The following is a 53,344-nucleotide window of genomic DNA, read 5'->3' as shown; positions in this document are numbered from 1 at the left end:
GGAGACTTTAGCTTCGCCCGTGTTTGCTTTTTAAACTCAAAGATTAGGGGGCTTTAATTATTCCACCCTTTTCCTGCAATCCGAAATCGAAAATCCGAATTCCGAAATTCTTCAATTACCATCCCCCTTTAAATCCTTCAGTAAGCGCAGCCTTATAATTTTCAAGATCGAAGGAGTAAAGGTACGGGGCTTTATGCGCACCACCCTTACGTGGTTTCTCCAATCGGTTTAAAATCCCAAAACCAAGCATCCGCCGTTGAAAGTTTCGCCTGTCCAGCTTTTTATCCAGTATGGTTTCATAAAGTTTTTGCAGCTCAGGCATGGTAAATTCCCTCGGCATCAGGTTATAACCTATCGGCTGGTAGTTTAATTGAAGGCGTAACGTATCCAAAGCTGTTTTAAGTATCAGCGCGTGATCAAGCTTTAATTCAGGCAGATCATTCAGATCGCACCAGTTACATGCAGCCGAAAATTGGTCTGGAGCCGGGTTTACATCGCAAAAATCAACTAGCGCATAATAGCCAATGGTCAAAAAACGGTTGGTAAACCAGTTTTCTTTTGCCGGCAGCATATCTTTATACATCTCAAAATGCTCTTTTGACCTTTCGGGATCGCCAAAAACATGAAACTGCTGCAAAAATATTTCATCAAGGCCGGTTCGTTCTTTTAGTATCCGGTTAGCGGCCATTTCAATAGGTTCAGGTTTTAGCAAAAAACCGCCCGGTAAGTACCATCCGCCTTCATTTTTAATTTTCAGGAGCAAAACTTTCATCAATCCTTCATGAAACCCAAACACCACGCAATCAATAGAAATATGGGGCAGATAGTTCTCCCGTGCGTTTTCGCAATACTCCTTAAGTTCTTTTTTGGTTAACATTTTTGCTATTCTACAAAAATACTTTGATTATTTAAATTATAATATTACTCTTGTGTCAATAATACACTATCATTTTTTAGTGTTAAACCGATTATTACTGATACAAAAAATTAAGGTAACACAAACTATGCTAATGTAATATATTAGCCTACGTTTTAGCCATCCAATAATAACCTAATAATTCATAATGATGAATAAATATTCCCCGGTAAGATCTGCTTTTGCAGCAGTGATGCTTTTTGCTTCAATACTGCCTGCTTATAAAGCATCGGCACAAACAAAAAACGATGATGCCAAAATGAATGCCTTTGTTGCAAACCTGATGGGTAAAATGACGCTTGATGAAAAGATAGGTCAGCTTAACCTGGTTGTAATGGGCAACGCAATAACAGGCACGGTAATTAGTAAGGGAGTTGAGGATAAAATGAAACGGGGCGAAATAGGCGGCATATTTGGCTTATACGGCACCGCAAATGTTTCAAAAATGCAGGATCTTGCAGTTAAGGAATCGCGCCTGCACATCCCTTTAATATTCGGGCTTGATGTTATCCACGGGCACCGCACCATATTCCCTATCCCTTTAGGCGTTTCGGCAACCTGGGATATGGAGCTGATTGAACAATCAGCCAGGATAGCAGCTAAAGAAGCAACTGCAGAAGGCTTGAACTGGGTGTTTTCGCCAATGGTGGATATAGCGCGCGATGCCCGGTGGGGAAGGATCTCGGAAGGATCAGGCGAAGATCCATGGTATGGCTCGCAGGTTGCCAAAGCGATGGTTAAGGGTTACCAGGGCAAAAGCATGACGGATGCCGACGCTGTTATGGCCTGCGTTAAACACTTTGCTTTATATGGCGGCGCTGAGGCCGGCAGGGAATACAATACGGTTGATATGAGCCTGATAAAAATGTATCAGGATTACCTGCCGCCTTATAGGGCGGCGGTTGATGCGGGTGCAGGCAGTTTCATGAGCTCGTTCAATACCATTAACGGTATGCCGGCAACAGTTAATAAATGGCTGCTTACTGATCTGTTGCGTAAGCAATGGGGTTTTAAAGGCTTTGTAGTGTCTGATTATACCTCGTTAAATGAAGTAACAAACCACGGCCTTGGCGATCTGCAAACGGTATCGGCATTAGCATTAAAAGCAGGCCTTGATATGGATATGGTAGGCGAAGGCTTTTTAACCACGTTAAAAAAATCATTAAAAGAAGGAAAGGTTACCCAGTCTGAAATTGATTTGGCTTGCCGCCGTGTGCTTGAAGCAAAATATAAATTGGGTTTATTTACAAATCCGGGGAAATCAATAAATGCCGAAAGAGAAAAGCAGGACGTATTTACTGATGATAACCGCAAATTTGCAAGGCAGATAGCCGAACATTCATTTGTATTGTTAAAAAACCAGGCGCAAACACTGCCGCTTAAAAAATCAGGCACCATTGCATTGGTTGGCCCGCTTGCTGCTAACCATTCAGAAATGCTGGGTACCTGGGTAATAGCCGGAGACCCTGATAAATCTGTAAGTGTGGCCGAGGGGATAAAAAATATTGCCGGGGATAATGTAAAAGTATTATATGCAAAAGGATCGAACATTACTGATGATTCGCTTTTAAGTATCCGCGCTTTCGCTTTAACAGGTCCTGAAAAAAAAGACAAACGCTCGCCCCAGGAAATGATTGACGAAGCTGTTGAAACTGCTAAAAAAGCCGATGTAGTTGTTGCTGTGGTAGGTGAGTCGGCAAACATGTCGGGCGAATCATCAAGCAGGGCTGATATTGATATCCCTGAAAACCAGAAAGATTTATTGAAAGCGCTTGCTAAAACCGGTAAACCGTTGGTTATTGTATTATTTAACGGCCGCCCGTTAACTTTAACCTGGGAAGATAAGCATGCCAGCGCCATATTAGATGCATGGGCGCCGGGTACCGAGGCCGGTAATGCTATTGCCGATGTGCTTTTTGGCAATTATAACCCGGCCGGAAAAATTACGGCAACCTTCCCGCGCAGCGTAGGGCAGATACCTATATATTATAACCACAAAAATACCGGAAGGCCTTTTGATGGTAATGGCGGGGCTAAATTCAAATCAGATTATCTTGATATTTCAAATGATCCGCTTTACCCGTTTGGCTATGGTTTAAGTTATACCACGTTTAGTTATGGCAGCGTTCAACTTGATAAAACTAATCTCATAGGCAATACAGCGCTTAAGGCTACCGTAACGGTAACCAATACCGGTAAATATGCCGGCGAAGAGGTTGTGCAATTGTATATAAGCGATCCGGTAGCCAGCATCAGCCGCTCGGTAAAAGAATTGAAGGGCTTTCAGAAAGTAAATTTGCAGCCTGGCGAAAGCAAAGTGGTATCATTTAATATAACCACTGCCGATCTTAAGTTTTACAATGATAAACTTGTTTATGATTGGGAGCCAGGTCAGTTTATTGTGCAAATTGGCACCAATTCAGGCAACACGCAATCGGCATCAGTTCAATGGCTTAAGTAATGGAATAAATTATCCGCGATTTGGTATATTAAGGATAATCAAGGTTAAAATTTACCAATAATAAAAAAGCGTTCCATAACAAAAATGGAGCGCTTTTTTTTGTTACTAACCTGGTATTATTTTAATGAAAAAATAAGTTTCAAAATTTAAAAAACCCTCAAAATAAGTGTTATAGTGACATTTTTAACAAAAGGTGATGAAATTTTAACATCATAAATATGGTTGTATTGGGCATATTATTGGTGTATTTTATCATTAAAAACATAAGCTAAATGATGATTTAAGCATTCGCGGAAGCTTAAAGTGGTTTATAATTAAATAATTAGCTTGTATAACGGAGTTGTTACATTTCTGATTTAGTAATATAATAGTCATTTTATTAATAATTTGTTAACATAAATATTCTATAAGTATTAGTATTGTTTTAAACACGCCTGTAAAAATAATTAATTTGTAATTCTTATTAAGTCACTTGTGTAAACAGTACACTCTGTTTACATTAGTATCAATGCCAATGTAATTTTTTGTATTACCGAACAATTACACAAAACCTGATATTAATATAACATTTATTAAACCTGATGCACATGCTTTTTATTAGGCATCGGGAATTTGAGTAGCAATAAGTTTTTATATTTATTAAGTACTTTACATGATAAAACTTTTACATTTTATCCTTTTTTGTAATCACACCAACGCGGCCTTATCTCACCAGGGCCATAGGCAAATCGTTTTTGCCCCAGCTAATGCCCGGGCGCCGTCTTAAAACCATAATCGAACAAAAATCTTAAATCAAATAAATTAATCAACTAAATCTCAATCTCATGTTTAAAAGTTTACTCCTAAAAGGAAGAGCACTATGCCTGCTGTTATGCTGCATAGTTTCTTCATTGGTAGTTACAGCCCAAACAAAACACTCGGGTAAAGTTATCGGCGGCGATGACAAACAACCTGTAGTAGGTGCATCCTTACGGATAAAAGGCACCAACCTGGGCGCTGTAACAGATGTTAATGGCGAGTTCAGTCTCTCATTAAGTCCAGGTAATGTGCTTGTCGTAAGTTATCTTACTTACCAAACAAGAGAGGTAACCGTTCAAGGTGACCAGTATCTCACTATTGTTCTTACGCCTGTTACCAACTCGCTCAACGAGGTGGTTGTTACAGGTTACCAAACCCAGGTTAAAAAGGATATCACCGGTGCTGTAGCAACGGTGGCTATCAATGATGCCAGAAAGATCCCTGTTACCACCTCAGAGCAATTGCTGCAAGGGCAGGCTTCGGGTGTTACGGTAATTAACCAGGGTGCACCAGGCGCTTCAAGCACAGTATTTATTAGAGGTATCACCAACTTTGGTAATAGTACACCTCTGTTTGTTGTTGATGGTGTACAAACCAGCAATATGTCACAGGTAAATCCGAGCGATATAGAAAGTATCAGTGTATTGAAGGATGCAGGTTCGGCAGCCATTTATGGTGTATCAGGCGGTAACGGGGTAATTGTGGTTACTACCAAAAAAGGTAAGGCGGGCAAAACCTCACTTAGCTATGATGCTTATTATGGTGATCAGGTGCCTCCCGGGGGAAACGTCTGGCATTTGATGAACCCGTCACAACAATCACAATTGGCTTTTGATGCCAATGACGGATCGTCAGAAAAACTTTATCCCGGTGGTGCAGGAACACTTCCTGTTTACGGTTATCATGGCGGGGCGAATTATTCAACCTTTGGTACAGCTGGTGTTACCAATGATCCTGCAATTGAAAAAGGTTATTTTTTCGATGCTTTAAATCCCGCTAATGATTACCTGGTACAAAAATTTAACCAGGCAGGTACCGATTGGTTCCATCAAATTTTCAAACATGCGCCTGAGCAAAGCCATACTATTACCGCAAGCGGCGGCAATGATAAAAATACCTTCTTGTATTCATTGCAGTACCTCAACCAACAAGGTACTTTAATAGAAACTTTTGAAAAACGTTACCAGGCACGTGTTAATAACACTTATAGCTTGCTGAATAATCATCTTCGTTTTGGTGAAAATGGCTATGTATTTTACCGCGAGAACAATGGCGGCAGCTCCTTCAATCAACAGCAGGAAGGAGGTAGTATTTCAAACACATATCGCGAAATGCCGCTTATCCCTGCTCATGATATAAAAGGTAATTATGGTGGTGGTTATGATGGCCCTGCCGGCGAACCCCTGGGTAACGGAGCCAATCCTCTTGCACAGCAGGAAAGAACCAAAAATGACAGGGCTAAAACCTGGAACATGCAGGGAACTCTTTTTGCAGAAGCTGACTTTTTGAAATACTTTACTGCCCGTACTGCTTTTGGTGGAAATGCAGGTAATACTTTTTATTATTTCACAGGCTACAACCCATATGAAAATTATGAGCCGCACGCCAATGATAATACCTATGCAGAAGTTGCTCAATATTATTATAATTTCAACTATACTAATAGTTTGAGTTATAAACAGACATTCGGAAAACATAATATCAGCGCTTTTGCTGGCTATGAAATTAAAAAAAGCGGTGGACAGCAGTTGGGGGTGGCAGCATCAAACTTTGTTACACTTGATCCTAATTTCCTAACGGTTGCAGCTACAACTAAGCCTACATCAATAGCTTTAAACGGCGGCGGTAATGGTACATTCCTTTACCAGCCTACAGGTACCCAGTCAATATTTGCCCGTGTAGATTATAGCTACAATGATAGATATCTGTTTGGTGCAACTGTACGCCGCGATGGATTTTCATCCTTTTATCCTGGTCGCCAATATGGTACTTTCCCTTCTGTGTCTTTAGGATGGCGGATCTCTCAGGAAGACTTCCTGAAAGGTGTTAGCTGGATCAATGAACTTAAACTGCGCGGCAGTTATGGCTCTACCGGTAGCAATGCAAATATCCGCGGTACAAATTCTGTAGATACGTATAACTATGGCTTTGGCAGCACTGCATACGGTATTAATGGTGGTTTAAATACAACTACCACAGGTTACGCACAAACCAGTATCGGTAACCCTAAAACTACCTGGGAGACTGATAAGATACTTAACATTGGTATTGACGCCTCCTTGTTTAATCACCTGGATCTGAATCTTGAATATTATAAAAAATCTATCAGCGGTTTATTGTTCCCGCTATCGCTGCCTGCAACTGCTGGCGCTGCAAGCCCCCCAACAGTAAATGTGGGTGACGTGCAGAATACTGGTATCGATTTTTCGGCAACGTTCCATACTGCCATTAGCCAGGATTTCAAGTTTAGCATTGGGGCAAACGTTACTGCGTACAAAAACAAAATTACTAAGCTGGTTGCACCAAATTACTTTGATGTATCAAACGGTACACGTATAGGTAGCTTTGTAAGAGAGAAGGTAGGGATGCCTATAGGCTCATTCTACGGTTACCAGATACAGGGTATTTATCAAAACGCTTCACAAGTTGGTACTTATGACAGTAATGGGAAACTGGTTTCTGGTGTTCCAAGTTATTCGGGTGCTGCTCCAGGCGCATACATTTACAAGGATCTAAGTGGTGATGGAAAGATCACAGCTGATGACCGCACCTTTATTGGTAACCCAAATCCTGATTTTACTTACGGTGTTAACCTGAATGCCAGTTATAAAGGCTTCGACTTTTCTATGGTGTTATATGGTTCATACGGTAATAAGGATTTTAACTACGTAAAATACTGGACAGATACTTATGGCGCTTTCCCTGGCGGCAAGGATCTTGACCTGTTGACCAAATCGGCAACTGTTGTAAATGGTGTAGTTACCAACCCTGGTGCAACGCAGTCAGCTTTAACTGTTAGCCAATCATTAGGTACAACAATTCCAAGTACTTTTTATATTGAAAGCGGCTCATTTTTGAAATGCCGCGTTGCACAGCTTGGTTACAATTTTGATCCGGGCCTGTTAAAATCGGTTGGAGTAAGTAAACTGCATGTGTATGTTCAGGCTACCAACCTGTTTACCATCACCAAGTATAGCGGCTTAGATCCTGAGTTAGTTCCATCGGTTAGTAACCTTAACCAGAGTGGTAGCGCCACTCCTCAGCAAAGCGCATCTTTTGGGGTTGACTATGGCGCGTATCCTAACAACCAAAGAACGTATTTAGTAGGTGTTAATATGACATTTTAATATTAAAAATATATTGTTATGAAAAAATTTAGTTTTAAATTAATTGCCTTAGGTGCAATAATCTTTCTTACAACGATAAATTCGTGTAAGAAGATATTGAATCAGACTCCCGCTGGGGTCCTCGCAGGTCCTACGCTTGCCAATAAGGCCGGTGTAGATGGTTTATTGATAGGGGCTTATTCATTATTAGATGGGTATTATCAAGGCCAGCCTGGTTCAGCTTTTGCCTCTGGCATCAGCAATTGGAGCTGGGGTGGGGTTGGTTCAGATGATTCCTATAAAGGTTCAAGCACCGGTGACCAGAGAGATGAAGGGTTAACAGCTATAGAACAGCATGTTAGTATTAATCCAACGGATGGATACCTTGGCTCTAAGTGGCAGGTATGCTACGCGGGTATTGTGCGGGCCAATAATGTGATCCAGGAAGTGCCATTAGTTAAAGATGGTTCTTTGACGGATGCTGCTGGTCAGGCTGCTATTGCTGAAGCACGCTTTTTACGCGGCGTTTATCATTTTGAGCTTGCTAAAGTATGGCAGAATGTACCCTATGTGGACGAAACAGTTACCTATGCAGCAGGTAATCTCAGCGTAGGTAACGGTGCACCCATATGGGATAAAATTGAGGCTGACTTTGCCGCTGCGATGACCAAATTGCCGAAAACCCAGCCACAGGCAGGTCGTGCCAATTATTATGCTGCCGAAGCATTTTTGGCAAAAGCATATATATTTGATCATCAATATGACAAAGCTTTACCTTTACTGACTGACTGTATTAATAACGGTACAACAGCAAGCGGCGCCCACTATGCTTTAGAGCCTTACGCTAATAACTTTAACGCTTTAACCAAAAATGGTCCCGAATCAGTATTTGCTGCACAAATGACTGTAGCTGACGGCTCAAACGGCCAAAATGACGATGCAGGCGATGTGTTGAATTTTCCTGGAGGCGGTACCTATTCAGGATGCTGCGGGTTTTATACACCTTCATACCACTTAGCCAACGCGTTTAAAGTTGATGCCAATGGTTTACCTATGTTCCAGATTGATGGCGCTACAGGATTTCCTAAGTATGATGACGTGAATCTTGGTAATGATCATGGGGTTGGCGCTGGTACTGCTTATACACCTACTGCAGAAGCTGTAGATTCACGCCTTGACTGGACAGTGGGCCGCAGGGGTATCCCGTACCTTGACTGGGGTTTAGGTGGTGGTGAACCATGGACACGCGGTGACCTGGTTCCGTATGTGCCGATAAAAAATGTATTTTATCATTCGGCTCAAGCTTCAACCACCGATACTCAGGCTGGTTGGGCTGGCAGCCAGGGCGTTGCCAATAATTATAATATCATCAGGTTTGCCGACATATATTTATGGCGTGCTGAATGCTATATACTTGGAACTGCTCCAAATTTGGCACTGGCAGAAGCTGATGTGAATGCGGTAAGGTCAAGAGCTGCTCTTCCATCCAACTGGGTACATACTTTTGTGGACAATTCAGATCCATCAAAAGGGTTTACTAACACCCCTGCCGCTAATTATAAAGTAGGTTTGTATACAGGGCAGTTTGCTGCCAATGGCCAGGCTTATGCGCTTGGGGCCTTAATGATAGAAAGGCAATTAGAGTTTGGTATGGAAGGCCAACGTTTCTTTGATTTGCAACGCATGGACGGAAGGTTTGGCGGTAAACAAGGTACGGGGTATATGGCCGGTGTAATGAATGCTTATTATAAGGCCGATAATCGTATTGCAAATCCGACCCTTGGCGCTGCAAAATTCACTGCAGGCAGGGACGAGGTTTATCCTTTACCACAAAGCCAGGTAGACATTGAAGGCGGGAAATTAAAACAGAACCCAAATTATTAATTGTTAATTTAGCTTAAAAAAGAGGGGGAGATATTTATCTTCACCTCTTTTTTATTTTATACATTAGCGTAAATTTAAAAATGAGACTTCTTCGTTGCTTTTTTTTCTGCTGCTTACCTGTGTTGTTATTTTCATGTAAACAACACACTTTATTTGAAAAGATCTCCTCTTCGCATTCAGGTGTACATTTCAGTAATACAATTATTGAATCAGATACCATAAACCCTCTAGATAAATTAAATATTTATAACGGAGGCGGGGTTGGCATTGGCGATTTTAATAATGACGGGCTACAGGATATTTACCTGGTAGGAAATGCTGTTTCAAACAAGTTGTACCTTAATAAGGGCGACATGAAGTTTGATGATGTTACCAAAGAAGCCGGTGTAGCCGGCTCTGGCGGATGGGGCAGGGGAGTGGCTGTTGTTGATATTAACAATGATGGCTTAATGGATATTTACGTTTGCTATACCCTGCTAAACGATTCGGTTAAACGGCGCAACCTGTTATATGTAAACCAGGGGATTGATAAAAATGGTGTGCCTCATTTTAAAGAAATGGCAAAAGAATACGGCCTTGATATAAACGTACACTCAACAATGGCCTCATTTTTTGATTATGATAATGATGGCGACCTTGATATGTACTTAACAGTAAACGAGGCACAATCAAACGAAAATACAAGCAGTTTCAGGCCTATTGTTAAGGATGGATCAAAAAGAAGTACAGGCAGGCTATACCGTAATGACTGGGACCCTGTTTTGAAGCATGGCGTTTATCACAATGTTTCAAAACAAGCCGGGATTTTAATTGAAGGATATGGCCATGCAGCAAGTATTGTTGATATTAACCGTGATGGCTGGAAGGATATTTATGTTACAAATGATTTTTTAGGCAGTAATATACTATACATTAATAACCACGACGGAACATTTACTGACAAAACACGCGAATATTTTAAACATACTGCCACCAGTGCCATGGGCCAGGATATTGAAGATATTAATAATGATGGCCTTGCAGATGTTTTTGAGCTGGATATGAGCCCTGAGGATAATTACAGGCGTAAAATGTTTATGAGCTCAAATGCTTACCAGGTTTATCAAAACTTTGATTATTATGGCTATCAGTATCAATATAACCGTAATAATTTACAAATTAACCAGGGCCCGAGAGTAGGTCAGAATGATTCGATTGGTGCGCCGGCTTTTAGTGAAACTTCCTTTTTAAGTGGCACGGCACAAACAGATTGGAGCTGGTGCCCCCTGATTACCGATTTTGATAATGACGGCTATCGTGATATTGTGATAACCAATGGCTATCCGCGCGATGTAACCGATCATGATTTTACCACATTCAGGGCCGAGGCCTATTTAATTGCAAGCAAAAAACAAATACTTGATCAGATCCCGACGGTTAAGATCCCTAACTATGCTTTTAAAAACGGCGGTAATCTTGAATTTGCAGATGTAACCAAAAGCTGGGGATTAGGCGAGCCTTCATTTTCAAACGGTGCAGCATATGCTGATCTGGATAATGACGGCGATATGGATATGGTGATCAACAATATTGACGATGAGGTATTTATATATAAAAATACTTCGCGCGAAACTGATAAAAAAAACAGTAATTATTTGCAGGTACAATTTCAGGGCGGCTCACAAAATAAAAATGGAATTGGCGCCTGGGCCGATATTTATTATGATCATGGTAAGCACCAGGTATATGAAAACACCCCTTTCAGAGGGTACCTGTCAACAATACAAAATATAGCTCACTTTGGATTAGGCCCTAATTCATTGCTCGATTCGGTTGTTATAAGATGGCAAAATGGTGAAAAACAAACAATTAAAAGTGTTAAAGCCAACCAGTTACTTAAGGTTAACATTGCAAATGCGCATGAAAACTATACGTTTAACCTGCCTGTAATAAATAACAAATCGTTATTTCGCGAGGTAACCAAAGCTGTAGGGGTCACCTATAAACATATTGAGGATGACCTGGCCGATTTTAACATACAAAAGCTATTACCTCACAAACTATCGCAATATACACCGGCTGTGGCGGTAGGTGATATTGATGGTAACGGTTATGATGATATGGTGGTTGGCGGCACATCAAATTATCCGGCTCAATTGCTGTTACAGCAGGCTAACGGTAAGTTTATTCAGCGTGATCTGGCACCCGCTGTGCGAAAAAATATTACTGAAAATTTTAAAGATGAGGGCTTATTGCTATTTGATGCAGATGGTGATGGCGACCTTGATCTTTATGTAGCCAGCGGAGGGTATGAAAAGCAATCCGGATCACCTTTTTACCAGGATAGAATTTATATAAATGATGGTAAAGGCAATTTTAAATTGCAGGAAGATGCATTGCCTAAAAACTTTACAAGCAAGTTATGCGTAAAGGCAATTGATTATAACAAGGATGGGAAACTTGACCTGTTTGTATCAGGCAGGGTTGAACCGTGGAGGTATCCAAAACCTGTTTCGAGCATGATATTGCGTAATGACAGTAAAGATGGGCATATTAAGTTTACTGATGTTACTGCTACAGTAGCTAAAGATTTAAAAAATATAGGCTTGGTTTGCGATGCCATTTTTACGGATTTTGATAATGATGGTTGGCCTGACCTGGTACTTACCGGAGAATGGATGCCTGTAACATTTTTAAAAAACGACCATGGCGTATTTAAAAATGTAACTGCTAACACAGGGATCGGCAATAAATTAGGGTGGTGGAATACGATAGTGGCCGGCGATTTTAATCACGATGGTAAAATTGATTATATAGTTGGCAACACAGGTTTAAATACCTTTTATAAGGCAACTGATAAATATCCGGTTTATATTACAGCTAAAGATTTTGATAATAACGGCAGCTATGATGCATTCCCGTCTGTTTTTCTGAAAGATCAGGATGGAGAACTGAAAGAATTCCCTGCTCAAACCCGTGATGACATTGTGAAGCAAATGATTGGTATGCGGGTTAAATTTCAGAATTATAAATCATTTGCTGTTGCAACAATGGATTCTGTAATTACACCCGAAATGCGTAAAGGCGCAGTAAGGTTAAAAGCTAATATACTGCAGTCATGCTATTTGCAAAATAATGGTAATGGTAAATTTACCATGATCCCTTTACCTATTGAGGCGCAAGTGTCGCAGCTTAACGGTATGGTAGTGGATGATTTTGATGGCGATGGAAACCTTGATGTGGCAATTAGCGGAAATGATTATGGTACCGAAGTTTCAACAGGGAGATATGACGCTTTTAATGGCTTAATTTTAAAAGGCGATGGGAAAGGGAACTTTAAACCATTATCAATCCTGCAAAGCGGGTTGTACATTCCAGGGGATGGAAAAGCATTGGTGAAGCTAAGGAGCGCAAAAGGGGGATATTTGATTGCCGCTTCCCAAAACAAGGATGTAATGAAAGTATTTGAATTGAAAAGGGGCGTTCACACAATTGCACTAAAGCCTCTGGATATGTTTGCCACAATAAAATATAAAAATGGCAAAACCGGGAAAGAAGAGTTTTATAATGGAACCTCATTTTTGTCACAATCCGGGCGGTTCTTTAATACTGATCAAACAATGCAGTCGGTTACAATAACTGATAGCTATGGACACGTAAGAAATATTTTACTAAATTAATACTGTTTTTATATGAGATATTTTAAAATATTAGCCGCTTTAACAGGGTTGCTATTGGTTGCAAGTTGTACCCGGAAACCAAAAATTACATTGGTAAATGATGCGGATGTACTTCATAATAATATGGATCAGCTTACGCAGGTAATTATTTATGACGTATTTACGCCACCTGTTGCAAGCCGGATTTATGGTTATACCTCCCTGGCTTCGTACGAGGCTATGCGCTATGCCGATCCGAAATACAGCTCTATTATAACGCAGTTAAAGGGCTTTGGGAAACCTCCTGAACCACAAAAAGGGAAACAATATAATTTTACCCTGGCTGCTACAAAAGCTTTTTTCACAGTTGCCCACAAGATCACCTTTTCTATCGATACCCTTAAAAAGTACGAAGACAAGGTTTACGCAATGTATAAAGATAACCTGGATGATTCAACCTATGCACGTTCGGTTGAGTTTGGTGAAAAAATAGGCAAACTGGTATTAAAAAGAGCAATGGTTGATAATTACCCCCAAACAAGGGGTAAACCTAAATATTTGGGCGAAAATAGCCCGGCTAAATGGCATCCTACTCCTCCTGATTATATGGATGGGGTTGAATTTTGCTGGGGTACTATTAAAGCATTTGCCATTGATACTTCTGCCCAGTTTTCGCCGCCACCACCGCCACCTTACAGCGAAGATAAAAACAGCGCATTTGTTAAGCAGTATACGGATGTTTATAATACCAATAAGAACTTAACCAAAGAACAAATTGAAATAGCCAAATTTTGGGATGATAACCCTTTTGTTATACAGCATAACGGACATTTAATGTTTGCTGACAAAAAAATAACTCCTGGTGGTCACTGGATTGGCATTACCGCAATTGCCTGTAAAAAAACACATGCAAATGGCGTTAAAACTGCACAAGCTTATGCACTTACCTCAATTGCACTGTATGACGCATTTATTTGTTGCTGGGAAGTAAAATACAAATACAGCTATGCACGGCCGGTTACTAATATAAATGAAAAACTTGATCATAACTGGCTGCCTTTGCTGCAAACGCCTCCTTTCCCTGAATATACTGCAGGGCATTCAACAATAAGCGCGGCAGCCGCGGTAACGCTTACCCATCTGTTTGGTGATAACTTTGAGTTTCAGGATACAAGCGACCTGCATTATATTGGGATGCAGCGTCATTTTAAGTCATTTTCATTAGCGGCCGAAGAAACTGCCATAAGCCGCTATTATGGAGGGATCCATTACCTGAACAGCTCTTTGATGGGTGCAAACCAGGGAAAACAAATGGCGGAATTTATTTGGAATAAATTAAAATTAACCAATTAAAACTGAATGTATAAATCAATATGAACCGTAATAGAACATACTTATTTACTTCATTTTTATTTTTAGTAGTTGTAGTAATATCAGGCAGTATTTTACTTAACGGATGTAGTGAAAAAGGAAATACACGCTATGTATTAACAGGCGACGTGATTGCCGATGGTAAAAACCTGGTTCAAATAAATTGTACCAAATGCCATTCCCTTGTACTCCCCAATATGCTTCCTAAAGATGTGTGGAAGTACCATACTTTACCCTCAATGGGGCCTTATTTGGGGATGACTCCATACCTCGATGGCTATTATAAAAAAGACACATCCGGGTTAACCTTGCCTGAGTGGCAAAGTGTCGTTTCCTATTATAATAAGATGGCTCCAGACTCACTGCCTGTTGCCAAAACTTCTGTTAATGCTGTTAATGATTGGGCAGGTTTTAGCCTTAAAACACCTGCCGCTCAGAAAGAGGTATCATTTACTACCATGGTTGCTTTAAACCCTTTCAACCATAAAATATATACCGCAGACGGTGTTTCGAGGGTGTTGCAGGAGTGGGGTAGTAATTTGAAGCTGGAAGGATCCGTAAGGTTACCTTCTCCTGCTGTAAGCGCCACTTTTGTTAAAGGGGAAAATGGTGCGGTTAGCGGCATGATTTCATGTATAGGACGGATTGACCCGATTGACTTTCTGAATGGAAAGGTAATGAATATTAATTTTGGCGCTGAAAATTCAACGCCAACCGTTTTTGCTTCTGAACTTCCCCGCCCGGTTCAAACCATTTCGGGCGATTTTAATAAAGATGGACTAACTGATTGGGTAGTTTGCGGCCAGGGTAAGTTAAAAGGTGGTGTGTATTTGTTCAAACAAAAGCCTGATCACACTTTTGACCAGGTAAATATTACCGAAAAGCCAGGTGTGGTGAAAGCTATTGCCGGCGATTTTAATAAAGATGGCTGGCCGGATCTGATGGTCTTATTCGGGCGCGGCGACGAGGGGTTAATTTTATTTTTGAATGATCAGCATGGCGGCTTTACACAAAAAAGCCTGCTGCGTTTTCCGCCGGTATATGGCTCAACAGACTTTGAGCTTACCGATATAGATCATGACGGAAACCTTGATCTTATTTATACCTGCGGATATAATTTTAATGATTCGCGTATCTTAAAACCGTATCATGGGTTATACGTTTTTAAAAACACAGGCAACTGGAATTTTAAACAACAATGGTTTTATCCGATTAATGGCTGTACAAAATTTGTAACTGCTGATTTTGATGGCGATGGAGACCTTGATATTGCAACCACCGCTTTTTTTGCCGATTTAAAAAATAACCCGGCCGAAGGCTGTATTTATTTTGAGCAGGATAAACCTTTCAGCTTTAAGCCGCATACCATACCGGTTAGTAAATATGGCCGCTGGATGAGCATGGCAGTTGCAGATTATAACAATGATGGAAAGCCTGATATTATTTTGGGCAACTATTCAACCGGCTTTAGTTTTCTGCCCGGATTAAAACCATTTTGGGCGAAAGATTTACCATTTATAGTATTGGAAAATACTTTCAGGAAATAAATTTTGTTGGCTGCAAAACAACTTTTAAAGCTTGGTGAGTATAGATTAAACAAACAATCAAAAAACGGAAAATATTCCTGATGCGTAAAACTCGTACCCCCTTTGTAAAATATTTACTTTTTATTATAATCCCTTTTTTTGCTGTTATAGCCATTGTGTTAAGATGCTGTAGCGGTAATATTTTCATGAGTGCCGAAGAAAAGCAAATAGCCGATGGAAATGTACTGGCTCATACCTATTGTATAAGTTGTCACCAATTTCCGGATCCATCTTTAATTGATAAAGATACCTGGATTCGCGGCGTATTGCCTGCTATGGCGCAGCAACTTAAACTGGAAGATTTTCATGGCAAATATGGGCTTACCACACAGTCGGCCATTTCCATTCAGGATTTTGAAGCAATAACTGCATATTATAAAAGCACTGCGCCTAAATCGCTTAAAATCCCTAAAGACAATGCTGTTTCTGACTGGGCTATATTTAGCCTGGTAAAACCTCAAAATACAAGCTATGCGAAAGGTAACGAGGCTAATACGCTTATGCTTGCTTATAATCCTGCAGATAAAAAGCTATACAGCAGCGATATGCGGAACAATCTTTATAGCTGGAATAGCTTACTTGAACCCCAGTTAATTACCAAAATGCCTTCGCCTGTTGTTGGTGCAAATTTTTATTCAACGGGCAGCAATAATAACCTGTGCATATTTACCTGTATTGGGATCCTTAACCCCAATGATTTATTAAAAGGTTCAATAGTAGAGCTAAATCTCAGTGCAAATAAGAATACAAAACCGGTTATTATAGCCGATAGTTTACCCCGGCCTGTACAAACGGTATCGGCTGATTTTAACAAGGATGGCCTGCTTGATTATGTTACTTGTGGCTTTGGGCGAAATAACGGGGGATTATACCTGCTTACCCAGCAAAAGGATCATCACTTTAAAAAAGAGGTTATCAGGGGAGTAGCGGGAGGCGAGCAATTGGTAACAGGCGACTTTAATAACGATGGCTATCCGGATGTAATGTGTTTGTTTGCCCAGGGTGACGAAGGGATTTGGATGTTTTTGAATGATAAAAAAGGAGGGTTCGTTACAAGAAACATTTTGCGTTTTCCGCCGATATATGGATCAAGCAGTTTTCAGCTGATTGATTTTAATCACGATGGCAAACCTGATATTTTGTATACCTGCGGCGATAACAGCGATTACTCACCCGTACTAAAACCCTATCATGGGGTATATATATTCACTAACCAGGGCAACTGGACATTTAAGCAAACGTGGTTTCATCACATAGATGGATCGATGAAAGCAGTTGCTGCTGATTTTGACCATGATGGTGATTTTGACATTGCAACCATTTCTTATTTTCCTGACTTTAAAGATCACCCTAAACAGGGCTTTACCTACCTGGAACAAACCAAGCCCAATGAATTTATAGCCCACGAGATCCCCGTTAATGATTATGGAAGATGGCTGACAATGGAAGTTGCCGACATAGATAATGACGGCTATCCTGATGTTGTATTAGGAAATTTTTCAATTACAGGGCATGCGCTCATCAATCAAAAGGGCATAAAGCAAAGCTGGGACAAGTTTATGCCTTTTATAGTATTAAAAAACAATTCGGGCAGGTTGAAAGAATAAAATACCTGCCAATTCAAAATAGTATAATAAAAGGGTAAATTAGTACAGTTTACCCTTAGCTTTAGTTAGTTAGATTTACCGCCATGAATTTTACCGGCGGAAACACCATTATCCCCGGCTTAAATTAATTATACTGATGAAAAAAATAATCTCACTGGCTGCTCTCGGCCTTATCTCACACTTAATTATTCCGGCATCTTTATTTGCTCAAAATGTAAAACAGGTTAAGCTAACTAACTTTGATCTTCAGTCGTCAGCGCTCATAAGTGCCGATGGTGCGCAGCTCTCAAGCGTTCAATATCACTCGCCGGTATACTGGTTTCCGGTTAAGGTACCGTCAACTGTGCTTACCGGGCTGGTTGCAAATCATATTTACCCCGATCCGTACCAGGGTTTAAATAATATGCTGATTCCCGATGCCTCAGATCAGTTTAATAAGGAGTATAATCTTGAACAATACAGCCATTTACCAAACGATCCAAATCCCTGGAAAAAGCCTTATTGGTACCGCACTACATTTAAAGTAGCTGCCGGCGACAAAGGCCGCCATTTCCAGCTGATATTTAAAGGAATAAATTACCGCGCAGCAGTTTGGGTTAATGGTAAGCAAATAGCCGACAGCACCCAAATGGCGGGCATGTTTGCAGATTACAACCTTGATATAACCAATGCGATTAATACAGGCGGCGAAAACGCGCTGGCCGTAAAGATCTATCCCTTGGATTACCCCGGCTATCCTGCAAAGGAACAACTAAAGGCTTTAGGGCCATTTTATGAAAATGGAGGGCCAACAGGCGACATAGGTAAAAATGTAACCATGCTTTGCTCTGTTGGCTGGGACTGGATCCCGCCCGTGCGTGATCGGAATATGGGGATCTGGCAACCGGTTTACCTGCATACTACAGGTGCTGTTACCATTGGTCATCCAAAGCTTGTTACTAACCTGCCAAATTTGCCTGATACCAGTGTAGCCAAACTATCATTAAACTTAACCCTGTCAAACCATAGCGAAACAGCCAATAGTGGTAAGCTTACTGTAAGTATAAAGCCGGAAAATTTTACGGGCCTGCCTGTTCAGTTTTCGCAAAGCGTAAGTGTTGCAGCAAGTGGTGCAACTGTTGTTGACCTGGATGCTGCCAAAGTGGGTCAGCTGATTATCAAGCAACCTCATTTATGGTGGCCAAATGGTTATGGCAGGGCAAACCTGTACCGCATCCGCCTGCAATATGCCGATGCTAATGGTATTGCTGATGATACCTCTTTTGTTTTTGGCATCCGCACGGTAAGCTCAAAAGCTACCATGGTAAATAAATTTGCCCGCCGCGAATTTTATGTAAATGGCAAGCGGGTACACCTTAACGGCGGTGCCTGGGTACCTGATATGATGGTGAACCGCGATTCGGCCCGTTATGATTATGAAATGCACCTTTGCCGCAATGCCAATGTGAATTTGGTGCGCATTTGGGGTGGGGGAGTTACGCCGCCGGATGCTTTCTGGAACGCAGCTGATAAATACGGCGAAATGGTATGGTCAGACTTTTGGGTTACCGGTGATACGCAGGGCGAATTCAAAGGTTCGCCAGACTGGCCGCTGGAAGGGAATATATTTATTAAAAACGTAGCAAGCACCATATACCGCATCCGTAACCATCCAAGCTTGTTGGTTTGGACAGGCGGTAACGAAGGCCACGCCCGTAAAGAGTTGTACGATGCCATGCGCGATGATATTATCAACCTTGACGGCACAAGGCCATATATCCCAAGCTCATCAGGCTTTGCAAAGCTGCCTGCAGGATGGAAAGGCTCGTGGCCTGATGACCAGCCATCGGGCGTTTACAGCGGTGGTCCATACCAATGGGAAGACCCCAAAGTATATTACAAAAAAGCAGATGCCGGCGGCGACTGGGTGTTTAAGGATGAAACAGGGATCCCTTCTCAACCGCCATATACTACGCTTGCTAAAACTATCCCCAACCTGGTTTGGGATACAAAATTACCTTTTCCGCTTAATGATAGCTGGGGATATCATGATGCTGCAACAGGAGCAGCCCGCTATGATCTGTATATCAGCGAAATGGTGAAAAGATACGGGCAACCAGCAACTATGGAAAATTTCTCCGACAAAATGCAGCTGATGAATGCTGTTGGTTACCAGGGGATTTTTGAAGCCGCCGGCCATAAGCTTACCGAAACAGGCGGCGTAATGTTGTGGAAACTTAATGCTGCATTGCCAAGTGTGGTATGGCAGATCTACGACTGGTACCTGGAACCAAATGCGGGCTACTATGCTATGCAGAATTCAGTTGAGCCCTTACATATCCAGTTTAATCAAAACGACTCCACAGCGGCGGTAATAAACCGGATACACCATGCAACAGGCATGTTAACTGCCAAGGCTGAGATTTACGATGCTGACAGCAAAAGGTTAAACGCATTTTCAATTAACCATATTGGTTTAGCAGACGAGGGTACGCAGGAAGTGATCAAATTAAAAAATGCTTTGACTGACGCAAAAGGGGTAAGCTTTGTTGTGTTGAATTTGATAAATGCCGCTGGCAAAACAGTTTCGCACAATGTGTACTGGATGGCCCCGGGGAACAACTTAACCGCTTTAAATAATATGCCGGGCACTAAGGTTGATGTAAAAGTATTAAAGGCGGAAAAAGGCAGCTCAGAAAATAAATGGACAATGGAGTTTACAAACAACACCAATAAGCTTGCTTTTTTTGTGCGCCCGCAATTGATGAAAAATAGCGAGGAAGTAATGCCAAGCTACTGGACAGCCAATTACTTTACCCTAGCCCCGCACGAAAGTATAACAGTATCGGTAAGTGCACCCATAGCCAAATTAGGTGGTGTGCAGCCCACTGTTTTGGTTGAGGGATGGAATTTGGAGAAACAGGTGGTGGGATTGGGCGTTAAGTAAAATCTATATTTAAACTTACGAAGTAACTATGTAAGAAAAGCATAGCGCAGTGTATGCGGTCATCCTCTTAGAGAGAGGGCCGAAATTTAATTTAAAAGCGATAACTTAAAGTTTCGCAATGATTAACAATTAAATAACTGCGCTATGCTACGTACAAATTTGCAAAAACAAAATGATTTTACGGGCCAGGACTTTTATATAGGCCTGGATGTTCACAAGCAATCATGGTATGTAACCATCAGAAGTCTTGGAATAGAGGTAGGGCACTTCAGCCAAGTGCCGGATGCGGCGGCGCTGCATCAGTATTTACAAAGGAATTTTCCAGGGGGAGATTATCATTCGGCTTATGAAGCGGGCTTTTGTGGAACAGGAGCCCACGAACAGCTTTGTAAGGCAGGATTAGATAATATTATTGTGCATGCAGCCGATGTCCCGTCTACGGATAAGCAAAAAAAGAATAAAACGGACTTGCGTGACAGTCGGGCGATCGCGGACCACTTGGAGCGCGGCAATCTGCATGGCATATATGTATTAAGCCAGGAGCAACAAGAGTTGCGGAGTTTGTTTCGTTTACGGGAATGTAAGGTAAAGGATACTACGCGGGCGAATAACCGACTGAAAAGCTTTTTAATGTATTATAGCATACTAATCCCGGAGAGCGTGTCAAAACGCGGTGATCTGACGGGCAGAGCATTGACATGGCTGGATATGGAACTGCGGAGTGCGGCCGGTACCATTGCCCTGCAACAGTATGTAGGAGAGTTAAAGTACCAGCGTAAGCAATTGTTTGAGCTAACTAAAACCCTCAGAGAGCAGGTGATGGCTTATGATATGCAAACTTACATCAATCTGATTACCGTACCCGGTATGGGCAGTATTACAGCCATGGGGTTAATAGCAGAGATAGGAGATTTCAGGCGTTTTGAAGACCCGGACGATTACGCCAGCCTTTTGGGACTGTGTCCATGGGAAGACAGTTCCGGCGACTGTATCAAAACAAAAGGTATGCAGCCGCGTTGCAACAGCCATCTTCGGCCTCTACTGATAGAAGCCTCGTGGCATTCGATAAGAAAATCCCGTAACCTGTTTGCTTATTACAGCAAACATTCAGGTGGCAAGAATGGCAAAAAGGCAATTGTGAAGGTAGCCCGTAAACTGGCCATGATTGCCCGGGGAGTGGCAATGTCAGGTCAGCCTTATCAGGAGGATTACCAAAAGAACAAGGACAATCAGCAACCAGTGAAAAAAGTGAAAGCGGAAAGGTTTTCTTCAGGCATTACGAAACAGCATATAAACAAACAGTCAAGCTATGGGCTATTGCCTATGCCTGGCTGATATGCTTTATCCGGCTGTAATATCCCTGGCGGTTGCTCCTCAGCAGAGCCGCTTCCGTTTCTTACAGCATAGTAAATTTATTAAATATGTTCAGTTAAAAAAAATGTATCTCATCAACATCAAAGAGGAAAACGCACCAACGAAAACTGTATTTAAGTTACATTGCGAAGTATTCGTACCTCTTTTAATTACACACAATTACTGGCGGCTTTTGATCGCATATAGCAGTTTGAGCACTTTTTTGATACTGAAATAAATTGTACCTTTATGTGATTAAAGAAATCTCATACCTGTTCGCTATGCTTTTCTACATAGCAGTTTTCAAAACTTCGTAAGTTTTACAACATTGAAGGCCTTATCAAGACGACTTAATAAACGGACTGCCTTTAATTTCTTATCAGCCGTGTAATCCAGACGAGTAAAATTGCGCCTAAGAAAGCAGTAATAAAATAACCAAAAGAAGGTATATGCAGAATGCCGCCAATCCAACCTCCAACCCAGCCACCTGCAAGACCAAGTAAAATATCTATAAGAATCCCGTAGCCTTCACCACGCATTACTTTGCCCGCCAGGAATCCTGCAAAGCCACCTAAAATTAAATGCCAGATCATAATTTTGTTATTTTAATGGTTAGATTTTTTAATTGATTTTAAAAATAGGGATAAAGAACTGAATAGGTAAATAATTAATTAAATATCCATATCCCAAAGCGTTTCTAAGCAGCCATGCTTAATTGACTCTCGCTGTTGTGAGCATAGAGCGATAATTTTCGAAACTTCGTGAATTTTATGCGTTTGAACGGCTGGTAAACTATTTCAGCCTTTTAGCTTTTACCTTTCAGCTTTCGCCTTACCTCACCTCCCAATAATTCCCCGATACAATTATCAAATCCATCATCTTTATGCTGTTATCGTAATAATCATAGTCCTTCAGCTTAAAAGCAACCAGGTAATCCCAAACCTTGTTTAACCACGTTTGATTTTTTCTATCAACCATGGCTGATACTGCAAAAGGTGCAACAAAGCTTAGCGCTTCAAAATAGCGGTGTTTAATATCGTTCCCGGCTAATGTGTAGCCTGCAGACAGGTTGTAAGTATCGTTATTGGTAGTACTCCTGATCCAGCGGTTTATTTTAGCTACTATTTGTTTTGAACGTTTATCACCGGTTAATAAATAATCGGTGGCTAAACGCCAGGGATCGCGGCAGGCGTTGTAGTTGTAATAGCCGTCGTATGGCGATTCCAGAAAATTTGCCGGGGCAGGCTTGGGTTTTTTGTTGAGATTAACTATAAAATCAGGGATAAGGCCTGCTTCCGGGCTATACCTAGCCTGTATCTCAGCAAAAAGCTTATATCCCGCATCAACAACCTTGTCCCACTTGTTATCATGCGTTGCCAGCTCAAAAGCTTTAAAATGCGAAGGCATAAAATCGGATGAGCGGGTGTCAAAATAATCTTTACTCTCTGATTCCACGCCATCACTCAATAAAACGGTCCATGTTTTATGATTGATCTCATATTGCATAATAGCATTGATCCTGGCTTTGGCTTCTGCAAGGTAATTGATCTCACCCTTACTGCCCCATTGTTTATCTGCCAGTAATAATGAATAGGCAATATCCATATCGCCATCAGTTGCCGCTGTATTATCGGTGCTTTTACCATTGCTGTATTGGGCCCATGCCATTAAGTTTTTGCTTTTACCGGTTGGGTGGGCTTTTACATACCTGTAAAGCTTATCATAAATATCTTTGGCAGAAGCATCATAACCGGCCATCAGCGCAACTATGATCATCCCATATCCCTGTCCTTCAGATACGCATTGTTTTTTATCCTTGTTCTCAAACCAAACAAAATCTTCGTCCTTACCCGGTGAGTGCTTTATAAACCGCTTTTTCCATTGGGTATAAAAGGTTTTTACGGTATTATCAAGTTGGGTTTGAGTTAAATGATTTGGCTTGATGGAGCCGGGAAAGTAGTTAACGTGTTGGGGAAAGGGCTTTAAAGTTTGCCGGGCAAATAGCGGGATACTACAGCTGAGAAAGAGCGTAATTAATTTAAGTTGCCTAAGTTTCATTTAACTTGTTTATAAATATAGTTGTTCCTAATAGTATAATGCTGAAAAAATTCAGCTTAGTATGTGAAACTTTCAACCATTGGTTTAAAAACTTCATAAACCTGTTATTTATTATAATTAAGTATGTTTTTTAAATGCAGTGCTTTCAGGTCTTTTTTAAATGGCTTGCAATAGTGGGCTATTAGCTTGCTTGTTGTTTGTAATTAACTGATTTTCAGTATTTATTATGCGTATAACTACCCTGAAATAATGCGTAAAAACACCCTAAAAAATGGGTGATTACACTGCCGTTTTACCCAAACCTTTGATTTACATTTGGTTTATAAGATTAACACTAAATAAAAAGATAGCCAAATAGATAATCAAGGTAATAGATCTTTTGAAACCTGTCAACCTAAATCATATTATCCATTCACACCGTCCATCCCTCACTTGTATTGAAAATTAGTAATAGCTAAATAATTATTCGCAAAACGAAATGGGAATAATATAGCTCAGAAATTATATAAAAAACTTTAAATCATGCCTGCAAAAGGTAATGATTGACTTTATCATTAATGCCTAAAAAAAAATCAATTATGGGAAGAGAATTAGATGTTCGTAATTTCAAAAAGAGCCGGATTACGACTAAAAGATCAGCCACGCTGGTATCAGCGGCTCAAAAAGTATCTGACGCTCTTCCCGGGGAGCATCGTGTTGAAATTAAAAACTTCGATGCAGCAACGGGTAATGCTTCGCATATTGTTTCTACGCAAGCTCCAAAAGAAAAAGGGAATTTTATACAGCGTGCATTAACGCATGTACAAAGTATTGCCCCCGCCATGGGATTGGTAGAGCAAGCCCAGGCCGCAGAATATGTTGCTGATCCGTCTACCCAAAAAACATCAAGTGGTGCTGTGTCAGTTAATTTACAGCAAAGGTATAAGGGGATCCCTGTTTTCCAGGCGGCAAGTATGGTGCGGTTTGCACCCGATGAAAGCCTTATTGATACGGTAGGAAATACGGTGTCTGTAGCTGCCGACACACTGCTGTTGCCTAACGTTTCGCTTAAAGATGCTGTTATTACTGCTGCAAAGTATGTTTCAAGCCCGGATGATGAAGATAAAAACCAAAAGGATCAGTTTGGTCAGCCCCTGATCCCACCGCATGTCGACTTGTCAAATTTTGAACCGAAGGTACGCGCCGCCTTTACCAATACTCCCGAGCAATCGGCAGTGCTTGATCCGGGGCCATTTGGCGATGTGATTAAGGCAAGCCTGGTTTGGTTCCCTGAAGACGATAAAGTTACACTTGGCTGGAATGTTTTCCTGACCATGCCTGAATCCCAGGGACAATACAATACCATAGTAGATGCTGAAAAAGGCAAAATGCTTTATTGCCACCAGGTAATGAGCTTTGTTGCCGCAGTTGGTAATGTTTTCCAGGTAAATGGTACAACCGGCAGCAGGATCATGACTCCTTTCCCGCGCCCAATTAATGATTACGGTTTGCAGATCCCTTCTGTAGCACAAAACAACTGGAGCTGGTGCCATAAATGTCAGAGTCTTTATTTTTCTGGCGGCAGTACGCAGGGCGTGTGTGCTGCAGGGGGAAGTCATAGTCATACAGGCAGCGGCAATTACTCGTTGGTACATGATTCTGCACATCATCCGGGTCAAAGTAACTGGCGCTGGTGCAATAAATGCCAGGCACTTCATTTTGGCGGATCAGCAGGAGTGTGCCCTGCAGGCGGAACCCACAGTATTACAGGGAGCGGAAACTATACTATTCAAAACCAGGCCCCGCTTTCGCCAGGGCAGCACATGTGGCGCTGGTGTCATAAGTGCCAGAACCTTTACTTTGCGGGCAGTGCAACGCAGGGCGTTTGTGCCGCCGGAGGTGCGCATGATCAAACAGGAAGCGGTGATTATAGTTTAATTAATAACCCGCCAAGTATCCCTGCTGTATTTCCGGATACCTGGGTAGCAACAAATCAAACCACAGGTAATGCAACAAAAGCTCATTTAAGCACCAACGCTGTTCTTACCGGAACAACAGTAGGCGGAACACTTACCTTTAATCCGGCTTCGGAAACCGGGGATGATCAGAAAATTCTGAATATATTTTACTATTGCAGCTATATGCACGATTTTTCGTACCTGCTTGGTTTCAGGGAGGCCGACGGAAACTTCCAGCTAAGTGATTTTGGGCGCGGTGGCGTTCAAAATGATCCTGTGAATGCAATATCATGGCCGGGTGCTGTTAACGGTACAGCTAATATGAGCTCTCCGCCCGATGGATCAAGCCCTACCATGAATATGGGCTTGTTTACACCAACCAACAGGCATACAGCTTTTGACTCAACGGTTGTTTTTCACGAATTTACACATGGTATAAGCGGTCGGTTAATTGGTGGCCCGCTTGATTCAAATTCACTTGGTGCGCCGCAAAGCAACGGTATGAATGAAGGTTGGAGCGATTATATGGCATGTACCATTAATAATGTGGTAGTATTGGGCGATTGGCTACTTAATAATACCGCAGGGATCCGTCATCATAAATATGATTCGAGTTTCCCGGATAATTTTGGCAGCCTTGGCACCGGCTTGTATGCAGCCGGCGCAAGCGGGCAACCGGTTGATGAGCATAACGTAGGTGAGATCTGGTGCGCTGTACTAATGGAGGTGAACCGAAAAACAGACAGGAACCTTGCTGTGCAACTGGTAATAGATGCGCAGAAACTTACGGCAGCAAATCCAAGTTTCCTTAGCGCCCGTGATGCAATTCTTTTGGCGCTTGAGCATATGGTTGCCGCAGGCAGGCTCAACACCAACCAGCATGACGGCGCCTGGCAAGGTATGTGGATGGCCTTTTGCAAATTTGGCATGGGCCCTGCCGCTACGTCAAACGGAACACAATTAACCGGCAATGTTGCTAAATTTACTATTGGCCAAAACAACTGGCGCTGGTGTCACAAATGCCAGGGCATGTATTTTGGAGGCAGCGCTACCCAGGGTGTATGCCCTGCCGGCGGCCAGCATGACCATACCGGAAGCGGTAATTACGACCTGGTTCATGATTGGGCAGCAGCCCCCGGACAGAACAATTGGAAATGGTGTAACAAATGCCAGGGACTTCATTTTGCCGGGTCGGCGGGTGTATGCCCTGCCGGTGGAGCACATAATGTGGCTGGCAGCGGTGATTACAAACTTATTTTCAACGCCTGGGGATCGCCGGCACAAACTAACTGGAAATGGTGCAACAAATGCCAGGGGCTTCATTTTGGAGCATCACCGGGAGTTTGCCCTGCCGGAGGTACGCACAATACTGTAAACAGCGGCGATTATAGTATTGCTTTTACCTGAAATTAGTTAAATAACGTGAGTTCGATATAAGGTTGATATTATAGTATCTGATTATCAGTCATTTATAACTATTTATTCACTGATAAAAAGTGAAGTTTCTGATAATCAGCATGTTTCACAGCGTTCCGGCTGTTCCACGTGCAAAAGTGGAACGCTTTGCCGGCGTGGATACACAAATTTGTGCTTCGCCTCAACACGGTTGGAGAAGGGTTGAGGTGCGGTGACCGTTTGCTTATGTCGAACTTACGTTAAATAAAGAATGGAACTAAATACATCTTCTTTGGTAATAGATGTAACCAGACTTACGAAGTTTTGGAAACTTCGTAAGTCTTTTCCTCTAATTGATATTGTTAATATTGATAATTCCTTATATCCTGCACCGCATTAATGGCCACAGCTTCCTGGCCAAATCTTGCAACCGGTGGTACTATTGCCTGCTTTTGAATTACGTGCTCCTTTATTATCTGTTTCTTTTCAACTTCCTCAACATTCATATCAGCACCCGAGAAATACATCTTTAAACACTCCAAAAAGTTTTGAATAGCCGGGGTTTGTTTACAGGTGGCGGCAAACCAGGCCCGTTTTGCAACGCTATGGTGCAGTGGTTTTGTAACAATATTGCGACCAGCAAGGTAAGGTTCAACAATCCAGTCGGCCATAACGGTGATGCCAAGGCCTGCGTTCACCATTTCGAGCGTAGCATCGGTATAATGAATGCGATGCAAAGTTTTTGGCTTTACATGCTGCGATTGGATTAGTGATTCTATGATCGGCGTATCTTGGTATGATGGGTCGTATAGGGGTAATATCAACTCTTCCCCCTGGAAGTCTGCAATCTCGATAATGGCCTTTTTCGCAAGCGGATGATCCTTACAGATAACCGCTACCAGCCTGTCTTCAAAGATAGGTTCATAACGGATCCTGGTGTTCACCATCTGGGTACGAATGATACCGATATCGAGGTCGCCGTTCATCAAAAATTCCAGCGGCCTGCGGGTTGCATCGCTCATTATCTGGATGTTAATGTCAGGCCATTGCTTTTTGTAATACTTAATAATGCCGGGTAACCAGTGGTACGCAGTATAGCATTGCATGCTGATGCTCAGGTTCCCGGTTCTGCCGTTTTTGTAATTATTGATGTCTTCTTCCAGCGATTTTATTTCGGCTAAGATCTTCTCCGAGCTCCGCAAAAAGCGATAGCCTTGTTCAGTTAAATGTAATCTTTTTCCCTGTCGGCTAAATATTTCAACGTCCAGCTCGCGCTCCAGCTCCTTTAATTGATGGCTTAAAGCAGACTGTGTTAAACGCAAAGTACCGGCTGCTTTAGTTAAAGTACCGTCCTTTGAGATGGTATCGATAAGGCGGAAATGATGCAGTGCTATATTCATTATTACTTTTACTAATGATTCTCACAAAATTAATTCATTTTTTTCATATAGAACCGAATTATATTTTTGCAGTGTTAAAATTACACATATGTTAAACACCTCTTCAAAACATATCATCTTCGGTTTTTTGAGTGTTTTAATTGTTTCAAAGGCGCAAGGCCAAAAACTACTTACCATTAAGGATGCCGAACAACTTGCACTGGCAAACTATGGTACCATTAAAGCAAAAGCAAATCAACTTAATGCTTCAAAAGCATTCTTAACAGAAACCAAAACAGAGCAGCTGCCTGATGTAAATCTTTCAGCCCAGCAGGATTATGGTACTACTAACGGGCAAAATGGCCCGCTATATGGTTACCGTGGTTTTAGCGTGGCGTCATCAGGCCCGGCATTAGCAAAACAAAACTGGAATTCAGCCTTTGGCTCGTTGTACTTAGCCAACGTAAGCTGGGATTTCTTCTCGTTCGGCAAGGCAAGGGAGAAAGTAAAGGTACAGCGATCATCTGTATCGCGCGATGAAACCGACCTGGTACAGGAGCAGTTTCAGCACGAGATCAGGGTGGCAAGCACCTATTTAAATTTACTGGCAGCACAACAGCTCAGCAAAGCATCAGAAGATAACCTCCAACGGGCTATCGAGCTGCAAAAAGTGGTTGTTGCCCGGGTAAAGAACGGCCTGAATGCCGGCGTTGACTCATCACAGGCAAATGCCGAAGTATCAAATGCAAGGATTGCACTTACCAACAGCAGGCAAACGGTGCAGGATCAAAGCAACCAACTGGCTGTATACCTTGGTATTCCGCACCAGGATTTTTTGCTTGATAGTGCCTTTATAACCAAACCGCCTGCAAATGCCAATCCTCAGTCAGCAATTACTACTGAAAATCACCCCTTACTGCAGTTTTACCAGAACCGTATAAACGTAAGTAATGAGCTGGCTAAATATTACAGCACTTTCAGCTACCCCACTTTTAGCTTTTTTGGTACGTACCAGGGCAGGGGATCGGGCTTTAAAGCTGATTATGGCTCAAATTTAAATGATTACAACAGCAGCTACGGCGCAGGAGCCGATCCAACCCGTTACAATTACCTGGTTGGCATAGGGATGATCTGGAACATTACCAATCCGTTAAGGGTGCATTACCAGGTGAAATCGCAAAAATATACATCAGCACAATTTAAGGATGAGTATGATTTGGTTAGTCAGCAGCTTATTGCGCAGCAGGCGCTTGCCGAAACCCGCATCAGCAACGCACTCAAAAATTATAACGAAGTGCCCGAGGAAGTGAAAGCGGCATCAGATGCTTATCATCAAAAATACGCGCTTTACAAAAACGGATTATCAAACATAGTTGATTTTACACAAGCGCTGTATGTGCTTAACCGTGCCGAGGTTGACAGGGATATAGCCCAGAATAATGTTTGGCAGGCCATATTGTTTAAAGCTGCAGCAGCCGGCGACTTTGGGATTTTTATAAATAACTTTTAATACAACTAACAAATAATGGGAATGATCAAAGGTGCGCTGCAAAAACCAATTACCATACTGGTTATAGTGGCAGGATTGCTTTTCTTTGGTATAAATGCAGTAAAAAGTATTAAGATAGATATTTTTCCGGACCTTAATTTACCGGTTATCTATGTATCACACCCTTATGGTGGTTTTACTCCAAACCAAATGGAGGCTTATTTTGGCAAGCAATACGTTAACTTGCTGTTATTCGTATCGGGTGTTAAAAGTATCGAAACTAAAAACATCCAGGGTTTAACATTAATAAAAGTAACGTTTTACGAAGGTACTAACATGGCCCAGGCCGCGGCGGAGGTGACGAGTTATACCAACAGGGCGCAATCCGCATTCCCTCAAGGATCTCAGCCGCCATTTATTTTAAGGTTTGACGCCTCTACCTTACCGGTAGGGCAGCTGGTGCTGAGCAGTCCCACGCGGTCAAACAACGAACTGCTCGATTTTGCATTGGTATATGTGCGTTCGTCATTTACCTCGGTACCTGGCCTTGTTGCGCCGGCACCGTTTGGTGGTAACCAGCGTACAGTAGTTATTAAGGTTGATCCGGAGCTGCTTCGTTCACATAACCTAACGCCCGATCAGATTGTACAGGCACTGCGTGATAATAACCAAAACACGCCGGCCGGTAACGTAAGGATTGGCGACCTGAATTATCTGACACCTTCAAATACAACCATCAAGAAAATTCCTGATTTTGGCAATATCCCTTTATTTAAAAATGGGATTCAAACCGTGTTTCTGCATGACGTTGCCACGGTTGAAGATGGAGCAGATATTACTAACGGCTACGCTTTAATAAACGGCAAACGATCAGTTTACCTGCCTATTACCAAGGCAGCGTCGGCATCAACCTGGGATGTGGTTCAGAACCTTAAAAAGGCATTGCCAAAGTTCCAGGCCCTATTGCCGCCGGATGTTAAGCTGTCGTTTGTTTTTGATCAATCGGTATATGTAATAAACGCCGTAAAAAGTTTAGCGGAAGAAGGCGCTATTGGAGCCGTACTTACCGGGTTAATGGTGTTGCTGTTTTTGGGTGATAGAAGAGGAGCGCTGATAGTTATATTAACTATCCCAACCTGCGTTATTTCGGCAGTTGGCTTCCTGTATCTTTTCCATCAAACTATTAATATCATGACGCTGAGCGGGCTTTCGTTGGCTATCGGAATCCTGGTTGATGAATCCACGGTAACTATTGAGAATATTCACCAGCACTTTGATATGGGCAAACCCAAGGCACTTGCTATATGGGATGCCTGTAAGGAAATCGCTTTTCCTAAGCTGCTGATCCTGTTCTGTATCCTGGCGGTGTTTGCTCCTGCGTTTACCATGACGGGGATTCCCGGAGCATTGTTCCTGCCATTATCACTGGCTATTGGTTTCTCAATGATTATTTCTTATTTGCTGGCCCAAACCTTTGTGCCGATTATGGCTAACTGGGTAATGATAAACACCCACGAAGATAAAAGCCATGCCGATGGGTTTGCATTAGAGGATGAAGGTGAGCCATGGCAGCAAAAAGAACTGGCTATTAAAAATGCCACTAAGCAAAATGGCCACAAACTTACCGGGTTTGATAAGTTCAGGATACGTTACCTGGCTTTAATGGACAGGATGTTCCCTAAAAGTAAGCTAATAGTTAGCGCCTATGTGATTGTAGCCTTCGGACTTGCATTTTTACTATTTAGCGTTATTGGGCACGATGTTTTGCCAAAAGTTAATTCGGGTACGTTCCAAGTACGTTTACGCGGGGCCGACGGCACAAGGCTTGAGCGTACAGAGGCAAGCACCATTAAAGCATTAAAAGTGCTGCAAAACCTGGTTGGCAAACAAAATATAGAAATCACATCAACCATGGTGGGTTCGCATCCTTCATCATTTTCAACAAACCCTATCTACCTGTTTATGGCCGGCCCTCAGGAGGCCGTTATACAGGCAAGTTTGGTTGAAGGCTATAAAGAAAACCTTGATGATTTGAAGGAACGTTTCAGGGCGGCTATGAAAAAGGAGCTGCCGGATATCAAGGTCTCGTTTGAGCCGATAGAGCTTACCGATAAAATTTTAAGCCAGGGATCGCCAACGCCTATTGAAGTGGCGCTGACCGGCAAAAATAAACTGCAAAATGTGGAGTATGCCAACAAAGTTGTAAAAAAGCTAAATGAGGTAAACTATTTACGCGATGTACAAATTGCACAATCATACAAATATCCAACAATTGATATTAACATAAACCGGGTTCGTGCAGCAGAGTTGGGCGTAAGCATTAATGACATATCGCGTACGTTAACCGCGTCAACATCTTCTTCACGGTTTACCGAGAAAAATAACTGGATTGATGAAAAGCCTAACTTAAGCTACCTTGTACAGGTACAGGTACCGGAGTATAAAATGGCAAGCATTGATGATATTCGCCAGATCCCGGTTTTGAGTAACCAGCCGCGCCCTGTTTTAGGTGACGTTGCCGATATTAAAAAAGGGTTTACCTACGGCGAAAATGATAACATCGGCGCTGTGCCAACATTATCAGTAACTGCCAACATCAATAAAAAAGATTTAGGTACCGCAACAGATGCTGTGAATAAAGCAATCAAATCATTAGGTAAATTGCCACGGGGTTTAACTGTTGAGCTGCGCGGGATGAGCCAGACATTAACTGAGACTCTGGACAGCTTACAAACAGGCTTGCTGGTAGCTATTTTAGTTATCTTTTTAATGCTGGCAGCCAACTTCCAGTCGTTTAAAGTATCGTTAGTTGTATTATCAACGGTGCCGGCAGTTCTGTTTGGCTCCTTGCTGCTGGTGAAAATAACCGGCGCAACGCTTAACCTGCAATCGTATATGGGGATGATCATGTCAGTAGGTGTATCTATTTCAAATGCAGTACTATTGGTTACTAATGCCGAGGAGCTGAGAAAGCACAATGGCAATGCACTACAATCTGCCCGCGAAGCTGTTGCATTGCGTGTGCGCCCCATATTAATGACCAGTTTGGCCATGATAGTAGGTATGATCCCAATGGCATCAGGCCTGGGTGAGGGTGGTGATCAAACGTCGCCGCTTGGCCGTGCGGTTATTGGTGGCTTGTTTGCATCAACCTTTGCAGCCCTGTTAATATTACCGCTTGTATTTGCCTGGGTACAAGGCAATACCACAACTGATTCTGTTTCGTTAGACCCTGAAGATAAAGAAAGTAAATTTTATGTCCCTTTGCATCACCATGAACACTAAAAAAAATAGATCCCTAATTGCCATAATGGCGTTATTTATATCCGCAGGCTTACTAAGCTCATGCGGCCCCGATAAAAAACAGCAGGAGGAACAGGCGCAAACTGTAGCGCAAACCGATGCTGTTGAAACGCCAACTGTTACTTTGGTCCCGGTGGAAAAGGGTAAGCTAAGCTCATCCATTGCGGTTCCCGGCGAGCTATTGCCTTACCAGCAGGTTGACCTTTATGCAAAGGTGAACAGTTATGTGAAAAAACTATTGGTTGATATTGGATCAGAAGTTCACCAGGGCCAGTTATTGGCAACTTTGGAAGCTCCTGAGATCAACTCGCAGTTGGCAGGTGCACAATCACGCATCCAGCAGCAGCAGGCCATTTATTTTGCCAGCAAAGCAACTTACGACAGGTTGTTAAGCACCAGCAAAACTCCCGGTACTGTTTCGCAAAACGATCTGGAACAAGCCGAGGCCAAAAAGAACTCCGATCTGGCAAATGTTGAGGCTGCAAAATCAGCCTATAAGGAAGTAGGGGCAAGTGTTGCTTATTTAGAGATCCGAGCGCCGTTTGATGGTGTAATAACCGCCCGTAATGTTAATTTGGGTGCTTATGTTGGTCCGGGTGGCAAGGGAACTGATCCATTGTTTGTTTTGCAGGATCAGAAAAGGCTGCGCCTGGTAGTTTCCGTGCCAGAAAACTCTACAGGTGGTTTAACCAATAAAAACGAAGTGACCTTTACGGTTCAGGCATTGGGGAGTCAGAAATTTACGGCAAAGATCCAGCGTCTTGCTGGTGCCCTTGATGAAAAATTACGTTCAGAACGCTTGGAAATGGACGTTTACAACAAAGATAAAAAGTTGTTGCCGCACATGTATGCCGACGTAAATGTTCCCCTGCCAACACGCGACAGCACGATTATATTACCAAAAACAGCAGTGGCAACATCAACAGAAAAAGTTTTTGTAATAAAGGTGGTTAACCATAAAGCCGTATGGGTAAGTGTTAAAAAAGGCATTGAAACCGCAGATAAAGTTGAAGTTTACGGTGATATTAAACCCGGTGACCAAGTAGTTAAACAAGCATCAGACGAGATAAGGGATGGCTCGACGGTGAAGTATTAAACATTCCTTTTGTCATTGCGAGGTACGAAGCAATCGCATGCTATACAGGGCGAACAGGAAGGTATAGAACTTGCACTGCGGTTGTGTATAGCGTGCGATTGCCACGCTGCGCTCGCAATGACAAACCCCAGTACCTCCTCCGGTAACTCGTGGTTGGCGTTTCATTTTTGCACACGGAACGGGTGGAACGCTGTGAAACACCCTCATTATCAGTTGATTTACTTTTAGTGAATCTGCAAATAGCTGATAATCAAACTATTTGAAATTATCTCTTTTGTCTCGTCCTGGAAAAAAACGTAACTGCCTTCCGTTTTCGCACAGGGCGGTGCCCTGTGCTGATGGATTAAAGCCTTTCAGGCTTATAAATTCACTTGAAAAATATTTGTCCTGACCCTGAAAGGGGCTAACCCATTAGCGATGGGCAACGCCCATCGTGATAATTGAGGATTCAAACTGTGCTGATGGATTAAAGCCTTTCAGGTTTATAAATTCACTTAAAAAATATTTGTCCTGACCCTGAAAGGGTCTAACCCGTTAGCGATGGGCAACGCCCATCGCGATAATTGAGGATTCAAACCCATCGAAATGAAAAAAACCGCGTTTAATTTAGCCGGTTTATAAATTCACCCTACTGACAAAACACTGTCAGCACATTAACGGCTGCAATCAATTAAATTTGATGTAAACGTTATTCCCATGCCAAGCAACCCACTTTCCGAACGCCCGCCCATCATCGAACAACTGCGCGCTGAAAGCCGCGGACTGCCGCTCCGCCCTGCCAAAAGAAGCCGCCAGGAACCCTCACGACCCAGTCCTGAAGACTGTCGCCGCATGTTTACCATTGAAAATGGCAACCGCTGGCTGGAGCTGGCCCGGCGCGAACCCGAAGCCAAAATGCTGTTTGGCGAGCTTTGGCACCAGGGCGAACTGTGCATGCTGTTCGCGGATACTAACATCGGCAAATCGGTGCTGGCCGTGCAGCTAGGCGAAAGCATTGCACGCGGACAAAGCATTGCGCCTTTTACCTGCCAGGCCCCGCCTGCCCGGGTGCTCTACATCGATTTCGAACTGAGCCAGTCGCAGTTTGGGCTGCGGTACACCAAAGACAAAGAGGATCACCAGTTTTCGGATAATTTTTTCCGTGCACAATATAATTTCATCCCCGACCCGCCGCCTAATGTCAACGAAAACGAGCTGCTCATTGCCGCCATAGAATATAAAGTAAAACAGGCTAAAGCCACCGTACTCATTATCGATAACATTACCTGCCTGCGCGGCGGCACCGAAAATTCGGCAGTGGCGCTTGCACTCATGAAAAGCCTTAAAGCGCTAAAAAACGACCACAACCTATCGATCCTGGTACTGGCGCATACCCCAAAACGGCGCAACGCCACACAACCCATCAGCGCCGACGACCTGCACGGCAGCAAACTGCTCATCAACTTTGCCGACAGCGCCTTCGCCATCGGCAAAAGCACCCTCGACAATGATCTTTGCTACCTCAAACAAATCAAGCAGCGCAACACCCGCCAGCGCTACGGCCACGATAATGTATGCCTGTGCCGGATCCAAAAACCCGGCGCGTTTTTGTACTTCAAGTTCGAAGACTACAGCGCAGAACGCCATCACCTGCTTAGCCGCAGCACCGCAGATCGCCGGCAATTGGCAGATAAAATAGCCACCCTATCCGCTGCCGACCTCAGCCAGCGCAACATCGCCAGACAGTTGGGTATCAGCCCGGCTACAGTTAACCGACTTATCAGATGTGCGGATGTGCAGATGCGTGAATGTGCGGATGAGGAAGGATGTGCGGATATGCAGATGCATGGATGTGCGGATGGAGAAGAATGTGCAAATAACCTAATGACCAATGACGTAATGCCCAATGATCAAAATGCAGATGCACTAATGACCAATAACCAAAATGGATCTGCACCAATGACTAATGACATAATGACCAATGACCAACATGCAGATTCACCAATGACCAATGACGTAATGACCAATGACCAAAAAGCATCGCAGCATGTAAAGTTCAACCCCGAATACGACCGCAAAACATCAACAATTGATAAGCTACTCACGCCGGAACTGCTGGATCAAATATTACAGACGACGACGCACGAAAAAGCATCTGCACAAATCCCCCCCCTCCCCCCAGGCTACCATGATCCCACATCTGCAAAACAACCATGACGACGATCTGCCCGCTAGCCAGCGGGCTACCGCTTTGTAGAAAAATAAACGCATGATATTGTGCCTCATCGAGCAATGTCATTAAGTTAAGGGATAACACAAACGTGACTCTCCCCAAAAGCCTGGTAGCCCCCTCTAAATCTCCTCCGCTGGTTAGCGGAGAGACTTAGCTTCGCCCGCGTTTGTTTTTTTCAAGTCCTCCCTACCGGGGAGGATTTAGGTGGGGCTACTGGACATTGCTATGTGGTTTGTTATCACCAGCGTTCTCTTAACTTAATGACATTGCTCATAGAGCTTACCCTTCTACATCAATGCATGTTTATCTTGCTATCTGAGGGCAGCACCTAACAGAGCTGTTAGCTGCTTATTTGATATTTCTACAAAGCGGTAGCGCCTAAGGCGCATAAAAACTTGTGGGTAACCTTAAACCCCTGGAAGGGCAGCGAGCCGTTTAACCCCCACGCACCCGGCTATTGCTCACCCAGCAACCATGCCGCAAAAAGATTTTTCATACCCAATTAAACACTAAAACCATGACCGATGAATTTACCGCCTGGTGCAACCAATACTACCAACTCACAAAACTGTTTTCAGAGCGCTGTGAACGCTTCAAAAACCTGTTAGACAATGCGCCGCCTTATAGCAGGCAAAACAGTTTAAACGATATAGACGACATGATCAGCTATGACCGCAAGGTACAAGCTGCTAAAGCGAAAGGGGACAAAACTTTTAAGGAGCTGACAGAGACCAGGCGCACTATCCTGAAGATTATGCGACACTTTGAGATCCCACCCCGAACCATACTCATCGGCCAAATACCCGGCGAACTGGAGTATGAGATCTGGGCCAACGAAAAGGATGACCTTTTTATTGGCAAAATCAGGGACCTGCCACAAGAGCCGGAAAACCCCAATATTATATATATTAAATGTTGGAAGGATGATAAGGGTGAGGAGGATGATTGATAACCCGGTACAGGAAATCACGAATCGCATTTGCACTTTTGGTAGCTGTTCAGTCTGGCCCCAGAGGTGAAATAACCCGTGAAATCCCCCCGCGCGTCATTGCGAGGAACAGCCTGTCCCGAACTTGTTTCGGGAAAGCGATCTATGCAAAGGACAATCAAGGAACCTCAATGTTTTGGAAAGGATACAGCCGGATGCATGGTGGCAATTTAGCAGGCGGAGCACGATAGCCCACTTCTATGACTCGCGTTGCATTCCCGCGTCAGAAGAGCGATTAAATTCCCCCCCCCCCCGCCGGTTCAAGCGTCCCGCTTGAATCCAAACAAATGTAAGCGTCCCGCTTACATTAACCCCTTTGCAATATCAGAAAATATTCCACATATTTATTACCATGCAACGCAACGCCTCAACCGACGAACTTTACTTCGTGACCTTAACGGTAGTAGACTGGATAGACGTATTTACCCGTCGTTATTACAGTGATTTTATTATTGAAAACCTTGCCTGGTGTCAGCAAAACGCAAACCTAAATATTTATGCCTATGTCATCATGACTAACCCCCGCCGGTTCAAGCGTCCCGCTTGAACCCAAACCAATGTAAGCGTCTCGCTTACATTAACCCCTTTGCAATATCACAAAATATTCCGCACATTTATTACCATGCAACGCAACGCCTCAACCGACGAGCTTTACTTCGTTACTTTAACCGTAGTAGACTGGATAGACCTATTTACCCGCCGCTATTACAGTGATTTTATTATTGAAAACCTTGCATGGTGCCAACAAAACGCAAACCTGAATATTTATGCCTATGTCATCATGACTAATCACATCCACATGGTAGCCAATGTTACGGATGGATCATTAGGCGATGTATTGGGGCGCTTTAAAAGCTACACATCAAAAGAACTTTATAAGATGATAGCCGGCAACACACAGGAAAGCCGGCGTGACTGGATGCTGAAAGCTTTTGACAGGGCAGGTAAGCACAACCCTTTAAATGAAAAACATCAGCTTTGGCAAAACGGCAATTACCCGGTTGTTCTTTACACCCCGGCGGTTATCGAACAAAAAATCGATTATACTCACGAAAACCCGGTACGGGCGGGGTTTGTTGGTTCGGCACACGAATACTGGTATAGCAGTGCGAATCCTGAAAGCCCGCTGAAGGTGATTTGGTAACGTCAGCGGGACGCTGACCGGCATTTGGGTTCAAGCGGGACGCTTGAACCGGCGGGAGGGATCTAAATAAAAAAAGCCGGATCTCACCGGCTTTGTATAATGTTTGGTTGATTTACTTTTTCAGATAGCGCTCAGGTATAGGATGTTGGCGTAAAAATTCTTTTGCTTTTTCTGCCTTTTTAACAAAGTAAGGCTCGTTAGCGTAATCTCTCACCTTATCGCTAATCACATCTTGTTGCAAAGTGTCTTGAACTGCTTTCTTAACTGTAGACATATCAATCCCTCCAGTTGTTCGTGGCCTGTGCCTCCGGTTCGCTATTTACTCTTATTCCCCGGTAAAGTTATTTTACTTAACGCCTTTTTTGCGTCTTCCACTTTTTTTACAAAAAATGGGTCATTAGCGTGACTTTTAACATTGTCTATCACAATAACATCGCCGTAACCTTTTTCAATTACTGCTTTCTTAACTACAGCCATAACAACTATTTATTTATTCTGTCTATCAAATTTACTGCTTTATTTCCTCTTTACCAAGAATCCCTCATAGTTGACATTTTTTTGAAACTCATAGGAAATATTATCTATAACACCATGCACCTCAAAATCTATGCTAAGTTCTTCCCATAACCGGGTAATACTCATTTGGTATAATCTTGTTCTTGCTGGGGTGCTGCCTCTCGCATATATATAATGGTTGCCATAATGATTACAAAAAGCATGGATAGTGTTGGCTACTGTGGCTAATACCTTGTCCCTATCCTTGTTATCGGTAATTACAATATCACTCACTATGCCAGTGTGCGGGTCTACATCACCAAACGCCAAATTGTAAATAGGTGGATCGTCCTGGGCTTTTGTGAACATTACTGTTTTTTTAACCCGGCCTTTGGGCCCATCGCTATAAAACTCATAATCCTGATAATCGGTTGTAAAAGACGCGTAACGATCTAAGTGCATAGATTAATTATCTGTGGTTAAAATGTAAACTTAATTAAATGAATTTGAAACCCCCGCCGGTTCAAGCGGGTTTGAACCGACGGGATAAATCTTCTCACCCCAGCACCTCCTCCAAAACCTCATGCGACTTAATATTCCCAAACCCCTCAATATGCAGGGTATAATATTCCAACAGCTTACTAATCAGATACCGGCGCTCGTCATTGCTTAGTTTTACTACAGCAATGGTTTCAAACGTGCATTGCAGTAACACAGTAAAGTTTTGCGTATGCGGTGGCGAAAGGTATAAAACAGTATCGGGCTTATACTTACTGAAAACCCCGTTCTTCAAATCAAAATAATCAGCTTCGCCGGCAAGGTAACGGTCAGGGTAAAAGCCCAGGTAACGGGTAAGCCTTATTAAAAAAAGCAAATGAAAATTAGCAAGCCCTTCGGTTTGGTTATCCAGCCATTCAATAGCGCTAAATGCAAAATCAAATAACTGCTCATCTGCCGATTGCTGCTTGATAGCTTTGTACAGCACCTCGTTTAAAAACATGGCTACGCTGCTTTTAATAACATCATAGGGTATGGTTAGCAAAGGAGGGGAGTTTTTAAGCTCTTTTATCCGTTGCACATTGCCTGTTTCCTTATGATAAACTATCATATCAAGCAGGTGCAGCGGCTGCAGCATGTTGCGGCTTATTTTTGCTTTTGGCTTTTTTGCCCCGTTAACCATGTACGATTGCAGTCCGAACTTTTCTGTAAACACCTGCACAATTACACTGCTTTCACCGTAATCAGTAGTTTTAAATACTATGCCGCGGGTTTTATGCAGCATGGCTTATCAGCAATAATAGCTTTGGTAAAAAAATAATGATCCCGGTAATAAGGGCAAATGCTGCGGAAATAACAACAGCGCCGGCCGCCATATCCTTTATCCGGCCCGCTTTTTCATTGTAACCGGGGGATACAAGGTCTACCAGTGTCTCAATCATGGTATTAAAGATCTCGGTAACCAGCACTATGGTAATGCAAAGCATCAGCCATTGCCATTCGCTTGTTGCTATATGTAAAAAATAGCCCAGCAGCAAGGCAATTGCAGTTGCAAACAAATGAATCCTGAAATTTAGCTGACTTGTGGTAGCATAAGCCACCCCTTTAAATGCATAACCAAAGCTGCGGATAAGTTTTTTCATTTATACAAATCTGCACATTTCAAAACATTGTCACAATCTCATTTAATCAAATCACTTGATTGATCTATTTTCGTAGTTTAGCCCCCCTGATACTCTATTGTAAATGATCTGGAAAAAGCTTGCTGATCTTATTTTAAAAAACCGGCTCCTGATATTAGGCCTCATTGTTTTGTCGAGCCTTTTTATGGGCTACCAGGCAAGTAAGGTGCGCATAACTTTTAACGGCGGGAAGGTGCTGCCTGTAACTGATTCTGCCTACATCAGGTACACGCAGTTTAAAAAAATGTTCGGGCAGGATGCAAATACCATGGTGATTGGCTTTAAATCACCAAAGATCTTTGATAAGGATGTTTATAACGATTGGTATACTATAGCCAATAACGTTAAAAAAATAAAAGGCATTAATGGTGTTATATCGGTAGCCAACGTATATGATATTACAAAGGATACGCTGCAGCATAAGTATGTATTAAAACCTTTAACTCCCGGTTTACTTGCAAGTGATAAAACTGCCGACAGTGTAAAACAGAAATTTCTTTCCCTGCCATTTTATAAAGGCCTTGTTTTGAGCGATGACGGGCAATCAACCTTAATGGCTATTAGCTTTGATGGCAAAATTATAAACACACCCAAGCGCGTCCCTATTTTAAATACAATATTAAAGTACGGTAAGCAATTTGAACAGAAACACCAGATCCAAATGCATTATTCTGGTTTACCATTGATCCGCACAGTAGCCGGCGACCTGATAAAGAACGAGTTTGTGCTGTTTCTGGGCTTATCGTTGTTAATTACCGTTAGCATCCTTATCTTAATATTCCGCTCGTTTTATGCCGTATTTTTTCCGGTTGTGGTGGTATTGCTTGGTGTAACATCTAGCCTGGGGATCTTGGTGCTTATGCATTACGAAATTACCATACTTACAGGCATAATGCCGTCGCTTGTGGTAATAATCGGGATCCCAAACAGCCTGTTTATTTTAAATAATTACTATTACGAGTACGCCCTTACCGGTAATAAAATGCAAGCGCTGCATTCCACAATTGCAAAGGCGGGCATTACCACTTTTGTTGCCAATGTTACTACCGCCATTGGGTTTGCTGTGCTATGCCTTACCAACAGCGAACTGCTAATCCAGTTTGGTATGGTGGCGTCAACCAGCATTATGGTAACATTTGCCTTAAGTATTATCCTGGTGCCCATTATTTTTAGTTATTTACCAAAACCTAAAGACAGGCAAAGCAAAATAAAAGACCGTAAGCTTACACAGGGAATTTTAAAACAGCTTGACTACGTTGTACATAATCATCGCAGAACAATTTACACTATAACCATAGTTCTTGTAATTGTATGCATCTATGGTGTAAGCAGGATAAACGTGAACAGTTACGTTGTTGACGATCTGCCCAAATCAAATAATACTTTGGCAGATCTTAGGTTTTTTGAAACCAACTTTAAAGGCGTTTTACCACTGGAAGTAAGCATTGATACTAAACACAAAAACGGGGTGATGAATAATGCGGTTATCCGTAAGGTTGAAAAACTGGAGAAGCTGATTTCATCTAAACCTGAATTTAGCCGCTCATTATCATTAACCCAGGGACTGAAATTTTTAACACAGTCGTTTTATGGGGGTAACCCGGCCTATTATCGTTTACCCAGTGGAATGGAACAGGGCTTTATCTTAAGCTATGCAGGTAACTCGGGCAAGAGCAGTGATATGCTTAAAAGTTACCTTGATAGTACCCGCCGGTTTACAAGGGTTACTTTCGAGATGATTGACATAGGATCAAGCAAGATGAATACAGTGCTGGCCGATCTGCAGCCGGGTATTGATTCTATATTCAATCCTAAAAAATATCATGTAGAATTAACCGGGTCGAGCATTATATTTATAAAGGGTGCTAATTACATGGTTAAAAACCTGTACGAAAGCCTTGCATGGGCCATATTTTTAATAGCCGGTGTAATGTGGGTGCTGTTTAGAGGGATAAAGATGATAGCCATATCCCTGCTGCCAAATTTGATCCCGCTGGTTATTACAGCAGGAATTATGGGTTTTTTCGGCATTCCGCTAAAGCCATCAAGCATACTTATTTTTAGTATAGCCATGGGCATCTCGTCCGATCAAACCATTTACTTTATAACCCGGTACAGGCAGGAGCTAAAGAGTACTAAAAAAAGCATCTCCACCATAGTTTCAGATACCATCCGCGAAACTGGTATCAGCATGATCTATATTGCCACCATACTATTTTTCGGCTTTGGTATCTTTGCCGCATCTACGTTTGGCGGTACACAAGCATTGGGGATCCTGCTTTCAGTAACGCTTTTGGTTTCGATGATCAGTAATTTGACTTTGCTGCCGGCGTTTTTATTGAGTGTAGAGAAGAGGGAGAAGAAGAAAGAAGTTGATTGAGTTGATTAGGAGAGTGGTTGATTAAGTTGAATAAAACTAAAACCTAATCCAACTTGTTCAATTATAAATGAAATAACCTAATCAACTTAATCTAACACAATCAACCTAATCAACTAAATGAATTTACATCTCACCAACAAAGTAGCAATAGTATTGGCAGCAAGCAAGGGCCTTGGCAAAGCCATAGCCACATCCTTATCTGCCGAAGGTGCTAAGGTTATTATTGGCTCGCGCGATGGGGAAGAACTGGCTAAAACTGCTGCTGAGATCCAGAAGCTTACAGGTAATGAAGTTGTTGCTATCCCGGTTGATGTATCCAGCGGCTATGAGATTAAAAACTTTATTGAACAGGCTGCTGCCAAATTTGGACGGATAGATATTTTGCTGAACAATGCCGGAGGCCCGCCATTTAATAAATTCGAAAATTTTGATGACGATGCCTGGCAAAAGGCTTTTGAGCTTAACCTGCTCAGCGTTGCGCGCACCAGCAGGCTTGTATTGCCACATATGCAAAAAACAGGGAGCGGTCGTATCATCAATATCATCAGCGGATCGGTAAAAGCGGTGCTGGCAAGTTCGGTACTTTCAACCAGCATGCGGATGGGCGTTGTAGGCATGGCTAAATTAATGGCCGATGAGTTTGGTCCTTACAACATCACTGTAAACAATGTTGCACCCGGCATGATCCTTACTGACAGGTTGAAACATACCATTCCGCAGGGTATTGACCTTGAACAAGCCCTTGCGGAAAAAGCGAAGAATATTCCCCTCGGCCGCATAGGTAAACCCGAAGAATTGGCGGCCCTTGTTGCCTTTTTAGCATCTGAGCAGGCCGCTTATATAAGTGGTACAACCATACAGGTTGATGGCGGGGCAAACCGAAGCATTTTTTAATAATTTAAATTTTCAATTACATTTAATCTGTAAAATTTATAGCAGAGCTAAGAATAAGCCCGTTCTTTTTATCTCCGATAGAAATTATTGAATTTCAATATGTTAATGATTTGTTAACATATGAAACACTTTAGCATAATAAAGGTTGTGCCTGTAAGCATCAACGCTACCTATTATGCAAAAACTCTACATTTTACCTGTTAGGAAAATTAAACCTGGCATAATTAAAAACCTAAGAAACATAAAAACTTTATGTGTTCTTCTCCTGATCTCAACAAGTGTTTTAGCCCAAAAAGTTACCCCCATTGATACCATAAAGCCAGGTAAGGGCACTACCCAGGAACAACTGAAAAACATAAAAGCAGTTAAGGTAAAACTCCTGTCTGATTCAACTGGCGGTCAACCCAAAAAAAATCCTGGCATTGATACCACCTTCCGCAATAAATACGGTGATCTTTTAAATGATGATATAAAGTTTAACCCCAGGTATCCAATGTGGAAACCTACCGTTGAAGTTTTAGGGATAAACGTATTCACCAATGCATTAGACAGGGCCCTTGGCGAAGATTTTTCGCATGTAGGCCCTGCTTCATGGAAGTTCAATATTCAAAAAGGCTGGGAGTGGGATTCAGACAGGTTTGGGATAAACTTCATTGGTCACCCTTACACCGGCTCTATGTACTTTAATGCGGCGCGTTCCCAGGGCTACAGTTACCTGCAATCAATTCCTTTTGCAATTGGTGGCAGTTTAATGTGGGAATATTTTGGCGAAACTACCCGCCCATCATACAATGATGTAATTAATACGCCGGTAAACGGGGCATTTTTGGGTGAAATATTTTATCGGCTTAGCTCAAACATCCTTGATGACCGCACAAGGGGAGCAAACAGGGTTTTTCGTGAAATTACCGCCGGACTTATTGACCCGGTACGTGGACTTAACCGCTTATTGCAGGGCAAATCTTTCAGACATACTACAACCGAAGTTTACCAGAAGGAACCCCTTAATGTTACCTTATTTGCAGGGGTACACAAAATAAATGATGCTAATAGTACAGTTTTTGGCACCGGGCCAACTGAAATATTATTAAATGTTCAACTTGATTATGGTAACCCCTTTGAAGATATTTACCGCAAACCATTTGATTTTTTCAGGCTCCGCACTGAGTTTAGTTTCGGATCCGGAAGGAAGCTGCTTGATAATTTAACAGGCTATGGAATTTTATTTGGAAATAACACCAATATAGGTAAGCTATCGGTAATGTACGGCGCATTTCAGTATGATGATTATTGGGATAATAAAACTTTTGAGTTAGGCGCAATAGGTTTAGGCGGCGGAGTGTTCACTAAATACCCAATAAGTAAAGATGTATCGCTTTATACCAATGCGCATTTTGCACTGGTGCCTTTAGCGGGTAATAGTACCCGATTCGGCCCGGATACATCACAGGTTCGGGATTATACTTATAATGACGGTATTGAGGCCAAATTTGAAAGTACTATTAACTTTGGCAAGTATGCTAGTGCATCATTTGTATATTACTATTTCTTAATGCATACTTACGTTGGCCAGGCCGGCAATAATAATATTAGTATATTAAAGCCACGTGTTACTTTCAGGCTGTTTGAGAATGTAAGCCTGGGTTTTGAGCATTTTATATATTACGATGACCGGTATTTAAAAGCATTACCGGCCGGCATTCACTCGGTTAGGACGGAGCAAAAGATCTTCCTGTTGTGGTTTCTTGAAGATCCGCAACGTAAGGGGCGATATAATTGAACACAGAATCAAGAAGCTAGGAATCAGGAATCAAGAAAGCAAGGTTCAGAATCTATTTCCTGATTCTTATCCTCTTGATTCTTGACTCTTTCTTTCCTGACTCTCTTTTTATAAAAGCGTCGGGTTCAGTTCTGAATTGATCTCCTCACCAATCGGCACACCCATCAACCATTTTTCATGATCGTTTTTTTGCCGGAATAAGGTGGCTCCGATGGAGCCTGGGTATTCGTAGAATTTTTCTACAAACAGGTTGCTCCTCCGGAGCTTATTTGTTAACATGGTTCTTTATTAATCAACCTGAGCTCCATAGGAGCTACGTGTTTATAGAAAAATAACCAACCAATTTGGCTCTGTAGGAGCCTCCTTAAACTATTTTTGTTATTCGATAAAATCAAACAAAAATCTTTCTTCAAATGGAACTTCGAACCTATCTAATAGTGTTAAATATTCCTGTTTAAATGTTTTTCTTTGATGGTGAGCTTCCTGGTTCATTACATATTTAATTACTGCATCAATATGCGAATGAGAATAAGAGAATACCCCATATCCTTCTTGCCAGTTAAATTTTCCTCTTATCCAATTTTTACTATTTATGAACTCATTGCTTTCAACTTTAACTTCTTTTACAAAATCTGAGATTAAAATTGTTGGTTTAAAGCCTACAAATAAATGAATATGGTCAGGCATGCAATTTACAGCAAGCATTTTAGCCTTCCTGTTTTGCACAAGTGAGGTAGTATATTTATGTACTTCTTCTTTGTATTCTTTTGCTATCAAATTTTGCCTGCCTTTTACTGCAAAAACAAATTGAAGGTAGATTTGTGAAAATGTATTGGCCATCTTTTTAAATCTAAATTAACAAAAAAGATGATCCTTTTCTAAAGCAACTTCGGGTTCAGCTTTGAATTGATCTCCTCACCAATCGGCACACCCATCAGCCATTTTTCGTGATCGTTTTTTTGCCAGCTGTTTTTATAAGGTGTTACACGGGCGCCATCGGCAACATAAATAACAGTCATAACCTCGCGCATTTTATCAGAGTTATTGCCGTTGGCATGGTGCATTGTAAATCCCCTGTGCCAGGTAGCATCGCCGGCCTTCATAGTTTTTGCGCGGCTTATCTGAAATTCATTTTCATTAACATAATCGGCATAAGCACTCTCCGATTCGTCCGAGATCTCAAAATTAAATATAGAGCCTTTTGTATATGAACAGGATGCAAAGGTAAGCATGCCCATATCTACATCAATATCAACCAGTGGCATCCACATGGTTATGGTGTTAAAGGTATCAATAGGCCAGTAATACTGGTCCTGGTGCCAGGGGGTAGGGCCGCCCCCGGGTTCTTTAAACAAGGCCTGGTCATGGTACAGTCGTACATTTCTAACCCCCATCAGGTCGGCGGCTATTTTTGCCATGCGTTTTCCCAATACAAACCTCCTGGCGTCTTCATCACTTTGCCACAGGTTCATTATTTGTAAAAAAGCTTTGCCATAAGTATCACGGTCTTCCAGTTTGCGTTTTTCGGTATTGTACTTGTCCGCAGCGTTAACAATTACAGGGCGGTATATATCTATTTCATCTGCAGTAAGCACTCCTTTAAAAAGGGTATGCCCTTTTTCCTGGAACTCATCAATGTTACCCTGCGGGGTTTTTATAAAGTCATCCAGCGATGGCAAAGTCTGTTTACTCATAATTTAATTAGTTTATGCTCAAAGTAAATTATACTTCCACCAAAAAAAAATGTTTTAAATGGTGTAATTATGGATTATTTTATCCCTATATTTAACATAGTATAAAAAATTATTAAAATATACTATGATAAAGGCCTCGTATGAGATCTTGCAACCTGCAAATGGCCAATCGTTCCTGTTCCGCAAGTTCGATAGCTTTGGTTTTGATGCGCCTTATCATTTTCATGCTGAATATGAGCTTACCTATATTTTGGAGGGTGCCGGCAAACGCTACGTTGGCAGCCATATGCAAAATTTTGCCAGTGGTGATCTTGTGTTCATCGGCCCCAATCTCCCCCATTGCTGGAAGCTTGATCCCGATAGAAAAGCGCAGGCCCAGGCAAGCGCTATTGTGGTACAATTTGACGGCGCTTTTTTGGGCGATGATTTCTTTAATAAAAACGAATTGCAACATATCCAGCGTCTTTTTCAAAAGAGCGGGAGCGGTATAAGCTTTAATGGCGAGACACAAAAAGTTGTTAACCAAAGCCTGCTGGCATTAAACAGGGAAGAAAGTAGCTTTAGAAAGCTGGTAGGCCTGCTGGAAATATTACAGCGGCTGGCACAATCTGCCGAATATACTCAACTGGACCAAAACCAGGTAATTGCAGAACGCTCCCTTGCCGAACAGGAACGCATAAACCCGGTGTTTGCTTATCTGGTTGAAAATTTCAGGCAACCGGTTTCGCTGGATGTTGCAGCGGGTATTGCCAACATGACCACCAACGCCTTTTGCAAATACTTTAAAAAAATAACCCGCAAAACCTTTATGGAAACCATAATTGAGTACCGCCTTAATTATGCTTTACAACAGCTGGTACAAACAGATAAACCTATATCAGTAATTGCCTTTGAAAGCGGTTTTGGTGATGTTTCCCATTTTTACAAAATGTTTAAGGTGAAAATGCACCTCAGCCCGCTTAATTACCGCAAAAAGTTTATAAGCAGTTTTGATGAAGCAGATGATAATATGATGGCGTGAGGAATTAACTCGGGAAGTAAGAGTCAGGAAATAAGAGTCAAGAAAACAAGAGACAAGAGTCAAGAAAAACAGCAATCGTATAATCCTGCAATCTTTTAATCCTATGAATCTTAGTTCCAAACCTCAACGCCATAAGCAGGGATACTTACAGCTATTGAATTGCCGCTTATAACAGCTTTAGCTGTGCCAAACAGCACCTTTAAGCCGTTGTTATCTTCGTGAGTAATGTTTGCACTAACGGGTTTACCAGATAAATTTACGGCTACTATAACCTGTTTATTGCCATTGTATCGGATAAATGAGAAAACCTGGTCGTTATCATTTTGCAATGTTTTATAGGCTCCTGTTGATATAACCGGGTTTGCTTTGCGGAGGGCTATCATCTGCCGGTAAAAGTTCCAGAGCGAGTTTGGCTCATTCTGTTCTTCTTCGAGTGAGACGCCATCGTTTGGCTTATCATTATTGAAAGTATCCTTATGCGGGCCTGTTTGTTTGTACCAGTAAGCCATGCCTTTGCCCTGGTCTGTCTTATACCATTCAAAAGCCTCACGATCAGGGATCTCGTTTGCATCGGTAGCCCCAAAGGCTGCGCTGGTGCCGGTCATTCCTAACTCTTGGCCGTAATAAATTGAGGGGACACCGCCTATCAGCAGGTTTAGGGCGGCGCCTATCTTTAATTTATCTACATCTCCTTTTACCCCATAGCTAAACCTGGGGGTATCATGGTTCTCAATAAATACTATTTGTTGCTTATCCGCTGGCGTAGCCGTAAAAGTTGAGTCGGCATTTTCAGTCAGCATCTTTTTATTGAACGACCGGATGGCGTATGCCAGCCGGAATGCGAACACCCTGTCGACACCGCCATGCTGTAAATAATCCAAGCCTAATGATAGCCACTGGGCCTGCTCGGCTACTATATTTATCTTTGGATTTACCAGCCTTAGTTTGCTTAATAAAGGGTTCCAGAAGGTATCAAACAAATGCGGCATAATATGCTTGCCGTCCAGGTCATCCATCATATGGTCAAGCCTGAAGCCATCAACACCATCGTCAAAATTACCATCGCCATTAGGATCCATCCAGTATTTAAAAAGCTGGTAATTATACTCAAGCACTTTCGGACTGTTTAAATTAACGGTAGTTATTTTGCGGTAAACATCATCATAACCTTTTAATCCTTCAAGGTTGTATACAATGGTAGTTGGCTTTGCGTGTGCCTTATCGTCATAAATAATAAAATCGCTATAGGGCGAGTTCAGGTTATTCAGCCCGTCCTTCCACCATATGTGGTCATCAGTAACATACTGGGTCTCCATATCCATATAAAACTTCATGCCGCGATGGTGCAGGTCTTTTACAAGGCTTAAATAGTCGTTTAATGTGCCATACCTGGGGTCTATCTTCTTGAAATCGCTTGAGAAATAGTTATGATAGAAAACCGACTCGTATAAAGGGGTAAGTAATATAGCCGTAACCCCAAGCTTTTGCAGGTAATCCAGTTTTTGATGGATGCCGTTCAAATCGCCATGTAAATCGCCGTTGCTGTCATAAAAGCTTCGTTGAAAAATGTGATAAATGATCTCCTCACGGTTCCTGTTTTGTTTAGGCTTAAAAGCTATGCTATTGCTGATCGTTAAAATGCATAGCAACAGCGTAATTATTACTGCTTTAGGTTTCATCCGGGTGTTTAATTGGCAGGCTGAAAGTATACATCCTTTAAAGAAAAAACAATGCGGAATTTAGTATAATAATGGCAAATTTTATCATTAAAATATTGCAGCTATAGCCTGCAATTTATTGAAGTATGGCAATAATGAATAAGATTCGCCAGTAAATAAACAATTTGCACATCTTTTAACCGATTAATAATGGTTATTTTGTGCTATCCTTTCTATGCTGAAATTTATATGAAAAAGCTGCCGCAATGATTTCTTAACAAGTGTAGCGATTTGTTAAAACAATACGTTACCATTTTAAAATACAATTACCACACACTAAAAATAACACTTTCAATTACATTTAATGATCACATTCAGGATCAGACCGGAACTTGTTTTACCCATGCCCAGATTTAAGACTTTAGAAATATCAAATCCTTCGTTTGAAAGCAATAATCTCCGTTTTATAACCGTAAAAACTCCGAACCTTAAAGGCAGGGGCGATATTTGTGTTTATGTTCCGCCCGGTACTGTAAGTACTGATACTTTACCTGTAGTAATACTTTTACATGGCGTTTATGGCAGTGCATGGAGCTGGCCCTATAGTTCCGGCGTACATTTAAAAACCCAGGAACTTATTGAAAGTGGAGAGCTGCCCCCAATGATAATCGCAATGCCCTCAGACGGGATGTGGGGCGATGGTTCGGCTTTCCTGCCAATTGATGGGTATAATTTTGAAAAGTGGATAGCCGAGGATGTGCCTGATGCTTTGGCCGAATGCATAAAAGGCGTTAACAAGCATTCGCCGTTGTTTATTTCGGGTATGTCAATGGGGGGCTTTGGCGCATTGCGGATCGGGGCTAAATATGGCAATAAATTCAGAGCCATCTCAGGACACTCATCAATCACCAGCTTACCACAAATAAAATTCTTTGCCGCGGAATCGCTAAAACGATATGCGCAGGACAATATAAAAGACGAGGACGTGTTTGAAACCTTTTTACACTACCGTAAACAATTACCACCGGTACGTTTTGATTGTGGCACCAGCGACCTGCTAATAAATTATAACCGGAGCCTTCATAAAAAAATGGACAAAGAAGGCATGTTGCATTTGTATGAAGAACACCCCGGCGGCCACGAATGGACATACTGGGCCAGGCATATTACCCAGTCGCTAAAGTTTTTTGCCTCTTACCTGTAATCCGCTAATTAATTATCTTCTTTTAGGTGGTTTTTAGTGGAATATTATAAAAATACTCATAACTATCAATAAAAGTGAAAGGAGCAATAAGGTGGTTTTATAATCCTTTAATTTGGTTTTTTTGTAGGTTTTATTCATGGCCTTTAATTTTTTGCACACTTAAAAGTGGCGTAATATATTATTGCCTTGTTACAACAAAATATTAAATGCATTGTTTGACCAGATTGTGATTTTTTTGCTTAATAGTGTATGTTTTTTAACTGGGGAGGTGTCTGGCTGTTTTTTATCGGGGAAACTATTAAGCTACAATTACAAAGCGAGGAAAAAATAAATTATCATAAAATGGTAAGTTTTTTTAATTCAATAAAACATCACCTTACTTATTGCGTTAGTAGTGTAATATAAATGCATTCTCGCATTTATAATTGTGATAAGGTTTAGGTTGAAAGCCCCCAAGCAGCGAGTGCAAGGGGGTTTTCGTATTTGGAGGAAGTCCGAAAGTCCGGAAGATGCTATCCTGTAAATTTTTCGGGCTTTTATAAAATCATCAAACCTTTTTCTCTCAGTCTTTACTGGCTTTCCAGACTTTCCGACTAAAAAAACTATCTTTCGGACTTTCGGACTTTTCCGACTTTCGGACTACAAAAAACATGAGCGATCTTAAAAAGGAATTATACAACCAATGTCTTAGCTATGTGCAAATGCGTATGGATGCCGCCCAGCAGGCTATTAATGATGCCCAGAAAGCATCTACAGATGATACGAAGAGCAGTGCGGGTGATAAATACGAAACCGGGCGTGAAATGGCGCAGCAGGAAACCGACCGGAATATGATGCAGCTAAACGAAGCCAATAAATTAAAGGTAGCCTTGAATAAGATAAGCCCGGATGCGGTTACTGATAAAGCCGAGACTGGGAGCGTAGTTTTAACCGGCAGCGGTAATTTTTATATTGCCGTAAGTGCCGGAGTGTTAACTGTTAATAATGAACAGTTTTTTGCCATTTCACCGGCTTCGCCAATTGGTTTAAAGCTTTTGGGGCAAAAAAAGGGGGTTGAGTTTAAGTTGAACGACAAAATATATCACATAAAACAGGTTATTTAATAAATTTTTAAAATAACTTACGTGTATTTGTAAATAGTTGCAGTAAGTATAAAATATCTATTACTATATTTGATGTTAATAAAAAGATGGTAAGCAAAGTAGACTTGCCCGTAATAAATTAAATTTTGATGAACATATTCGTAGGAAGTCTTCCATTCTCATTAGAGGAAGCCGATTTAAGAGAGCTTTTCGAAGCCTATGGTGAAGTAAGCACCGTAAAATTAATTAGTGATAGAGAAACCGGCAGAAGCAAAGGTTTCGGCTTTGTAGAAATGTCAGACGATGAGGCCGCTCAAAAAGCGATCACCGGATTAAACGGCGCTGATGTTAAAGGCAGATCAATTGCGGTAAGCCAGGCAGAAGAAAAGAAACCGAACGATCGCAGAAGCGGTGGCGGCGGTGGTTATGGTGGCAATCGCGGTGGCGGTGGCGGCTATGGCGGCGGCGGTAACCGTGGCGGAAGCGGCGGTGGCGGCGGTTACTCAAGGGATAACAACCGTGGCGGTGGCGGCGGTGGTAGCCGTTGGTAATATAAAATATAAGTAAAGGACCTTAGCTACTTGGTGAGG

At 42.1% G+C, this 53,344-nt stretch carries 36 protein-coding genes; 24 read left to right on the top strand and 12 right to left on the bottom strand.

Annotated elements, in window-relative coordinates; all coding sequences use genetic code 11:
• Positions 1-115 precede the first annotated feature (115 nt).
• Entirely contained in the window at positions 116-877 is a 762-nt protein-coding gene (locus tag BUE31_RS15845) for an NUDIX hydrolase (RefSeq protein WP_073404770.1), read from the bottom strand.
• Positions 878-1,064: 187 nt separating this feature from the next.
• Here BUE31_RS15845 and bglX point away from each other — a divergent pair, with 187 nt between their 5' ends.
• From bglX to BUE31_RS15800, 9 genes are all read left to right on the top strand, one after another.
• The gene (gene bglX, locus BUE31_RS15840) at positions 1,065-3,377 is read left to right on the top strand and encodes a beta-glucosidase BglX (protein ID WP_083619992.1); all 2,313 of its coding nucleotides are present in this window, start codon (positions 1,065-1,067) and stop codon (positions 3,375-3,377) included.
• A gap of 824 nt (positions 3,378-4,201) precedes the next feature.
• On the top strand, positions 4,202-7,522 hold the full coding sequence (locus BUE31_RS15835) for a SusC/RagA family TonB-linked outer membrane protein (protein ID WP_073404768.1): 3,321 nt from the start codon (positions 4,202-4,204) through the stop codon (positions 7,520-7,522).
• Between the two features lie 18 nt (positions 7,523-7,540).
• Positions 7,541-9,385, top strand: coding sequence for a RagB/SusD family nutrient uptake outer membrane protein (locus BUE31_RS15830; protein ID WP_073404767.1), 1,845 nt, complete (start codon positions 7,541-7,543; stop codon positions 9,383-9,385).
• 80 nt (positions 9,386-9,465) lie between these two features.
• Positions 9,466-13,044 (top strand): VCBS repeat-containing protein, encoded by a 3,579-nt coding sequence (locus tag BUE31_RS15825; protein WP_073404766.1) that lies wholly within the window; start codon positions 9,466-9,468, stop codon positions 13,042-13,044.
• A gap of 12 nt (positions 13,045-13,056) precedes the next feature.
• Entirely contained in the window at positions 13,057-14,376 is a 1,320-nt protein-coding gene (locus BUE31_RS15820; protein WP_073404765.1) for a vanadium-dependent haloperoxidase, read from the top strand.
• Between the two features lie 20 nt (positions 14,377-14,396).
• Entirely contained in the window at positions 14,397-15,941 is a 1,545-nt protein-coding gene (locus BUE31_RS15815; protein ID WP_073404764.1) for an FG-GAP repeat domain-containing protein, read from the top strand.
• A gap of 185 nt (positions 15,942-16,126) precedes the next feature.
• The gene (locus BUE31_RS15810; protein WP_159440699.1) at positions 16,127-17,587 is read left to right on the top strand and encodes an FG-GAP repeat domain-containing protein; all 1,461 of its coding nucleotides are present in this window, start codon (positions 16,127-16,129) and stop codon (positions 17,585-17,587) included.
• A gap of 136 nt (positions 17,588-17,723) precedes the next feature.
• On the top strand, positions 17,724-20,513 hold the full coding sequence (locus tag BUE31_RS15805) for a glycoside hydrolase family 2 protein (RefSeq protein WP_073404762.1): 2,790 nt from the start codon (positions 17,724-17,726) through the stop codon (positions 20,511-20,513).
• A gap of 144 nt (positions 20,514-20,657) precedes the next feature.
• Positions 20,658-21,848: an IS110 family RNA-guided transposase gene (locus BUE31_RS15800; protein ID WP_073404761.1), complete on the top strand. Its 1,191-nt coding sequence runs from the start codon at positions 20,658-20,660 to the stop codon at positions 21,846-21,848.
• A 386-nt stretch (positions 21,849-22,234) separates the two neighbouring features.
• On the opposite strand, the gene BUE31_RS15790 is transcribed toward BUE31_RS15800, so the two are convergent.
• Both BUE31_RS15790 and BUE31_RS15785 read right to left on the bottom strand, forming a co-directional pair.
• Positions 22,235-22,459: a GlsB/YeaQ/YmgE family stress response membrane protein gene (locus BUE31_RS15790; protein WP_073404759.1), complete on the bottom strand. Its 225-nt coding sequence runs from the start codon at positions 22,457-22,459 to the stop codon at positions 22,235-22,237.
• Positions 22,460-22,697: 238 nt separating this feature from the next.
• Positions 22,698-23,924 (bottom strand): glycosyl hydrolase family 8, encoded by a 1,227-nt coding sequence (locus BUE31_RS15785; RefSeq protein ID WP_073404758.1) that lies wholly within the window; start codon positions 23,922-23,924, stop codon positions 22,698-22,700.
• A gap of 578 nt (positions 23,925-24,502) precedes the next feature.
• Here BUE31_RS15785 and BUE31_RS15780 point away from each other — a divergent pair.
• On the top strand, positions 24,503-27,268 hold the full coding sequence (locus tag BUE31_RS15780) for a M36 family metallopeptidase (RefSeq protein ID WP_159440698.1): 2,766 nt from the start codon (positions 24,503-24,505) through the stop codon (positions 27,266-27,268).
• A 350-nt stretch (positions 27,269-27,618) separates the two neighbouring features.
• On the opposite strand, the gene BUE31_RS15775 is transcribed toward BUE31_RS15780, so the two are convergent.
• The gene (locus BUE31_RS15775; RefSeq protein WP_073404756.1) at positions 27,619-28,656 is read right to left on the bottom strand and encodes a LysR family transcriptional regulator; all 1,038 of its coding nucleotides are present in this window, start codon (positions 28,654-28,656) and stop codon (positions 27,619-27,621) included.
• 88 nt (positions 28,657-28,744) lie between these two features.
• Here BUE31_RS15775 and BUE31_RS15770 point away from each other — a divergent pair, with 88 nt between their 5' ends.
• From BUE31_RS15770 to BUE31_RS15740, 7 genes are all read left to right on the top strand, one after another.
• A complete protein-coding gene (locus BUE31_RS15770; RefSeq protein WP_073404755.1) occupies positions 28,745-30,145 on the top strand; it encodes a TolC family protein in 1,401 nt (466 codons plus the stop codon).
• Between the two features lie 15 nt (positions 30,146-30,160).
• Positions 30,161-33,409 (top strand): efflux RND transporter permease subunit, encoded by a 3,249-nt coding sequence (locus tag BUE31_RS15765; protein ID WP_073404754.1) that lies wholly within the window; start codon positions 30,161-30,163, stop codon positions 33,407-33,409.
• Positions 33,399-34,523, top strand: coding sequence for an efflux RND transporter periplasmic adaptor subunit (locus BUE31_RS15760; RefSeq protein ID WP_073404753.1), 1,125 nt, complete (start codon positions 33,399-33,401; stop codon positions 34,521-34,523). The genes BUE31_RS15765 and BUE31_RS15760 overlap by 11 nt, the downstream gene beginning before the upstream one ends.
• Positions 34,524-35,219: 696 nt before the next feature.
• A complete protein-coding gene (locus BUE31_RS15755; RefSeq protein ID WP_073404752.1) occupies positions 35,220-36,719 on the top strand; it encodes an AAA family ATPase in 1,500 nt (499 codons plus the stop codon).
• 533 nt (positions 36,720-37,252) lie between these two features.
• The gene (locus BUE31_RS15750; RefSeq protein ID WP_073404751.1) at positions 37,253-37,684 is read left to right on the top strand and encodes a hypothetical protein; all 432 of its coding nucleotides are present in this window, start codon (positions 37,253-37,255) and stop codon (positions 37,682-37,684) included.
• 391 nt (positions 37,685-38,075) lie between these two features.
• Complete coding sequence (locus tag BUE31_RS15745) at positions 38,076-38,270, top strand: hypothetical protein (protein WP_073404750.1); 195 nt, start codon at positions 38,076-38,078, stop codon at positions 38,268-38,270.
• 75 nt (positions 38,271-38,345) lie between these two features.
• Positions 38,346-38,867, top strand: coding sequence for an REP-associated tyrosine transposase (locus BUE31_RS15740; RefSeq protein WP_073404749.1), 522 nt, complete (start codon positions 38,346-38,348; stop codon positions 38,865-38,867).
• Between the two features lie 112 nt (positions 38,868-38,979).
• Here the strand turns inward: BUE31_RS15740 and BUE31_RS31090 are convergent, their stop codons facing one another.
• The 5 genes from BUE31_RS31090 to BUE31_RS15725 form a co-directional block, all read right to left on the bottom strand.
• Positions 38,980-39,141, bottom strand: a complete 162-nt coding sequence (locus tag BUE31_RS31090; RefSeq protein ID WP_159440697.1) for a hypothetical protein — start codon at positions 39,139-39,141, stop codon at positions 38,980-38,982.
• Positions 39,142-39,182: 41 nt separating this feature from the next.
• The gene (locus BUE31_RS31320) at positions 39,183-39,344 is read right to left on the bottom strand and encodes a hypothetical protein (RefSeq protein WP_200801932.1); all 162 of its coding nucleotides are present in this window, start codon (positions 39,342-39,344) and stop codon (positions 39,183-39,185) included.
• Between the two features lie 39 nt (positions 39,345-39,383).
• Positions 39,384-39,824 carry a DUF6934 family protein gene (locus tag BUE31_RS15735; protein WP_073404748.1) on the bottom strand — a complete coding sequence of 147 codons (441 nt, stop codon included), beginning with the start codon at positions 39,822-39,824 and terminating at the stop codon, positions 39,384-39,386.
• Between the two features lie 94 nt (positions 39,825-39,918).
• The gene (gene recO / locus BUE31_RS15730; RefSeq protein WP_073404747.1) at positions 39,919-40,644 is read right to left on the bottom strand and encodes a DNA repair protein RecO; all 726 of its coding nucleotides are present in this window, start codon (positions 40,642-40,644) and stop codon (positions 39,919-39,921) included.
• Positions 40,634-41,002: a diacylglycerol kinase family protein gene (locus BUE31_RS15725; RefSeq protein WP_073404746.1), complete on the bottom strand. Its 369-nt coding sequence runs from the start codon at positions 41,000-41,002 to the stop codon at positions 40,634-40,636. Before BUE31_RS15725 ends, recO begins: the two co-directional genes overlap by 11 nt.
• A 103-nt stretch (positions 41,003-41,105) precedes the next feature.
• Here BUE31_RS15725 and BUE31_RS15720 point away from each other — a divergent pair, with 103 nt between their 5' ends.
• From BUE31_RS15720 to BUE31_RS15710, 3 genes are all read left to right on the top strand, one after another.
• Positions 41,106-43,421 carry an efflux RND transporter permease subunit gene (locus BUE31_RS15720; protein WP_073404745.1) on the top strand — a complete coding sequence of 772 codons (2,316 nt, stop codon included), beginning with the start codon at positions 41,106-41,108 and terminating at the stop codon, positions 43,419-43,421.
• Positions 43,422-43,538: 117 nt separating this feature from the next.
• A complete protein-coding gene (locus BUE31_RS15715) occupies positions 43,539-44,315 on the top strand; it encodes an SDR family oxidoreductase (protein ID WP_073404744.1) in 777 nt (258 codons plus the stop codon).
• 175 nt (positions 44,316-44,490) lie between these two features.
• Positions 44,491-46,095 (top strand): DUF3943 domain-containing protein, encoded by a 1,605-nt coding sequence (locus BUE31_RS15710; RefSeq protein WP_073404743.1) that lies wholly within the window; start codon positions 44,491-44,493, stop codon positions 46,093-46,095.
• A gap of 378 nt (positions 46,096-46,473) precedes the next feature.
• Here the strand turns inward: BUE31_RS15710 and tnpA are convergent, their stop codons facing one another.
• Both tnpA and BUE31_RS15700 read right to left on the bottom strand, forming a co-directional pair.
• Positions 46,474-46,935 (bottom strand): IS200/IS605 family transposase, encoded by a 462-nt coding sequence (gene tnpA, locus BUE31_RS15705; protein WP_073404742.1) that lies wholly within the window; start codon positions 46,933-46,935, stop codon positions 46,474-46,476.
• A gap of 38 nt (positions 46,936-46,973) precedes the next feature.
• Positions 46,974-47,789: a phytanoyl-CoA dioxygenase family protein gene (locus tag BUE31_RS15700; protein WP_073404741.1), complete on the bottom strand. Its 816-nt coding sequence runs from the start codon at positions 47,787-47,789 to the stop codon at positions 46,974-46,976.
• A gap of 124 nt (positions 47,790-47,913) precedes the next feature.
• Between BUE31_RS15700 and BUE31_RS15695 the strand changes: the two genes are divergently transcribed.
• Complete coding sequence (locus BUE31_RS15695) at positions 47,914-48,810, top strand: AraC family transcriptional regulator (RefSeq protein WP_083619985.1); 897 nt, start codon at positions 47,914-47,916, stop codon at positions 48,808-48,810.
• Positions 48,811-48,920: 110 nt separating this feature from the next.
• On the opposite strand, the gene BUE31_RS15690 is transcribed toward BUE31_RS15695, so the two are convergent.
• On the bottom strand, positions 48,921-50,489 hold the full coding sequence (locus BUE31_RS15690; RefSeq protein ID WP_073404740.1) for an alpha-amylase family glycosyl hydrolase: 1,569 nt from the start codon (positions 50,487-50,489) through the stop codon (positions 48,921-48,923).
• A 382-nt stretch (positions 50,490-50,871) separates the two neighbouring features.
• On the opposite strand from BUE31_RS15690, the gene BUE31_RS15685 reads away from it, so the two are divergent.
• The 3 genes from BUE31_RS15685 (at position 50,872) to BUE31_RS15675 (ending at position 53,305) form a co-directional block, all read left to right on the top strand.
• On the top strand, positions 50,872-51,672 hold the full coding sequence (locus BUE31_RS15685; RefSeq protein WP_073404739.1) for an alpha/beta hydrolase: 801 nt from the start codon (positions 50,872-50,874) through the stop codon (positions 51,670-51,672).
• A 650-nt stretch (positions 51,673-52,322) separates the two neighbouring features.
• Positions 52,323-52,775 carry a 3-oxoacyl-ACP synthase gene (locus tag BUE31_RS15680; protein ID WP_073404738.1) on the top strand — a complete coding sequence of 151 codons (453 nt, stop codon included), beginning with the start codon at positions 52,323-52,325 and terminating at the stop codon, positions 52,773-52,775.
• A gap of 128 nt (positions 52,776-52,903) precedes the next feature.
• Entirely contained in the window at positions 52,904-53,305 is a 402-nt protein-coding gene (locus BUE31_RS15675; protein WP_073404737.1) for an RNA recognition motif domain-containing protein, read from the top strand.
• Positions 53,306-53,344 lie beyond the last annotated feature (39 nt).

This window comes from Mucilaginibacter sp. OK098, from assembly GCF_900142915.1.
Classification (GTDB): Bacteria; Bacteroidota; Bacteroidia; order Sphingobacteriales; family Sphingobacteriaceae; genus Mucilaginibacter.
Note: the sequence above shows the minus strand (reverse complement) of the source record. Positions and strands in the feature narration are given on the sequence as shown.

Coding starts and splice junctions, on each gene's coding strand:
- BUE31_RS15845 (WP_073404770.1), bottom strand. CDS start 877: ATGTTAACCAAAAAAGAACTTAAGGAGTATTGCGAAAACGCACGGGAG.
- bglX (WP_083619992.1), top strand. CDS start 1,065: ATGATGAATAAATATTCCCCGGTAAGATCTGCTTTTGCAGCAGTGATG.
- BUE31_RS15835 (WP_073404768.1), top strand. CDS start 4,202: ATGTTTAAAAGTTTACTCCTAAAAGGAAGAGCACTATGCCTGCTGTTA.
- BUE31_RS15830 (WP_073404767.1), top strand. CDS start 7,541: ATGAAAAAATTTAGTTTTAAATTAATTGCCTTAGGTGCAATAATCTTT.
- BUE31_RS15825 (WP_073404766.1), top strand. CDS start 9,466: ATGAGACTTCTTCGTTGCTTTTTTTTCTGCTGCTTACCTGTGTTGTTA.
- BUE31_RS15820 (WP_073404765.1), top strand. CDS start 13,057: ATGAGATATTTTAAAATATTAGCCGCTTTAACAGGGTTGCTATTGGTT.
- BUE31_RS15815 (WP_073404764.1), top strand. CDS start 14,397: ATGAACCGTAATAGAACATACTTATTTACTTCATTTTTATTTTTAGTA.
- BUE31_RS15810 (WP_159440699.1), top strand. CDS start 16,127: ATGAGTGCCGAAGAAAAGCAAATAGCCGATGGAAATGTACTGGCTCAT.
- BUE31_RS15805 (WP_073404762.1), top strand. CDS start 17,724: ATGAAAAAAATAATCTCACTGGCTGCTCTCGGCCTTATCTCACACTTA.
- BUE31_RS15800 (WP_073404761.1), top strand. CDS start 20,658: ATGCTACGTACAAATTTGCAAAAACAAAATGATTTTACGGGCCAGGAC.
- BUE31_RS15790 (WP_073404759.1), bottom strand. CDS start 22,459: ATGATCTGGCATTTAATTTTAGGTGGCTTTGCAGGATTCCTGGCGGGC.
- BUE31_RS15785 (WP_073404758.1), bottom strand. CDS start 23,924: ATGAAACTTAGGCAACTTAAATTAATTACGCTCTTTCTCAGCTGTAGT.
- BUE31_RS15780 (WP_159440698.1), top strand. CDS start 24,503: ATGGGAAGAGAATTAGATGTTCGTAATTTCAAAAAGAGCCGGATTACG.
- BUE31_RS15775 (WP_073404756.1), bottom strand. CDS start 28,656: ATGAATATAGCACTGCATCATTTCCGCCTTATCGATACCATCTCAAAG.
- BUE31_RS15770 (WP_073404755.1), top strand. CDS start 28,745: ATGTTAAACACCTCTTCAAAACATATCATCTTCGGTTTTTTGAGTGTT.
- BUE31_RS15765 (WP_073404754.1), top strand. CDS start 30,161: ATGGGAATGATCAAAGGTGCGCTGCAAAAACCAATTACCATACTGGTT.
- BUE31_RS15760 (WP_073404753.1), top strand. CDS start 33,399: ATGAACACTAAAAAAAATAGATCCCTAATTGCCATAATGGCGTTATTT.
- BUE31_RS15755 (WP_073404752.1), top strand. CDS start 35,220: ATGCCAAGCAACCCACTTTCCGAACGCCCGCCCATCATCGAACAACTG.
- BUE31_RS15750 (WP_073404751.1), top strand. CDS start 37,253: ATGACCGATGAATTTACCGCCTGGTGCAACCAATACTACCAACTCACA.
- BUE31_RS15745 (WP_073404750.1), top strand. CDS start 38,076: ATGCAACGCAACGCCTCAACCGACGAACTTTACTTCGTGACCTTAACG.
- BUE31_RS15740 (WP_073404749.1), top strand. CDS start 38,346: ATGCAACGCAACGCCTCAACCGACGAGCTTTACTTCGTTACTTTAACC.
- BUE31_RS31090 (WP_159440697.1), bottom strand. CDS start 39,141: ATGTCTACAGTTAAGAAAGCAGTTCAAGACACTTTGCAACAAGATGTG.
- BUE31_RS31320 (WP_200801932.1), bottom strand. CDS start 39,344: ATGGCTGTAGTTAAGAAAGCAGTAATTGAAAAAGGTTACGGCGATGTT.
- BUE31_RS15735 (WP_073404748.1), bottom strand. CDS start 39,824: ATGCACTTAGATCGTTACGCGTCTTTTACAACCGATTATCAGGATTAT.
- recO (WP_073404747.1), bottom strand. CDS start 40,644: ATGCTGCATAAAACCCGCGGCATAGTATTTAAAACTACTGATTACGGT.
- BUE31_RS15725 (WP_073404746.1), bottom strand. CDS start 41,002: ATGAAAAAACTTATCCGCAGCTTTGGTTATGCATTTAAAGGGGTGGCT.
- BUE31_RS15720 (WP_073404745.1), top strand. CDS start 41,106: ATGATCTGGAAAAAGCTTGCTGATCTTATTTTAAAAAACCGGCTCCTG.
- BUE31_RS15715 (WP_073404744.1), top strand. CDS start 43,539: ATGAATTTACATCTCACCAACAAAGTAGCAATAGTATTGGCAGCAAGC.
- BUE31_RS15710 (WP_073404743.1), top strand. CDS start 44,491: ATGCAAAAACTCTACATTTTACCTGTTAGGAAAATTAAACCTGGCATA.
- tnpA (WP_073404742.1), bottom strand. CDS start 46,935: ATGGCCAATACATTTTCACAAATCTACCTTCAATTTGTTTTTGCAGTA.
- BUE31_RS15700 (WP_073404741.1), bottom strand. CDS start 47,789: ATGAGTAAACAGACTTTGCCATCGCTGGATGACTTTATAAAAACCCCG.
- BUE31_RS15695 (WP_083619985.1), top strand. CDS start 47,914: ATGATAAAGGCCTCGTATGAGATCTTGCAACCTGCAAATGGCCAATCG.
- BUE31_RS15690 (WP_073404740.1), bottom strand. CDS start 50,489: ATGAAACCTAAAGCAGTAATAATTACGCTGTTGCTATGCATTTTAACG.
- BUE31_RS15685 (WP_073404739.1), top strand. CDS start 50,872: ATGCCCAGATTTAAGACTTTAGAAATATCAAATCCTTCGTTTGAAAGC.
- BUE31_RS15680 (WP_073404738.1), top strand. CDS start 52,323: ATGAGCGATCTTAAAAAGGAATTATACAACCAATGTCTTAGCTATGTG.
- BUE31_RS15675 (WP_073404737.1), top strand. CDS start 52,904: ATGAACATATTCGTAGGAAGTCTTCCATTCTCATTAGAGGAAGCCGAT.